This is a genomic window from Hafnia paralvei, assembly GCF_020150375.1.
In the GTDB taxonomy this organism is placed as follows: Bacteria; Pseudomonadota; Gammaproteobacteria; order Enterobacterales; family Enterobacteriaceae; genus Hafnia; species Hafnia paralvei.
Genome location: NZ_CP083737.1, coordinates 3,160,605 through 3,218,275 on the forward strand (window position 1 = coordinate 3,160,605; position 57,671 = coordinate 3,218,275).

Sequence of the window (57,671 nt, forward strand, 5' to 3'; positions counted from 1 at the left end):
GCACATAAAGAGTGGGCTGAAGCTTATCAAATGCTGTCGATTCAGATGAACAGCTCAGACGATAACCCTGCGGTGATCGTCAACGCCGATAAATCGTTAATAGAGAATAGCCAGGTTGCGCAGTACTACGTCCACGATGGCAAAGTAAATGGTGCGATCTTCCCAACGTCGAATTTCGAACCACTCCCGCTGACGCTGGCCATTCAAAACCTATCCGTCGCCATGGGTCACTTGGCACATAACAGCGTACAAAGAACCCTACATCTTTCCGACGATCACTTCACCGGTCTAAGCCGATTCCTCGCGGGTGAGGAAAATAATGGACACGCTTTCGGTGCAATTCAAAAGCCGCAGGTTGCTATGCTCGCGGATATCCGTTCGCTGGTGAATCCAGTATCGCTCGATGGCCAACCTATGGCTGGCAGTATTGAAGATACCTACACCAATAATTTACAGGCCTCCACTCGACTGACCAAAATTGCCGATGACATGCGCTACATCTATGGCCTTGAGCTGTTACATGCGAGTCAAGCAATCGACCTGCGTAAACATAAAAATCCTGACATCACGCTGGGCGAGCAGACAGGTAAGCTCTACAGCAGCTATCGTGAAAAAGTGAAATTCGTCGATAAAGATCGCATCTTCAGCGATGACATCGAGAATTCAGCCAAACTCCTGCAACAGTACCCTGCACTACCGTTGATTCGTGAGGGGCACAATGAATAACAAAATCAATAACTCTCGTCGTAATTTTATTACCAAAGGGACGTTGTTGACGACTGGGGCCGCGTTTGCGGCCTTTTCCGGTTCGGTCAGCGCCGCATCATGTAGCAACGACAACGCTATTCGCTATCACCGTGTTTATGACGTCATTGTAGTCGGAAGCGGTTTTGCCGGATTAGCCGCCGCGCTTGAGGCTGTCAATCTCGGCCGCAGCGTATTAGTCATCGATAAAATGCCCGTTTGTGGTGGAAACTCAACGATTAACGGTGGAGCTGTCGCGGTAGCAAACTCGCCTCTGCAGCAAAAAGAGGGCATCGTTGACTCGCCTGAACTCATGTACAAAGACATGTTAAAAGCAGGTCGAGGTCTCAACGACAAAGAGCAGTTAACTATTCTGGTCAATAACACAACTGCCGCCTATGAATTTACATTGAAACATGGGGTGGTCTATAAACCGTTTGTGCAACATTTTGGCGGGCACTCCGTACCCCGCACACTACAAACGGTCGAAAGTTCTGGCGCCGGAATTGTCATGCCATTGAAAAATTCAGCGATGAGACTGGGAGTCATGTTCCGTACTCGCTGCAAACTGCTAGGTTTTGACCAAAATGCACAAGGCCGCGTGATCGGTATTTCGGTTCGTGATGGCTACCGCTTTCCTGACGAAACCAGCGGTGAAATTCGCCATTACGGCGCTCGCTACGGCGTCGTAATGTGTTCTGGGGGATTCTCCAACGATCTCCGCTTCAGAAAAATGCAAAACCCTCGGCTAGATGAAAAAGTTGACTCAACCAATCATCCAGGAGCCACCTCAGAGTGCCTAGTACAAATGTTACGTATCGGCGCTATTCCCGTGCAACTTGATCTGATCCAGCTTGGCCCTTGGTCATCTCCCGATGAAAAAGGCTTCGGCTATGTTTCTCAGTTCAACACCATCTCCGGCTTTCCTAACGGCATTATGGTCAACCCACGTACAGCAAAGCGCTTTACCAATGAATTGGCCGACCGTAAAGAGCGCGAAGACGGCATTCTGGCACAGGTTGATCAGGACGGTAATCCTCTTTACCCCATCTGCTTTACCACGCTCGATGGCGCGAAACAGGCTCAAAGTTTAACCCATGCACTGCATTATAAGGTGGCTTGGCAATTCGATACCCTACAGCAATTAGCCGATCACTTTGGCATGCCCTACGCCACGTTAAAGTCAGAAGTGGATGAATACAACGCGGCTGTTGCCCGTAAAGGAGGTGACCGCATGCATAAAGATGTCAGCCGTGCCGTTCCGCTAGATAAGGGCCCATTTGTTGCTGTTCGAGTTTGGCCGAAAGTCCATTATGTGATGGGAGGCGTAAAAATTAACGTCAAAGCAGAGGTTTTAAACGCTGCTGATAGTACCCCGATTCCTGGGCTGTATGCAGCAGGCGAAGCGACTGCTGGCTCCCACGGAGGAAGTCGATTAGGAAGTTGTGCCGTCGCCGACTGTTTGGTTTATGGCCGCATTGCCGGCGCCAGCGTAGGTGCCGCAGAACCCTGCGATGATTTCCCCGCCACAGACAAGGATGCCTGAGATGACAAAACAACTTTTATTTTTTTTAGTGATGGTTATCAGTTGCTTGAGTCTGAACTGTGCCGCTGCCGACAACACTGCCAACAATGAAGCCCTATACCATGACAAGCTAAATAGCATGCACGCCAAGCCCTATCACCAAACGCTAGAGGCCATGGGAAAAGATAATTCATGTCAGCTATGTCACGGCACTAAAACGCCGGTATCTTCGCCGAATGACAGCAATTGTCTGAATTGTCATGGTTCACGCGATCAGGTGGCGGCACTAACGCTACCGGATCCAAAAGACAAAAATGCGGAGCCCAATCCGCACAACTCAATTCACTATGGCAAAGATGCTTCTTGCACCATGTGCCATAACGAGCACAAACCTTCAGAGATCTATTGTAATAACTGCCATCTCTTTAAATATCCCAACATGAAACCTTAAGGGATCGCTATGACTAATTTATCTATGAAACACCAGATAAAGCGCGGTCTGCTTTTTGCGATACTCTTACTTTCACAAGTATATGCTTGGGCCGCCCCACCCGCGCTTTCCGTCACCGCCAGCCAGCAGAATCAGTCATGCTTAAGCTGCCATTCCGATACTGATATTCACAGCATCGTGACATCTAAAGCACACGATAAGTTACAGCTCTCTGCCGAGGATTATCAAGAAAGTGTTCATGGTGGATTACCCTGTATTGCCTGCCATCAAAGCGCACCAAACAGCCAAGGTTTTGATGCTACGCCACACCAATTGGCGCCGCAGCAAAATACACGCTGTGAGGGCTGCCATGCGGTAATGCTGCACAACACCATCACCGCCGAAAATGCGAGCGTGCATCAACAGAAAATAGAGCAAGGACAATTCACCTGCACGGCATGCCATGATGCACATACCATGAGCAGCGGAGTTATCTCTCATCCGAGTAAAACGCAAATAGCCAAAAGCAATCAGACGTGCATAAACTGTCACTCAAGAGCCGGCGTTTATTCACAGCTCGCCAAAGGCAAATCTGCAACAAAACAGGATTTGGCGCATAAAATGCTGCCCTACTCAGAACAGCATTTGGCTAGCTTACGCTGCATCGATTGCCACGTTGCGGCGAATGATGAAACCTTGCACAAAATCTTACCGGCCTCTCAAGCCGTCACCTGCGAACAATGTCACAGCAATTCTGCCCTACTCATCCAAAGGCAAAAAACAGATATCGCGCTGTTTCCCTCAACGCCTGGGAGCTTATTAGGGAAAGGATTATTTGATGACAGCCAATTACAGAAGAAACTGGCAAACCTACCTGTAACGGGTGAAAAAACGGAACAGGTACAAACGGTTAAAGGTACACTCTTTAGTAATACTTATATGATCGGCAGTAATGGCAGCAATCATTGGGATAAACTTTACCTTTATGCACTGGTGACATTCATTGGTTTATTGATCTGCCATGGCCTTGGTCGAGTTATCGGCAGGAAACTGTTGAAGCGCTCACATGAAAATGCCAGTGAAGATAAAATATATCTTTATACTTTATTAGTCAGATGTTGGCATTGGCTTAATGCACTGTGCTGTATCACGCTGCTCGTCAGCGGTATCGCCTTGCATTTTGTGACTCAACGATTCGCCACATGGGTAAATATTCACAATATTGCAGGGCTCACACTCTGTGCTATTTGGGTCTTATTCATCATTGCGGCTCTTTCAGGTAACGGTCACCATTATCTCGTTCGTTGGCGGGGAATTTCAGCTAGGCTTTACCGACAAACTCGCTATTACCTCATCGGTATTTTCCGAGGAGAACCACATCCTGAGCATCCAAGTCAGCAGAGCAAATTTAATATCCTGCAGCAGCTTGGCTACATAGGCATTATGTTTGCGCTGGTACCGTTGCTCATTGTCAGCGGCCTGTTGATGCTTTTCCCTGAGTACTCACCGACTAAGATATTCGGTTGGCCAGGAAAACAGATTATTGCCTACCTGCATTATGCACTTGCATTAATCATGCTGATGTTTGTGATAGTTCACCTTTACCTTTGTACCACTGGCGATTCATTAGGTGCATTGATTAAAGGAATGATTGATGGTTTTCATCGTAGTAAAAAGATGAAATAACCCAAACAGCAGTGCTGATTTTAAGCATTAAAAAAGTCAAAGAGTTCGCTCTTTGACTTTTTATTTCCCTCAAATTAGTTTTATCGAGCTGAGATCCTTAGCTTTTTTATCTTGCTATACAGCGTATTACTATTAATCCCTAGGATCTGCGCCGCGCCATTTTTACCTGATATTTTCCCATTGGCTTGGCGTAGCGCCTTTATAATATGCTCACGCATCGCATCCTCTAGAGGTAAAAGCCCCCCCTGCGCTTTTATTTTAGGTAAATCGCATATCAACTCCCCACCGGGAAATGAGATGCTTGAATTCTCAATCACATGAATTAGCTCGCTAATATTTCCAGGCCATTGATAGTCCCATAGCATTTTTTTCGTTTCTGGACTAAATATCGGAATTTTATTTGCACCGTGGTGAGTTAGCTTCAATGACAGATAGTGCGTTAGCAATAACGGGATGTCTTGATGTCGATATCGTAAAGGAGGAAGCGTGATTTCTAAGCAGAGAATATGGTGATGATACTGGCTGGACAAATAATTATGATGTAATGCTTCGCTGTATCGCTCAGTTTGAATAGAGATGGTCTTAACATGACAAACCCCGGGATAACGACTCATCAACTCCAACACCATCATTTGCCAACGCTTCGGCAGAGAAAATAATTCATAGACCAGTAGGGTTCCACCATGCAATGGCAAAAAATACTTAATATCTGGCATATCTTCCCAATCAATATCGATGCATTCTTTTGTCTTATCGGTTGATGATATATAGATTAACTGATGATTTCTCACATCTAGAATACCATAGCCCCCTTTTTCATCGGCGACTTCACGTATGTATGAAGCAATACTTTTTTTCCCTACGCCATGTTCTCCAAAAATCAAAATGGGTGATTGACTACATGCCAGTATTTTCAATGATGAATAAAACTTCGATAATTCGACATTATTTGGACTAACAATGAACCGCTCATCGCTATGTGAAAACGTTGAAGGCATGCAAGTGGGAACAACTGAATATTTAGCTCGTGGCTCTAAAAGGTTATGCTGCAAAAGAGTAATAAATGAAAGTAGCGAAAACTCACCACGAACAGCCTCAATCAAGGCCACATGCTCAGTAGCATAAGCTTGAGGCTGATAACTAAAAAAACCAACGGCCCCTAAACGAATACCATCTAACGACATCCTCATAAGAATGATTGACTTAATATTTCTAAATCCCCTTCCTACGACATATTCAGTTAATAAATCCTGTTTTAGATCATTAATGAGTTGGATTTCAATATTCTGATTTTTCTCAAACTGCTCGGCAATATACTCGGGTATTGGAATCAAATCACGCTTAAGCCGCGCCGCTTTATGAGAAGACAATGCAATAAACTGTATACTACGAATATCGTGTCGGTAATAATTCAGAAAAATACCATCACAGCTAAAATCCTCCGGAATGGCATGAATACACGCCTGCATTGACTTCTCAATTTGGGCACTGCTACACAAAGCGGTATGTAAGAATGATATAGCGCTATCCATAGGCCACCTAACTCACGTCAACGTTCTATAAATTAATCTAATGATTTTTTTGTTATTTAACAGGGCATTATGAATAATAATGGCTCACTTTTCTTTACCCTAGGTCAAAAGTTACGCACATCTTCTTAAGACGACGTAATCACGACAGACACGACGTGTCGGTAGATACTCTGGTCTGCCCCCCGCAAAATCGGTATGTTTTCCCAGCAAATAAACGTTAACGCCGATAAAACGAGCAATCAGCAAGATTAGTTCTTATCCTATTGATAAAAATGCGTATAATAGCCGCCGTTGTCCTCTTAGTTAAATGGATATAACGAGCCCCTCCTAAGGGCTAGTTGCAGGTTCGATTCCTGCAGGGGACACCATTCTGAGTTTTATCCCCCTTTGAATCACCCATCATCTCGTCAGCGCCAAACCCCCACCGCGTAACCTACGTTGATTCATGACAAATGCGTGTACTTTCGTTAGAAAGTCCTCAAAGAATCACGCGCAAATAAAGATATAAAGCTAGGTATTCATCTTTAGCCCCGCCCTCACGTTTAGACCGTAACTCCCTCCCTCATGTACAATCATTCTTCCAACAGCAACACTTTATTAACAACGACCCATTGCATTGTTCTTATCAACTTCGCCCAATCTCTCCCCTATCCCCAAAGCAATGCAGGTAACACATCCACCGTCTCCATGTTTGAACACCAATCAGCGCTATTTTTATCACCATTCCCTCCTTTATAACGGTCTCCATGACTGACAAAACATGACTTCCACAAATAGAAATCACCAATCCCCCACTTATAATAATGAAATATAACGCCAAAAAATAAAATATTGTCAGTTCATTAAACTATAAATTTAAAGTTTACAGTTATAAATATCAATCATATCTATGTCGCCAGTATACTTTATTCAAGAAAATCGCCGCCCATGACAGACAACAGTAACGGTGTCGTTTCTGACTTCCTAATAAAAAAGCAGTACAGGCGAACACGGAAATGAGAAGGCATGGCAACGTTGATTATTTATTCCGAGAACTAAAAAAAGCAGTCAAGCAACGGCAAGTTAATGCTGTCTTTCAGTATTAAGGCATCAGGCTAAGCCATATTTACAGCGCCGAGAAAGATAGCAAGCTAATAATGATTTTGATGTCTAGTGCGTTAAAGAGAAATGTCAGCATGACTCTATTTGGGTTGAAATTTCATCTATAGCGGATGCAGCCATGAGTAAAAATCAGATTCAGGCCCGTAGATATAGAGCTGATACAAGGTTATTTCTATCGCCAACCTATATAGGTTCAACGTTTGATTTTGGATAAGAATATAAAATGCTCATCAATAATGAAAAACGAAACAGAAAAGTTTCAATCATCACAGATAATGAATACCTGAAATTAGGCTTGCTTTCTATACTTAGTGAGCTAGATCCCAAAAGCTTTGTAGGAAATGCTATTTTTATTGACGTTGATAGTTTGAAGCTGATGTCAGACTTTGGCACTTTGTTAAAAAATGCCTATGCCAATCGCGCTTCCGTGATTCTTATCTGTGCAGGGGGAGATATGTCTATGGTATTGGAACGACTTCCTCACATCGATATTAACGAAAAACTCTCTCTATGGCCTCGAGATATCACGACGTTGCTTAGATCAAACCTGACCTATTATTTCATTAAGGAATTTAATGATCTGATTTGTGTCAAAAAACTCGGGGCAATGAAAATGGCCATCATTCTTATGGTCAATAAAGGGTGGACATTTAGCCTTATCGCCAGAACATTGAAGATCTCACATAAAACGCTTTATCGCTACACCGGGGGATTGGTTTCTTATTTTAATGTTAAAAATATTAATTTTTTATTTTATTTTCTTAGGTCACGTTTTCCACCGTCCTATTTTGACTCCCGTTTAACTGACTATTCGCCAAGAGCACCGCTACTGTCTTTTGTAGCCGGAAAGGTTTTGGCTAAAGGTCAAACAAGAATAACAACGCAGTTAACTCAGCCGTAGCCCATACAGGCACATTTAATAATGATTTTTTCATGATGTAATTAAGGAGCTAGTTTATATGAACATGGGTTCATCAAAGTTTTTGATCTTGGGATCAATCTGTCTGCTGGCGGCATGCTCATCCCAGCCAGCAAAGAAGCCTCAGGGCAACAACCATACAACGGCTGCAGCAACTACTGGATATAAAAATACTAGTACCCCTGCAGATAACTATATTGCAAAACGAACTGCAACACTGACAGGTATAACGCTGGCTTCAACAAACAACATCTGTGTTGACCACTTTAATTTCTTAAGAGAAGTACAGTCTAATCAATATCAGAAATACACTAAAGATTATGGCGATATTGGCAAGGGATACCGTTTTTTGAATGTAAACAAAAACATTATGGATAACGATGCAAAACAAGTTTACACCATGATGCTTGAAATGAAATTAGACACATTGTGTTCAAAAGTCCAATACACCGGATATTCAGTAGTTAAAGATAAAATAAAAGAGCTCTCTAGCATTTAATTACACATTTAAGCTATTTCAAGCCAGAGCCCCTTCTTTTATGAAGATGGGCTCTTTGTGTGCTTCATAATATTTTACATTGGTATTCGTTATGAGAAAAATAATTTCACCAAGAGGTATGAAAATTACCTCGTGGGGGATAATCATTATTCAAGCTCTTACACCATTGTTAATTTCAGCCAGTTCTGTCGCCAGAGCTAATGAATATCGCAATATGGAAGAGACTATTTTGGGGATGCAATCGGTAGTGGACGGGAGTGCTCCTACAGCGAGCCAGCCATCTTCACCTTTATTGCCCCCAAAAAAGCAGCAGGCCCCCACATTAATCTCAACGCCTGAGTTCCAATCTTATCTTAACCCAGAGATGGCTCTCCCTACGCCATCTCCCGAGACTTCAACGCCTAATTTGCCTTCCCTTGGTAGCGAGTCTATTTCATCTTCGTCAGCAAACGAACCAGCGCCAGATCTCACTGGTAACGCGATGCAGGCAGGACAAATTTTATCGAGTGATAATGTCACCAATGCATCTATTAATTATGCAAAAAGCATTGGCGAAGGATTAATTAACCAACAGATTAATGACTGGTTGAATCAGAAAGGTACTGCACGTTTCAGCGCGGGCTCTGATCAAAAAATTTCAGGGGACTTGTTACTCCCCATTATTGGGAACACAGATAGTTTACTCTTCACGCAGCTCGGCTTGCATAGTAATGAAGATAGAAATACGGCCAACGTTGGTATGGGCTATCGCCAATATATTGGCGACTGGATGTATGGAATCAACACCTTTTACGATTATGACTATACGGGCAAAAATGCGCGTTTAGGCGTCGGAGGTGAAGCTTGGACGGATTATCTAAAACTGGCGGTGAATGGCTACTACGGCCTAACCGACTGGCATCAGTCCCGCCTGTCTGCAATGAAAGACTATGATGAACGCCCTGCCAATGGGTTTGACCTGCGTGCTGAGGCTTATTTACCGTCATATCCTCAATTAGGCGCCAACCTTAAATATGAACAGTATTTTGGTAAAGGTATCGATCTGGGCACCGGCACACATCCTGACGACTTAAAGGATAATCCAAAAGCACTGACCTTCGGCTTAAACTATACGCCAATCCCACTGGTTACCCTGAAAGGTGAGCACTCCGTGGGTGATAAAGATGACAGTCGCATTGGGATCGACGTTAATTATCGGTTTGGTGTGCCATGGGCTCGACAGATCAGCGCCGACTCGGTTGATGCATTGCGTAGCCTAATGGGCAGCATGTACGAATTTGTCGATCGTAACTATGAAATCGTGATGCAATACCGTAAGCAGGATCTGCTGCGAATCTCATTGCCAAATACGGTCACTGCCAAAGCCGCAGAAACCATAACGCTACCGCTCACCGTATCTAAAGCCAAGTATGGTCTGAAGGACGTCGAGTGGACGGCTTCTGCGGAATTTCTCGCTAACGGTGGTACATTCCGCGAGCTGTCGCTCACCCAGTTAGAGGTCACTTTGCCGCCATACGTGTACACCAAACGCGCTAACGCCGCGCAGGAATACGTCATTAAAGCGGTTGGCGTCGACAACAACGGTAATAACTCCAATACCGCAGCGACGACAATTAAAGTTGAACCTTCTAAAAATATCATCAGCGATTTAACGATCACGCCATCAGGCTCAGTACCGGCTAACGACGCTGACTATTTCACCGTGACAGCCTCGGTGCTTGATGAACATAGCCAGCCGATGACGGCACAGCCTATCAAGTTTGATATTGATAACATGAAAGGCGCAGATGGTCGTTCAGCAGCAACGTTATTTAAAGATGGCGACACCAACAGCCAGACGCTGACGGTTAACACCGATAGCCGGGGTAAAGCCACGGTTTACGTTCGTAGTAAACTGGCTAAGCAAGGTGTGGTTACTGCCACAATGAACAACGGTAACTATAAATCAGGTCAGGTTGACTTTATTGCTGATGCCGCTACAGCACAAATCAGCGCGCTGGATATCATCAAAAACAAGGCACTCGCCGATGGGCAAAGCTCAAACAAACTGCAAGTGACCGTAAAAGATATCAATGGCAACCCACTCGCCAATTCACAGGTTGATTTAAGCGCCACAAACGGTGCAACTATCGTCAATGGTTCAACGGTGATGACTGATGCCGAAGGTCAGGCCATTCTGTTAGTGACCAATACAACGATTGGTGATAGCACAATCACGGCACGCATCAACGGGAGTTCTAAAACTCAGGTTGTTACCTTCGTTGCAGATAAATCGACATCTACCATTACCCAGAGCGATCTCACCGCAACGCAGGATGCCGTCGCAAACGGAACGGATACTAACCTAGTCACAGCAAAAGTTACCGACGCCAACGCGAACACGGTCTCCGATGTCACGGTTCATTTTACCGTCAGCAACGGTGCCAAAATTATCACCGTCAAAGGTGTGACCGGCGATGACGGCCTTGCAACCGCCAAAGTGACAAGCCTCAAGGCGGATACCTACACCGTTACCGCTCGAATTCAGGAATCAGGAAACAGCGCTCAGACCAACACGCGCTTCATTCCCGATAGTTCAACAGCCACCATCATTGATAGCAATCTGAATATCAACCCCAATGGCGCTCTAGCTGACGGTGTTGATACCGATGCAGTTGAAGCTATTGTAACCGATGCCAACGGCAACCTCGTCCCCAACGCCAGCGTTAACTTTGTTGTTGCAACAGGTGCCACAATTACCACCGTTATCGGCACCACGGGTACAGATGGCAAAGCAACAGCAACGGTGACGAGTACCACTGCAGGCAAATATAAGGTCACCGCCACCGTCAGCGGCCGTTCAGCCAGCAAAGACGCAATATTTGTTGCTGATAATGGAACCGCGGCCATCGTTGCAGGAAATCTGAAGGTTACTGCTGATAACGCATTAGCCAACGGCACTGCAACCAATGCTGTCCAAGCTAAAGTCACGGATGCGAACGGTAACGTAGTGCCGAATGTGGCTGTAAGCTTTAGCGCCAATAATGGTGCAACCGTCACTACAGCGTCAGCGATCACTAACGAAAGTGGCCTTGCTACGACAACGCTGAGTAATACCACATCAGGGGTCACCAACGTCGTTGCGGCTATTAACGGCACGAGCCAGAATGTGAATACTAACTTCACACCTGATGGCTCAACGGCAACGATCGTCAAAGGTGATTTACAGGTCACACAAAACGATGCCACAGCCAATGGGAGCGATACTAACGCAGTTCAAGCCAAGGTTACCGATGCCAATGGCAACGTAGTACCGAATGCTACCGTCACCTTCAGCGCTAACCACGGCGCGACAGTGACCACTGAGTCTGTCACAACCAACCCACAAGGACTTGCCAGCACCACATTAACCAACACGCAATCCGGTACGACTCAGGTTACGGCAACCGTTAACAGTCATAGTCAGCAAGTAGACACTAACTTTGTAGCAGATGGCTCAACGGCAACCATCACCAAAGCTAACCTCGTTGTGACTTCTGATAACGCTAAGGCAGATGGCCATGCAACCAACGCGGTTCAAGCTAAAGTCACCGATGCCAACGGCAACTTAGTCCCTAATGCAGTCGTCAGTTTCACCGCAGATAATGGTGCAACGATCGTCAACGCGTCAGTGACAACGGGTTCTGATGGCTTAGCGAGCACCACGTTGACCAATATCCAAACAGGGATAGCCAAGGTCACCGCCACCATTAATAGCCATAGCCAAACCGTCGACACCACCTTTAAGGCTGATGACGGGACAGCAACCATTATCAGTGGCAATTTGACGGTCACGACTGACAACGCCAAAGCCAACGGCACCGCAACCAACGCCGTTCAGGCCAGGGTGACCGATGCTAACGGCAACGTGGTGCCTAATGTGACAATCGCCTTCGCCGCCAATAACGGCGCGACGATCACCACCGCGTCAGCCAACACCGATGAAAATGGCTTAGCCGCGACAACGCTGACCAACATCACCGCCGGTATCAGTAAGGTCACCGCCACCATTAACGGTAATAGCCAAACCGTCGACACCACCTTTGTGGCCGACGACGGCACGGCGACCATTATCGCTGGCGCCCTGACGGTCACGGCTGACAACGCCAAAGCTAACGGTACCGCAACCAACGCCGTTCAGGCCAAGGTGACCGATGCTAACGGCAACGTGGTGCCTAATGTGGCTGTCACCTTCGCCGCCAATAACGGCGCGACGATCACCACCGCGTCGGCTAACACCGATGAAAATGGCGTAGCCACTACCACGCTGACCAACATCACCGCGGGTATCAGTAAGGTCACCGCCACCATTAACGGTAATAGCCAAACCGTCGACACCACCTTTGTGGCAGATGACGGGACAGCAACCATTATCAGTGGCAATTTGACGGTCACGGCTGACAACGCCAAAGCTAACGGTACCGCAACCAACGCCGTTCAGGCCAAGGTGACCGATGCTAACGGCAACGTGGTGCCTAATGTGGCAGTCACCTTCTCCGCCAATAACGGTGCGACGATCACCACCGCGTCGGCCAACACCGATGAAAATGGTTTAGCGGCAACAACGCTGACCAACATCACCGCCGGTATCAGTAAGGTCACTGCCACCGTTAATGGTAACAGCCAAACCGTCGACACCACCTTTGTGGCTGACGGCGGCACGGCAACGATTGTTAATGGTGATTTGACGATCACCACTGATAACGCGGTTGCTGACGGTACGGACACCAACGCCGTTCAAGCCAAGGTGACCGACGCTAACGGCAACGTAGTGCCTAACGTGGCGGTTACCTTCACCGCGAATAACGGTGCCACAGTCACAACGGCATCAGCGATGACCGGTTCGAATGGTTTAGCCAGCACAACGTTAACCAATACTAAAACGGGGATTAGTCGAGTCAGCGCGGCTATTAACAGCACTAGCCAATCCGTGGACACCACCTTTATCGCCGACGGCGGGACGTCCACCATTATTGATGGCAATTTAACCGTCACCACTAATAACGCCAAAGCCGACGGCGCGGATACCAATGCCGTTCAGGCCAAGGTGACCGATGCCAATGGCAACGTGGTACCCAATGTCGCAGTAAGCTTTATCGCGGATAACGGCGCAACGGTAACCTCAACATCTGCCACCACCAATCAGCAAGGGTTGGCAACCACTACGTTAACCAATACCACGTCAGGAGTGTCGAAGGTCACAGCCAAAATTAATGGCCATAGCCAAACCGTCGACACCACCTTTGTGGCTGACGGCGGCACGGCAACCATTGTTAATGGCGATTTGACGATCACCATTGATAACGCGGTTGCTAACGGCACGGACACCAACGCCGTTCAAGCCAAGGTGACCGATGCTAATGGCAACGTGGTGCCTAATGTGGCAGTCACCTTCGCCGCCAATAACGGCGCGACAGTCACCACCGCGTCGGCTAACACCGATGAAAATGGTTTAGCGGCGACAACGCTGACCAACATCACGGCCGGTATCAGTAAAGTCACCGCCACCGTTAACGGTAATAGCCAAACCGTCGACACTACCTTTGTGGCAGACGACGGCACCGCGACCATTATCGCTGGCGCTCTGACGATCACCATCGATGGTGCCAAAGCCAACGGTGCGGACACCAACGCCGTACAGGCCAAGGTGACCGATGCTAACGGCAACGTGGTGCCTAATGTGGCAGTCACCTTCGCCGCCAGTAACGGTGCGACGATCACCACCGCGTCGGCCAACACCGATGAAAATGGCTTAGCGGCGACAACGCTGACCAACATCACCGCCGGTATCAGCAAGGTCACCGCCACGATTAACGGTAGCAGCCAAACCGTCGACACCACCTTTGTGCCTGATGACGGCACGGCGACCATTATCGCTGGCGCCCTGACGGTCACGGCTGACAACGCCAAAGCCAACGGCACCGCAACCAACGCCGTACAGGCTAAGGTGACCGATGCTAACGGCAACGTGGTGCCTAATGTGGCTGTCACCTTCGCCGCAAACAACGGCGCGACGATCACCACCGCGTCGGCCAACACCGATGAAAATGGCGTAGCCACCACCACGCTAACCAACATCACCGCCGGTATCAGTAAGGTCACCGCCACCATTAACGGTAACAGCCAAACCGTCGACACCACCTTTGTGGCAGACGACGGCACCGCGACCATTATCGCTGGCGCCCTGACGGTCACGGCTGACAACGCCAAAGCCAATGGCACCGCAACCAACGCCGTTCAGGCCAAGGTGACCGATGCTAACGGCAACGTGGTGCCTAATGTGACAGTCGCCTTCGCCGCCAATAACGGCGCGACGATCACCACCGCGTCGGCCAACACCGATGAAAATGGTTTAGCGGCGACCACGCTAACCAACATCACCGCCGGTATCAGTAAGGTCACCGCCACCATTAACGGTAACAGCCAAACCGTCGACACCACCTTTGTGGCCGATGACGGCACGGCGACCATTATCGCTGGCGCCCTGACGGTCACGACTGACAACGCCAAAGCCAACGGTGCGGACACCAACGCCGTTCAGGCCAAGGTGACCGATGCTAACGGCAACGTGGTGCCTAATGTGACAGTCGCCTTCGCCGCCAATAACGGCGCGACGATCACCACCGCGTCGGCCAACACCGATGAAAATGGTTTAGCGGCGACAACGCTGACCAACATCACCGCAGGTATCAGTAAGGTCACCGCCACCATTAACGGTAACAGCCAAACCGTCGACACTACCTTTGTGGCTGACGGCGGCACGGCAACCATTGTTAATGGCGATTTGACGATCACCATTGATAACGCGGTTGCTAACGGCACGGACACCAACGCCGTTCAAGCCAAGGTGACCGATGCTAATGGCAACGTGGTGCCTAATATGGCAGTCACCTTCGCCGCCAATAACGGCGCGACGATCACCACCGCGTCGGCCAACACCAATGAAAATGGCGTAGCCACTACCACGCTGACCAACATCACCGCGGGTATCAGTAAGGTCACCGCCACCATTAACGGTAATAGCCAAACCGTCGACACCACCTTTGTGGCTGATGGCGGCACGGCGACCATTATTGATGGCAATTTGACGGTCACGACTGACAACGCTAAAGCCAACGGCACCGCAACCAACGCCGTTCAGGCCAAGGTGACCGATGCTAACGGCAACGTGGTGCCTAATGTGGCAGTCACCTTCGCCGCAAACAACGGCGCGACAGTCACCACCGCGTCAGCCAACACCGATGAAAATGGCTTAGCCACCACCACGCTAACCAACATCACTGCCGGTATCAGTAAGGTCACCGCCACCATTAACGGTAATAGCCAAACCGTCGACACCACCTTTGTGGCTGATGACGGCACGGCGACCATTATCGCTGGCGCCCTGACGGTCACGGCTGACAACGCCAAAGCCAACGGCACCGCAACCAACGCCGTTCAGGCTAAGGTGACCGATGCTAACGGCAACGTGGTGCCTAATGTGGCAGTCACCTTCGCCGCCAATAACGGCGCGACAGTCACCACCGCGTCGGCCAACACCGATGAAAATGGCTTAGCCGCGACAACGCTGACCAACATCACCGCCGGTATCAGTAAGGTCACCGCCACCATTAATGGTAACAGCCAAACCGTCGACACCACCTTTGTGGCTGATGACGGCACGGCGACCATTATCGCTGGCGCCCTGACGGTCACGGCTGACAACGCCAAAGCCAACGGCACCGCAACCAACGCCGTTCAGGCTAAGGTGACCGATGCTAACGGCAACGTGGTGCCTAATGTGGCAGTGACCTTCACTGCGGATAACGGTGCGACGGTCACCACCACGTCGGCTAACACCGATGAAAATGGTTTAGCGGCGACAACGCTGACTAACGTCACTGCAGGAGTATCGAAGGTTACTGCGGCGATCAACGGCCATAGTCAAACGGTAAACACAACCTTCGTGGCTGATATCACGACGGCTATCGTGACAGAAGTGACACTGGTTGATACGGTAACTGACAAAATTGCCAATGGAACCGACTTCTTTACCTTTGATGCACTGGTAAAAGATGCGCATGGAAATCTGGTTCCTAATGCCACAGTCACTTGGTCCCAAGACAAAGGTAACTCGGTCGTACTGCCTTCAAGCAGTGAGACTGACGTCAACGGTAAAGCGACTATCGCCCTGAAAAGTACCAAAACCGAGGCGCTGCTGATTCAGGTATCTGCCGCCATTGGTAGCGGTGCGGCAGTTAATGCAGATAAGAAAGTCAACTTTAAGGCTCAGCTCGTCACGCTGCATGGTGCGACAACCAACGCAGTCAACAATGCTGTAGTGCCTAATACCAAAATTGAACTCTTCTTGTCTCAGAGCGATACCACTCCAGCCTATTCGGCCACCAGCGGATCCGATGGTAAATACGCCATTAGCAATATTCCACAGGGCGTCTATTATGCGAAAGCGAGCGCGACTGGGTTTATTACGCAGGATGCAACGGTAGATATACAGGACGTTACCGATCTTGAGCAGAACTTCGTTCTGTCGCCAAATCTCGATGGCAAAGCTGCGCGTATCGTCCTAACTTGGGGAAGTACACCAGCCGATTTAGACTCCTATCTGTGGGTGCCAACGGTAGGAGCGCCAAACACGATGATCAAGGTGAATTACGGTTCTAAAGCACCCGCGGGGGCCGATGCAGTTCTTGATGTTGACGCAAGAAATGGCTACGGACCAGAGACAATCACCGTGAACAGCCTACATCCTGGTGTCTATTGTTACGTGGTCAATAGATTTTCGGCAACCCCTCAAGCCTATGGCGATGCCAAGGTGAAGCTCTATTTATCTGACGGTACCACTCAGGACTTTAAGATTGAGGATGCAGGAAGTACAGGTGACATGGCTAACTGGACGGTATTCAAGATTGATACCACCTCAGGCCAGACCGATGTTAGCGTTATCAATTCAATCAATAGTTCTAGCAACAGGGGTGAATGTAGTTAACGTCTATCATTAACCGATTCATCTAACGACGAATGGCGCTAAGAATATTTAGCGCCATTTTTTATGGTAGTAAAAAATAATGTTAATAAAACAAGCACTCATCATTCAGAAAAGTGCTTGGCATTACATTAAATATCAGAGAGGTTGTGGCGCTTTTCATTCACCAGAATGAAACTAGAATACTGAATTTTCGAGCACAAAGTTTCCAATTTCATCTTGAGTTGCATGGTATAAATTTTCTTGGCATCTTTATCCATAATATTTTTGTTGGAGTTTAAAAACTTAAACCCTTCGGTAATCTTATTGTAGTCCTCAGCATATCTTGGATACTGAGGCGCATTTTCTTCGCGAAGAAAATTATAGTTATCCATGCATTTATTGTTCGTTGACGAATATGAATTCCCTCCGACTACGCCCCCCTTCGGGGGCGTATTCTCCTCCGTAGGGCTTAGCTGACTGTTAGCATAAAAATAGTCATATTCAAGATCGTTCCCTTGGTAGTTTTGGTTTGTTTTATTTGATGACGAGCAACCCGCTAACAAAAAAGCGGCTCCGGTTATCAATATACTGACCTGCCTTTTATTCATATAGCATCCTTTTATAAAAATGTAGGTATGTTGACTTAAACCATAAAGAAAGAATCAAGAAACCTGCAAAACCTATGATGTGCAGGCAAACACAAAGTTATTTGCATGACCAAATAAATAGGTGTTTTTAACTTCGTTAACATTGATATTAATTTCTTTTAGATCTTTATATCTAAAAAAAAGAAAATCGAGTATAGGCTCTGGCGCAAAAGACTCGTCAACAGAATCATGCGAATAGGTCACCAGTCTTGCATCATAAATAACGAGTTTTTTGGGCGATATGACACGATACTTGAAATCAACACTTCTAATGATATCTTGCGAAGTTCCATTCCTAGCCAGATACCCAATGATCTCAGCATGCCCCTGCATTTTATTGTTTAAGCTCAGAAAAATATTTCCGTCAAGTATATCGTGACTCTCATCATCTCTATAAGAGAACTCGTTATTACATGAAAAATTGTATGATGGCTCGTAGATGACAGAAACATAAACAATTTCAAAAATAAGCGTAAAAGACAAAATAGCTAACACAATAATTTTATTATTCATTTTGTATAGTATCCTTTACAAAAAAAGTATTCATTTCCCTTTTTATCAACAACACACTCGGCGAGAAATGCCCTACCACTGCCGCGACTTTCTGGCTTAGAAATAAATTCCTTTCCCGGTAAGCATTTTATATTGTTCCGTTTTATCAGGTCGGTAGAAGCCTCGAGGAGATAGCGGGATTGGCCGCGCGTATACTGAGGTAACACTTTGATCTCGCAAGCATCATACTGTCCAACTCCCGTGGTTGATGTCTCTAAGCTAAACTTTTTGTTTTGAGATAAAACATAGGCGACAAGCGCCAGAATGCATAAAGTTAAAATAGACATCATTACCCCATAAAAATAATATTGTGTTCTCTCTTTAGGTGCACTCTCCCTAGTGGCAATCTCTGAAGATACAGGGCTATACTCTTTCTCTACGCTTATCGCTTCATTAAAACAAAAACCGACCTTAGGAATGGTTTTAATGACTTCCTCATCTATGCCTAAAAGAGAAAACGTTCTTCTGAGAATAGAAATGTATTGATTTAGTGTGTTATTTGACGATCGTAATCCTTGCTTATCCCATATATCTTCTAAAATGTTCTCTCTAGAAAGAATTGCACCTTTATTGTTGAGCAGCATGCATAACAGGTTGCAGTTGGTAATCGTAAGATTTATCACCTGCTCAGGACTATCAATACTCCAGATAGCTCCGTCAGCGGGTTTAAATCTCACCGTATCACTAATCTTATAAATCATAATTTTCACACTATAATGATTCAATTTACGACTCTCGTATCAGAGAAAATTAGCTATAACAACAGATCGTTTTTCTGCTTTATAGTGATGAGAAATAGTTTCGTTATAATCTTATAGATGAGAATCTTTCACATATTCATCCCCACAGATTTATCCATATATTGCTCTAGTTTTACCTGAACAACGCGACATCATAAGAATCATCTCAAATTAAAACGAAGGGGTAAAACATGTGATGTGTGTGATTTATACTTTTTATAAAAATTTTATTTAAGAATCTCAGGGCGCGAGATAGATAAAAAATCCAATTATAAATAAATTATAATAGAGATGCGGATAAATAGTCTACAGTATGCGTTTCAAACAGAATATTAGCCACAATTTGATAGAGGCGTAACTTTGAGAAAAAGTGATGGTTTTTAGGAAAATTACCGCATTAATTGCCAGTAAAAATCAACTTTCATCCCTTTTTTTTCACAAGATTATTATTATTTCAGCGGGGGTCATTAAAATATAAACCTGTATCATCCGTAGTCTCACGACCTTTTTCTTCCGTTTCAGTCTTCTACATAGATTTAAATCTTGGTTAACAGGATTGCGATGGCACAATTATTCTTAATCGATCAAGATAAAGGTGAAAAAATATCAACCTATAGTCATATTAACGTTGTCAACGTCCTTCAATTCGTTTCAGTTATCATTTAACTTAAAATATTCATAACATAAAAGCAACGTGGGATGTTGTTGCCCTATCTCAACCGTTCTACGCTATCCTTGGAGACAGCAGATAAAGCCACGATGCTTATCGCGCTGGCGCATAAAAAGTAAATCCGTGATCGTATTTTATGCCGTATTCGCGGGTAGTGAAGTTACTGCGATGATTTTTCCGCCACTACGTTATGCCACCGATGCCGCAAAAATGATCGTTTTAAACGGACCAAAATGAACCGCTCGAGATGATTAATTCTTTATATCTTTCAATTATAGGAATAATTTATTCCTTAACGTCGCACCACAGAGAATACAGACATGAACATTGATTTATCTCGCCTTCAAACCGAAGGCCGTAATACCGCCAGTGAAAACATTGATACCCTATCAACGCTAGACTTGCTGACCATCATCAATCAGGAAGATCAGAAGGTCGCGTTAGCCGTAGAGCGCATCCTGCCGCAAATTGCCCAAGCCGTAGACGCCATCACTCACGCGTTCGCTCAAGGTGGGCGCCTGATTTATTGTGGCGCAGGAACTTCGGGTCGCCTCGGTATTCTGGATGCCAGTGAATGCCCCCCTACCTACGGAACTCCGCGAGAACAAGTGATAGGTCTTATTGCCGGTGGACAAACCGCGATTCTACGCGCCGTTGAAAATGCCGAGGATAACGTCGCTCTCGGCGAACAGGACATGATAGAGAATCAGGTCGGTGAACGTGATGTTGTCGTGGGGATTGCCGCCAGTGGACGCACTCCGTACGTCATTGGTGCAATGAAATATGCGCGAACTCAAGGAGCAACCGTCGTTTCACTGACATGCAATGCAAATAGCGCCATGAGTCAATTAGCCGATATTGCTCTAGAAGCCGTAGTGGGTCCGGAAGTCGTTACCGGTTCCTCAAGAATGAAAGCCGGTACTGCACAAAAAATGGTTCTCAACATGCTCACTACAGGATCCATGATCCGTAGCGGAAAAGTCTATGGCAATTTGATGGTGGATGTTGAAGCGACCAACGCCAAGCTGGTGCAGCGTCAGGTTGATATCGTGATGCAGGCCACGGATTGCGATCGCAGCACAGCCATCAAAGCGCTTAGCGAATGTGAAAGACACTGCAAAACAGCCATTCTCATGATCCTCGGTCAACTATCAGCCGCTGAGGCCAGCGCGGTTTTGACACAAAATAACGGATTTATTCGCCAGGCATTAGGCGCTAAAGGAGTTTAGCTATGGCAAAAATAACGGATGCCACGATCGCGCAAATTCTGGCATGTATCGGTGGCAGCCAAAATATTGCCCTGTGTGGAAACTGCATGACACGACTGCGTCTCACCCTGCGTGAGCGCAGCCTTGTCGATCACGCTAAATTAAAAAAAATCCCTAGCGTGATGGGCGTTATCGAAGGTAATGATCAACTGCAAATTGTTCTTGGCCCAGGAAAAGCGCAAACGGCCAGTGAAATGATGAACATATTGCTTGCTCAAAATCACGCCAGCCAAGAGATAGAGGCCAAGCCAGCTGATTTGCATACACTCGCCGCCGCAAATAAACAGCAACTCAAAAGTAAACAAAGGAGCGGGTTCCACAGTTTCTTAACCCAATTTGCCACCATCTTTACTCCGTTGATCCCCGGTTTTATCGCGGCAGGCTTGCTACTCGGAATTGCCACTCTATTACAGCAGACACTCGTACTTGAGGGGAGCACCGCACCTCTGTGGCTGACGAGCCTGATTGGCTATATGAAAATATTCAGCGTCGGTTTATTTACTTTCCTGAGTATTCTAATCGGCTTTAATACCCAAAAAGCCTTTGGCGGCACTGGCGTTAACGGCGCTATTATTGCCTCTCTATTTATCTTGCGCTACAGCACAGAAGGCACCGTCGGCTATTACGCGGGTATCGATAATTTCTTTGGGCTGGTCATTGACCCAAGGGGGAATATTATTGGCGTACTTCTCGCTTGTATGTTCGGTGCGTGGATTGAACGCAAAGTGCGTAAAATCATTCCCGATAATCTCGATATGATCCTCACTTCGTCCATCACTTTGCTTATTACTGGCGCGGTAACCTATGTCGTGATCATGCCGATTGGTGTTGAACTATTTAAAGGCATGTCATGGCTATTCCTGCATTTAAATGGCAATCCTTTCGGCACGGCGCTATTGGCAGGACTCTTTTTAATCGCGGTAGTCTTCGGCATTCATCAAGGGTTTGTACCGGTGTATTTTGCACTGATGGATGCGCAGGGTTTTAACTCCCTGTTCCCTATTCTTGCCATGGCCGGTGCGGGACAAGTTGGCGCTGCATTGGCGCTTTATCTCAAAGCCAAACCAGCTTCTACATTACGCCTGCAAATTAAAGGCGCGATATTCCCCGGCCTGCTCGGTATTGGCGAACCGTTAATTTATGGCGTAACGCTACCACGCTTGAAGCCTTTTATTACCGCCTGCTTCGGCGGTGCCGTAGGGGGATTCTTTATCGGTCTAGTGGCTTATATGGGATTACCCATCGGCTTAAATACCGTATTTGGGCCATCGGGGTTGGTTTCAATACCGTTGATGACGTCCTCACAGGGGATCTACGCGGGCATCATGGTTTATATTGCCGGAGTATTTATCTCGTATGCCGCTGGATTTATTTTCACCCTACTTTTCGGCTGCAAAAATGTCGATTTGACTTAAACAAGAATACGTTTAACAGATGACTTGGTTTTTAAACCTGCGCGCCTTGCTCAAAGGAGCGCAGGTTTAACATGAGTTACAACATCCACTCTATCGGCAAATAATAGGCAATACGCGCCAAAATACGTTTGTATAACGGACTATCTGGTTCTTTACGGTGAATGTATTCCTTGCCGTTTTCATATTCTATCCAGTGAATCTTCCTTCGCCGAGTGAGAATTAGCTGAAAGGCTTTGTCGTGCAAACTGGCAATAAAGCGTTGATGGGTTAACGTCGTTAACGATTCGCTCTGAATCACAAATCCCATCTCGGTATTTAACCGTGCAGAACGCGGGTCAAAATTAAAAGATCCAACAAATACGAGCTTGCCATCAACGGCAAAAGTTTTCGCATGCAAACTCGAACCAGAATGCCCCGTTAAACCGCGGTCACGTAGGCGGTCATTACGCGTAACATCTTCGGTTTCGTTCGCTTTCATTTCGAAGAGTTCGATTCCACAGCGCAGCAGCATTTTCCGCCATTTGGCATATCCTGCATGGACGATAGCCACATCATTTGCCGCCAGTGAATTAGTCAGAACGGTGATCTTCACACCTTGCTTCGACAAATGAACCAACTGTGAAACACCGGTTCGCGTGGGAACAAAATAGGCAGAGATAATATCCATGCTCATTTTTGGCACGCCAATCATCTCGAACAGGCGTGAAGCCATTAGCGCCTTGGTAGCAAGTTCCCCTAACCCTTTTCGCGGGTCGTCACTAAATAACTGTACTTTTGCCCAGGTTAACGAAAGCTGATTATTTTCCATTTGGCGCGCTAACAATTTGTCGCGTAGACGCTTTAAATACTCTTTAGCTCTCGCCCGCCCCCCGACTTCAGCAATCGTTAACCCGTGTAAATAGCGATAATCCGAAGCCTTACCCAGCACATCTTCGGCGGGAGATACACAGGCTGAGTGCCAATATCGCTCGAAATCTTGGCATACGTCCTCAACCACCTTCCCCACGGCCAGCACATCTAAGTCTGAAAATAGCGCCTGATCGCCAATACCAAAATATTCGTCACCCACGTTGCGCCCGCCAACGATGGTTGCCTGACCATCAAACGTCATGCTTTTGTTGTGCATGCGACGGTTGAGCCGTTTAAAGTCAGTCAAATAACATAAGCAGCGCATCCTTCTCAGCTTGAAAGGATTGAATAATTTAACGCTAATGTTGGGATGGGCATTCAGGCGACGCAAAGACTCATCAAGCCCGCCAGTGTTATTGTCATCCAGCAGCAACCGTACTTTTACGCCACGCTCAGCGGCACGAAATAAGGCGTTAAACAGCAAGCGTCCGGAAATATCATTGTGCCAAATGTAATACTGAACATCCAGCGTTTTTTCAGCCATGTTGGCCAGTAAATAGCGAGCAGCAAAAGCGTCATTGCCTTTTTCTAGCGGGTATACGCCGCTGAGTTCAGGATGAAGCTGACATAAAGGCTGAATCAATCGGGCTAGGCGAGTCTCGATAGCAGGTTTATTGCTCATAGCAAAAATAACTCACAGAATCACCCTTATAAAAGAGGCTATCGAATAAAAACGAAGCCAAACCGTGTGCATACATCATAGGCTAAAAATATAGCATGGCAGGAAAACCGCATGCAGAGGGTTTTTCTCAAAAGAGTGCTCGCCGATAAATTGCCACCAATAACGCATTTATTGCTTAAAAAGAGGAGCGTAAACACCGCGCGTAAGCTGCACATTAAATGTTCCAGTGTCTAAATGTTATACAGATCACACTCTGCTGCCAAAACCCTTTTAAAAGAGTACAATACGCCTTCGATTTTAAGGGCGATTTGTCCCTGCATGTACAACGTATTAATCGCGTGAACAAAGGGTGAGGTTGTTGTGTTTGAGAGCTATGGTGTACTCAATATCTGGACATATGTACTAGGTGCGATTTTCATCATTATGGTACCGGGGCCGAATACGCTGTTTGTCCTCAAGACCGGTATTACACGGGGAGTCAGAGAGGGTTATAAGGCCGCTCTCGCCGTTTTTATCGGTGACGCCGTGCTCATCTTTTGCGCCTACATCGGCATTGCATCGCTCATCCGCTCTTCGCCGTTTTTATTTTCTCTGGTAAAAATGTTAGGCGCGCTTTATCTGCTCTATCTTGGGCTGAAAATCCTTTACAGCACGTTGGCGAAAAAAGGCCAAGAGCAAAGTGCCGCTAAAGAAGAGCCTGAGCACACATTCCGTAAAGCTCTCACCCTAAGTTTAACGAATCCCAAAGCGATTCTGTTTTACGTTTCCTTCTTTGTGCAATTTATTGATATGGATTATGCGCATACCGGCGTCTCTTTTGCGATTCTGGCGGTTATCTTAGAAATGATTAGCTTCTGCTATATGACGCTGCTGATCTTCTCTGGTGCCGCGCTGGCGCATTTCCTCAGCGAAAAGAAACGCCTAGCAAAACTGGGAAACTCAATGGTTGGTCTGCTGTTCTTAGGATTCGCGACTAAGCTCGCCACATCCGCCTAGCAAGCTGAAAATGAGGAAAAGCGCCTGAAAATGGTAACATCGTTCACTTAAGCTTGATTTTAGGGGAGCACACTACGGTGGGGTAAACCCACTCTCCTAAACGAATGTCGTTACCTGTGATGGCGCTTTTTATGCACAACGCTCAGTCTATTACGTCACTCAACAGCGCCAACAGATTCGTCGCCTTTTTACGATATCCGTAGCTGAACACGCATTATTGAATAATACCCACGGCAGGCTGCGGCTGTAAGAAAAGAAGTGAGGTGGTTAGGCGAGTTACCAGAAATAATCAATCCTTCTCATAAAAATCAAGCATTCTGTTTCCTAATAAGACGGAATTCATATTTCGTCCTTATTTGTTTATTATCCAAACACTCTTTTACTCAGAATTTATTCTGGAATTTTTATTGAGATAACTTTACAAAAATATATTTATCCTTATTGAATTGTTGTTCATTTTATTTTCATGTCCAGTAGTATCTCTGGTCAGGAATTTATCTTTTTGTTTGTGCAAGACCACAGACTAAGGTGATTAAATTGAGCACTAAAGGACAACATCAGCTGCTGGTAGAGTCACTGTCTGAATGGATAGAACAAAATCTAGATAAGCGAATCGTGATTGATGATATCGCCGAGCGAGCAGGATATTCTAAATGGTATCTGCAAAGATTATTTAAAGAGGTCACTGGGGATAATCTGGCATCCTATGTGCGTCACCGTCGTTTAATGCGAGCGGCAGCGGAACTAAAACGCACAGACAAAAAAATTATGGATATCACGCTACAGTATGGTTTTGACAGTCAGCAAACTTTCACCCGCGCATTCAAAAGGCGCTTCGGTACTTCTCCAGGCATATTCAGACAAACCCCATCGCCATCGACCGACAGCTAGACCGTTCTATCCCCTCCCAACCGTCCTTACTAAGGATGGTCAGGAGGGGAATGACATTATTTTTTCACTGAATCCTGCAGTTTCGCATCAGCCTGCCATACACGATATTTAACATCGACACCCTGCGGCACGTAAACCACAATAGGCAGTCGGCTGTTATAACGCTGCATTGCGGCATCGCCCAAATTAGCGATAACAAATTCGCTGCGTTTGGTGTTGTCTGGGCAAGCCATCATGGTTGATGCTGGTTCGGAAATTTTATCCATTACCAGATAATCATAGCCCCAGCCGGATAACGTTTTACTTTCCAGTTTTCCGCCCATCATATGGTGGTTGCAGTCAACTTCCATCGTTTTACCAATCATCAGTTCAACTTTAAAGTTGTTTTCATTTTCCTGCTTTGGTAAGTAAATAACCTGACGGCTCATGCCTTTCTCCGCCTGCGGATATGGCGCAACCTTTTCCAAAGGTTGTTTGCTGATATCTTCATGAGACTCTGCGGTGGCTGCAATTGCACCGGCAGAAGATGCCAACAACAGGCTGGCTAATACGGCTGAAATCTTGTTCATTATATATCCCTACTATTCTGATAATGATATTAACCAAACTAAATTATCATAGTCCGGACAAATATATCATAGGTTAATTCCTATTAATCCCAACTAAAGATATACAATAAAGAGGGTGAGGAAAACACGGAGTCATAAATAACAACAGTCGCACTACAAAATGTTAGAAAAAAAGCCATACCGTAAAACGGTACAGCTTTATTTAGCCGATATTTATCTATTTATACTGAATTATTCTGCGCCTTGGCTGCGCAAATAATCCTCATAGTTACCGGAGAAATCAATGGTCTTGGTTGGCGTAATTTCAAGAATACGCGTTGCCAAAGAGCTGACAAATTCACGGTCGTGTGAAACGAAGATCAGGGTACCTTCGTACATCTCCAGCGCCATGTTCAGCGCTTCGATGGATTCCATATCCATGTGGTTAGTAGGTTCGTCCATCACCAGAATATTGGGACGCTGCATCATCAACTTGCCAAACAGCATACGGCCCTTTTCACCACCGGACAGCACTTTCACTGATTTCTTGATGTCGTCTTGGCTAAACAGCAGACGCCCTAAGTAGCCGCGCACCACCTGCTCGTCATCATTCGGCTGTTTCCACTGGCTCATCCAATCAAACAGCGTCAGATCTTCAGCAAATTCACTTTCATGATCCTGTGCGTAGTAACCGATATTGGCGTTTTCAGACCACTTAGCAAAACCCGTGTCTGGCTGCAGTTCGCCCACCAGCGTTTTCAGCAAGGTTGATTTACCCACGCCGTTAGTACCTAAAACGGCCAGCTTGTCACCCACTTCCAGCAGCATTCTTAGGTTTTTAAACAGCGGACCATTGTCAAAACCTTTGCTCAAGCCATCAATTTCCAACGCATTACGGAACAGCTTTTTGTCTTGCTCGAAGCGAATGAAAGGGTTCTGACGGCTAGACGCTTTAATTTCATCCAGCTTAATCTTATCAATTTGGCGCGCACGAGAAGTTGCCTGCTTAGACTTAGATGCGTTGGCGCTAAAGCGACTAACAAATGATTGCAGCTCGGAAATTTGTGCTTTTTTCTTGGCGTTATCAGACATCAAACGCTCACGCGCCTGTGTTGCCGCCGTCATATATTCATCGTAGTTACCTGGATATACGCGCAGTTCGCCGTAATCCAAGTCGGCCATGTGCGTACACACCATATTCAGGAAGTGACGGTCATGGGAAATGATAATCATGGTGCTGTTACGTTCGTTCAGCACGGTTTCCAGCCAACGGATGGTATCGATATCCAAGTTGTTGGTCGGTTCGTCGAGCAACAGAATATCTGGGTTAGAAAACAGCGCCTGAGCCAATAGCACACGGAGTTTCCAACCCGGAGCGATTTCGCTCATCAAACCATAATGCTGTTCAACAGGAATACCCACGCCCAGCAGAAGTTCACCGGCGCGAGACTCTGCGCTATACCCATCCATTTCACCATAAACAACTTCTAGATCGGCGACTTTATAGCCTTCTTCTTCAGTCATTTCTGGCAGTGCATAGATGCGATCGCGCTCTGATTTCACGTCCCACAATTCAGTGTGGCCCATGATAACGGTATCAATAACGGTATAATTTTCGAATGCGAACTGGTCCTGACGCAGTTTACCCAGACGCTCGTTCGGATCTAGGAAGACATTACCGCCGCTTGGTACCAGATCACCGCCGAGAATTTTCATCAGCGTGGATTTACCGCAGCCGTTTGCTCCGATAAGACCATAGCGATTACCTCCGCCAAATTTGACGGAAATGTTTTCAAACAACGGCTTACTGCCGAACTGCATCGTGATGTTATTGCTGATTAACAAGACTAGTACTCTTAACAAATGTGATTTTGGGCACATTATGCCATAAGTTGGCGCTTTTATCGCCCTTGAGAGCAAGATGGAAAAGGAGATAATGAAAATAGGGGTATGTCGTGTAGGAAGGCAAGGTAGCGGCATCTAGCAATGAATACCGCCACCTTCAGCAACATCTTGAGTTACAAGCACTTCAAGTCAGAATGAGAAGCAGGAGCAGCCTAAAGCGCCCCAGAATGCCTGCTCGTCTGACACTGGGATCGCTGATTTACGCGCTTTATCATGTGAGTGACCGTGTACACCACATGAACCGCAACATTGATGGGTTTGCGCCATCACGCCCGTTTTATTAGCAACCGGAGGAGCCGAGCGGTAATGTCCAGGCACGCTCACAACCGGCGACCATTCTGGCACAACCGGAATCGGCGGCGGGGCTAGCGGAGTAAAGGCGCCTGCGGCGTATACCACTTTACCATCCACGATGGTCATCACGGATTCAATGCCCTTAATGGCTTCTTCTGGAACACTAAAGAAATCCTGAGATAGCACGACCATATCCGCTAACTGCCCAGCCTGAATCCGACCTTTTTTGCCTTGTTCATTGGAAAACCAAGCGCTACCGGCAGTCCATAGCTCTAACGCAACGTCACGCGATAAGCGATTGTTATCATCGTACATCGCCATCCCCCCCACGGTGCGACCAGAGACCAACCAGTACAACGCAGTCCATGGATTATAACTGGCTACTCGCGTTGCGTCGGTTCCCATCCCCACAGGAACCCCCATCTCCAACATTTTGCTAATTGGCGGAGTTTGTTTCACTGCATCCATGCCATAGCGCTCAGCAAAGTACTCGCCCTGAAACGCCATACGATGCTGTACTGCAATGCCGCCCCCCAATGCTTTGACACGTTCAATATTTTGTTCTGTGATGGTCTCTGCGTGATCAAAAATCCAGTGCAGATCGCTGAACGGGATTTCACGATTCACTTTCTCAAACACATTCAGCATACGCGAGATAGATTCGTTGTAAGTCGCGTGTATCCGGAACGGCCAGCGATTCTCAACCAAATGGCGAACTACACGCTCCAATTCATCTTCCATGTCTTCCGGTAAATCAGGGCGCGGCTGTAGGAAATCTTCGAAATCTGCCGCTGAGAATACCAACATTTCACCTGCGCCATTAGCACGATAAAAATCACTACCTTGCCCCGGCGTCAGCATATCCGTCCATTTCTGGAAATCATCCAATTCTTGCTTAGGACGCTGCGTGAACAGGTTATAAGCAATGCGTACGGTCATCTGTTTTTCGTCATGTAACTGCTGAATGATTTCGTAATCTTCTGGGTAGTTTTGAAATCCTCCCCCAGCGTCAATCGCACTCGTCACCCCCAAACGGTTTAACTCACGCATAAACTGACGAGTGGAGTTGACCTGCATCTCCAACGGGAGTTTCGGGCCTTTCGCTAAAGTGGCATACAGGATCATCGCATTGGGCTTTGCAATTAACATCCCAGTTGGGTTGCCTTTTGCATCACGTACGATTTCCCCTCCCGCTGGATTCGGCGTGTCCTTAGTGTATCCCACGGCTTTTAACGCAGCGCGATTTAGCAATGCGCGATCGTAAAGATGTAACACAAAGACGGGAGTATCTGGCGCGGCTTCATTGAGTTCTTCGATCGTTGGCATGCGGCATTCAGCAAACTGAAACTCTGTCCATCCTCCCACAACCCGCACCCACTGTGGTGACGGCGTGCGATCGGCCTGCTCTTTCAGCATACGTAGCGCATCAGCAAGGGAAGGCACCCCTTCCCAACGCAGTTCGAGGTTATAGTTTAAACCACCACGAATCAGATGTAAGTGGGAGTCATTTAAACCAGGGATAACGGTATGACCTTTTAAATCAACAATCTGAGTGTCATCACCAGCAAAGCTCATCACTTTGGCTGTGCTGCTGGCGGCCAGAATTTTTCCGTCCTTAATGGCTACGGCATCCACCAGCGGATTTTCACGGTCAAGCGTATGAAACTGACCATTAGTGAGTATCAGTGAAGCGTTTTGAGACATAAGTCCTACTCCTATCGCGAAGATCGGCTATTTCTTCAGCCAACCAGCAAATATTCGGGTAACCAGCGGCATCCACATAAACACCACCAGTCCTACGACGCAGGCATCATTGATCAGGTGCAATGCTAAGGAGCCTTTCAACGTGGGAAATAGAGTTCCTGTCACCCTCGGCACCAGATTTGTGCTGGGAAAAATGACAAGCAGCGTTATTAGGAACTGCTTCCACTTCTTCGGTTTCTTTACCGTTGGACTGCTTGGCGTAAACCAAAATTCAGGCTCAGTGCGCACCTCATAATGCTCAGCCTGTGCCAAAATCGGGGCGATTTCGGCCACCAGCGTTTTACGCTGCTCCGAGTTTATCCATGCATAAAGGTTATCCAAGGTGTCAAAACGAATCACAATGTTATAAGCATCGCTGCCCGCAGAGGGCCTAATAACATGCACTCCCAAATGCCCCTGAAACTGCTGAGCGGCAGGCATAATGCGTGCGAGCCACTCCTCGTAGCTTTTTGCTTGATTAGGTTGCAGGTTATGCGTAATAGCCAAGGTAACGGTATTGGTTGCTGACATTTCGGGGCATCCTGAGGGAAAAAGTGGGATCTCGGCGGGAACATCGCCCGCCGCAGGTTGCAGTGAGTTTACGCTTTACGTTCTGGAGCCCCATGCACCAAAGTGTAAGCATAATCCACGCCCATGCCATAGGCACCGCTGTGCTCACGCACTAAGTCCATTACGGCATCGTAGGTTTCTTTGCGCGACCAATCACGTTGGTATTCCAGCATAACCTGTTGCCAAGTTACGGGGACTGCACCTGCTTGTACCATACGTTCAACGGCACGCTCATGGGCATCAACAGATGTTCCCCCTGAAGTATCTGTTACAACATAAACTTCAAAACCTTCCTCTAAAGCCATCAGTGCTGGAAACGTTAGGCATACCTCAGTCCACAACGCTGAAATAATTAATTTTTTGCGCCCCGTAGCTTTCACAGCTTCAACAAAAGCCTTATCTTCCCATGAATTCATGGAGGTACGTTCAATAGGCTTAATGTCAGGGTGAACAGCTAGCAATTCTGGCCAAATATAGCCACTGAAGCTTTTGGTTTCGACCGAGGTATAAATCGTTGGAACATTGAAGATCTTACCCGCTTTAGCCAATGCAACTGTATTATTTTTCAAGGTTTGACGGTCAATATTAGCCACACCAAATGCCATTTGCGGCTGGTGGTCTATAAATATCAAAGTGGAGTTTTGAGGATCGATTAATTCACGAATTGACATAAGGCATCCTTAATTATCATTAGGTTAGAGTGTACACGCGTACTCTCTGTGAACAGGGTTCATCCTAAACGTTTCATAAGAATGGTTGATAGCTAGAATTTTCTAACAACTCATTAAGTTATTTTATGTTGAGTAAAATCTTATTTATCATTATCGAACTAATAGTATTGTTGATATTTTTCACTTTACCTATTTTAATTTCCCTAAAATCTCTTTATAAAGAGAACATAGCGCTATACATGGCAGTAACCCATTGGTAGAGTTAACGTTAATTAAGCATTCCACCCCAAAAAGAAATTTCCTAGATTTACTCCCAGTAATGCAAAACTTAATATTTACGTATGCTAGGATTATTTTTAGTAATAGTAGAAGGTCACGATGCGAGTAAATTTAGATGTTCTGCTGATTCTGGATGCGCTGGAAAAGCACGGCAGTTTTGCAGCAGCTGCAGAATCCCTCTTCAAAACCCCCGCAGCACTCAGCTATATGGTGCAAAAGCTAGAAAGTGATCTCAGCATCAAACTACTGGATCGTTCTGGGCATAGAGCCAAATTTACCGATACAGGTAAAGTCGTTCTAGAGAAAGGTAGGGTACTTCTTAGTGCCGCACGCGATCTAGAAAAACAAGCAATCCAAATTGAATCCGGATGGGAAAAAGAGCTCACTATCGCTATCGATGGGTCTTTCCCATTTCATTTGCTGCTGCCAATGATTGAAGAGTTTTATCAGCTTGGGTGTCTAACCCAGCTCAGATTCACTCATCATACTCTTTCAGGCTCATGGGAACAGTTAACGCAAAACGACGCAGATATTATTCTCGGCGCCATCAATGAACCTCCCACATCGACAGAGTTCTCTTATCGTATGCTAGGCATGCTTGAAAATGTGTTTGTCGTATCCCCCGCACATCCGCTAGCTAAAATTGATGAATCACTTGATCCGACGATGATTGGCACACATCGCGCTATTGTTATCGGCGACACAGCAAAATTCAGTACCGGTCAAACGACAAATTATTTGCAAGAGCAAGAACGAATGGTGGTTTATGATTTCAATCATAAATTGCTGGCGCTGATTTCAGGTTTAGGCTGCGGTTTTATGCCACGCCATATCGTTGAACCTTATTTAAAAAGCGGAGTGCTAATAGCCAAGCAAACGACATCTAGTCGCCAAAAAGATCTCGCGTATTTAGGATGGTGTAATACCTCAGAAGGGATCGCCTCTCGCTGGTGGCGTGAAAAAATTCTAAACAGCGAACTCATCCAGCATATGTACAGCTACGACTAAATCTCAAGTCACAGCACCTTTATTGCACATATTGCTGGCGAATAATGTCTGACATCCAGTCCATAAAAACTTGTACCCGCCTAGCCAAATTTCTGCGATGCGGATACAACAGCGATACGGGCATCGCCGGCGGTGATAACTGAGGAAGAATCGCCACTAATGTACCGGTATCCAACGCATGCCGCACACCAATAATGGGTACCTGAATGATACCCAGCCCCGCGATGCAGGCTGCAGAATAGGATTCAGTGCTGTTAACCGTTAACGCCCCTTGCATCTCCACTTGCTGCACATCCCCCTGCGCAGTAACGTACTCAAACCTATCGCTGTGCCCAACTTGAGCGTTTTGGTAGTGAACCATCTGATGAGACTGGAGATCGGTGGCGTTTTGCGGGCAGCCATACTTTTGCAAATAAGCGGGGCTCGCGCAGTTCACCATTTGCAATTGACCCAATGGACGAGCGATCAACGCGGAATCCTGCAGCGCCCCCACTCTAACCACACAGTCAAAACCTTCTTGTATGAGATCCACTCGCCGATCGCTGCTGCTGAGCTCTAATTCCAGCTCGGGGTGGGCCATCAAGAACTCAGCCAAAGACTGCTGGATGACAATTTTGGCTAACCCACTTGGCATATCAACGCGTAGGCGGCCAGAGAGAGGCGCGCTAGATGTTCGGAACAGGCTCTCCAGTTCATCAATATCGGCTAACAAACCTTTACAGCGCTCATAACAACGATGTCCATCTTGCGTAAGCGTGACTTTGCGCGTCGTGCGGTGCAGAAGCTGGGTACCAAACTGGTTTTCCAATTGCTGAATAGCCCCCGACACCGAGCCCTTAGGCAGTCCTAATCGCTCAGCCGTACGGCTAAAGCTGGACAACTCAGCTACGCTAACAAATACCTGCATGGCGCTGATTTTATCCATCATCAATTATTCTATTTAAATGAACAGTGTGGTCATTTTTAGCATGTTTATCTCGCTTAAAACAAACAATATGCTTATCGACATCGCTAACTCAGGCGACGCCTAACACGAGGGTTTTAGATATGAGCAATAAAATTGCATTGATCACCGGCGCGAGCCGTGGCTTAGGTAAAAGCATGGCGTTGCATCTAGCAGCTCAGGGAATTGATGTCATTTTCACCTACCGTACTCAGCAACAGGAAGCTGAAAATGTGGCACAGCAAATCCAGCAAGCCGGAGCTAAAAGCGCGGCTTTACCGTTAGACGTCAGCCAAATATCCACATTTGCCGATTTTCGTCAGCGTTTAGAGCAAACGCTCAAGCAACAGTGGGGACGTCATACTATCGATTTTTTGGTTAACAATGCCGGTATTGGCATCAATGCTCCTTTTGCTGAAACCAGTGAACAGCAATTCGATCAGTTGATGAACATCCAGCTTAAAGGGCCGTTCTTTCTCACCCAAACTCTGCTGCCAGTCATGATCGACGGTGGGCGTATTCTGAACATTTCTACCGGTCTCAGCCGTTTTGTTCTGCCTGGTTTTGCCGCCTATGCTGCTATGAAAGGCGCAATGGAGGTGCTTACCCGCTATCAGGCTAAAGAGCTTGGCGCTCGCGGGATTAGCGTGAATATCTTGGCACCAGGCGCGATTGAAACCGATTTTGGCGGCGGAGTGGTACGCGATAATAAAGATGTTAACGCCTTCATTGCATCACAAACGGCGCTGGGGCGTGTAGGGCTACCTGAAGATATTGGTAAAGCCGTTAGCATGCTGCTTTCTGATAATGCTCACTGGGTGAATGGACAACGTATTGAGGCATCAGGCGGTATGTTCCTATAATTTCAACGGCGTTGTGCTTTTCACCTTACTCCCCTTCCCACTCGTAGTGGGAAGGTTCTTCATATAAATACATGCTTATTGAGTTTAAATGAAAAGATAAGCCTGCTTTTAGTTCAATCCAAATAAATATCCCTGAGTTTTTCACTGAATAAAAAACGACTCAATGTTATATTTATGTTTCAAATAAAAATATGGAAGTTAAAATCTATAGATAAATACCAACGTTATAATCAGATTTTCTTTAATCACTAAAGTTTTACCTCAACCTGCCGAAAACAAAGAGCACTTCCCGCGGCAAAGCGAGTGCTATTTGCCGTATTGGCATCTCATTAAAATTTCAGGTTGTGCTATGTTCGAACGATTAAAAATATCCCAAGGCTTAATGGGGGTTTTAGCCCTATTCTGCATTATTCAGATATTCTCCGGTGTATGGAGCATTCTAGACGCCTCCGGAACCAATAATCGCCTCACACAAATCTCTTCCGGCTTTAATCAAATCATGGCGATGGATAATGCTTACGCTTCGGTGACCGAGATTCGTGAAGAAGTTCTTAAAGATGCGCTAATACTAGCCACCCAGCCACAAAGCAATGACGCCAAAAAGTCCCTTGGTGAATTACGCCAGCGCCTCACCGAAGTCGATCAAATGATGGAGAAATTCTATCAACTATCACACTCAAACCAGAGCGAAAACGAGCGTACCAAGAATGTCAAAAATTTGTATGAAAAAGCACGTGGCGATCTGTTGCAATTAATTATTAGCTTAGAAAATAGCGATATCGCACGTTTCCAATCAATTATGCATAATAGTTCTGCCATGCATTTTATGTCTGCACTTGATGATACTTCCGCCTACGTTGCTAACGATATTATTACACCTGCCGCGGACGCGGCACAGGCCAGTTATCGCCAGATGGTGCCGTTATCTCTGACATTTATTTTCGTCTTTGTTCTACTAACCGGCGCGGTTCTGGTTTGGATCAGAAAATATGTACTCAACAAAATTAATCAGGTCATTGACTATCAGGCTGAGATTGCACACGGAAATTTAGCCATTGAAATTAACGCCAGCGGAAATAACGAAATTGGGAAACTGATGCAGGGGCTCAGCCATATGCGCAATGAGCTGGCAAATACCGTTAGCGCTGTTCGTGCCGGTACTCAGAATATTTATACCGGCGTACAAGAAATTGCCGCAGGTAATAGCGATCTGTCAAGCCGCACTGAAGAACAAGCCAGTTCGCTGGAAGAGACGGCCGCTAGCATGGAGCAACTCTCTGCAACGGTGAAAAACAATGCTGAAAGCGCAAGTGCAGCGACTTCACTGGTGAAGCGAGCGTCACAAAGCGCGGTCAACGGCGGTGAAATTACCCGCAAAATGGTCGTCACCATGAGCGATATTGCTGATAGCTCACGCAAAATCGGTGATATCACCAGCGTCATCGACGGCATCGCCTTCCAAACCAATATATTGGCACTGAATGCGGCAGTTGAAGCGGCTCGCGCCGGTGAGCAAGGCCGTGGCTTCGCCGTTGTGGCAGGTGAAGTTCGTAGCTTGGCACAGCGCAGCGCCCAAGCGGCTAAAGAGATCAAAACGCTGATTGATGCATCTGTGTTGCGCGTCGGTCAGGGCAACGATCTAGTGGAAAATGTCAGCGTAGCCATGACAGAAATTGTGACCTCCATTGGCCAAGTCACCGAAACTATGCAGGAAATCTCAAGCGCTTCCGAAGAGCAGAGTCGTGGAATTGCGCAAATTGCGCAGGCGGTTAACGAAATGGATAAAGTGACCCAGCAAAACGCCGCTCTCGTTGAACAATCAGCCTCCGCAGCAAGCGCATTGGAAGATCAGGCCGATCGCCTGAATCAAACCGTTTCCCTTTTTAAACTCTCCTCGTCAGCGCCTGCGGTCGTGCGCGTTCAGCCACAGGCTACGCCTGCGCCGAAACTGAAAGCGGTCGTTGAAGATAACGGAGAGAATTGGGATAGCTTTTGAGGTGATCGCTTTTGAGGTAGTGGAATACATTGAATCTAAGGCTAAATGACGTTCAGTGTCATATTCCATACGCCTACCATGGTGCAGACGCTCGTGTTAGGTAAAAAGGCCACAGGGATGTGGCCTGCCGCGACGCTTAGCTACCGTTTCGGATAAAAGCGTGGAGGATGAAATATCACGCTAATACACCACAACGCTGCATCGTTATATCTATTTAAGGCTTAGCTTTCCTTGTGTACCACACAAAATCCGCGTTACTTTTATCAACCTTTACGCCCTCCTCCGCTAGCATCACCACCGTGAGTTCAGTCATAGGCGCAATATCTTCGACATGAAGCGGTACGCCTAACGCTCGGTTAGCATGATATCCGCCAACGATAAGCAACGCGGGCGTCGGTGCAGCAAGCAAGCTTTCAGCCATGCGGCGATCGCGCTGTTGTTGAATAGCGAGCATAGCCTTCGCCTGTTTAGGTTCTAACTTACCGCCATGGGATTCTTCAATCGTTTTAGCTATCGCTTCACGTACCGAAGGCTGGGTACTCAGCGCACCGGTCACCGCAAGTGGGTGCTCATAGAATTTTTTAATTTCGCTGCGATCGAGATTCGCTGACAGCAGTGGATATGACCCCGCTAACGCCGCGGTTGTTACGCCGGAATACAGCTCCCACGTCCAACCTTTCTGCCATGCTGTTTGTTCTGTAATCTGCTGACCGGTCAACGTTTTCCCCTGCTTTAACTGGTCTTTTACCGCATTGACCTTGTCTTGCTGGCTCGGCGTAATCATCTCCATCAAAACACTGCCCTGCGTTCGCTGGCGTGGTAAAGACTCAACCAGCCATTGTTCGATTTGATGATGTTGGAGATTGTCGTGTTTTTCCCCCACAATAACGCGCGGGCGATCGCCGAGTTTGGCTAGCAGCTGCTGCGGCGTGAGTTTCTGTCCGCTATGGAGATCAACAATATTATCCTGCGGCACTGCATGGATAGTCTGGGTGTGCTGGCCAATGCCACAGGCGCTTAATAAAAAAGCCGCCGCCAGTAGTCCAATCTTTTTCATGCCATAACCTTTGAGTCATTAAGTTTCCTGTAGTTTAAACTTAATGATAATCATTGTCATATGGCATTTACCGGCAGCGGATCAGGCTCGCTAACCGAGATCTAAACTCATCACTGAAACCCATTCACCAGAAACTTCGCGTTTTTCGATTTCCTTCCAGCCTAATCGTTGATAGAGCTTCTGCTGATCGGGCGTATAAAGGTAAAGCTGTTTAATACCTTTCTGCTGCGCCTGTGCCACACAGGCTTTGGTGAGCGCCGAACCAACGCCTTTACCGCGATGTTCTGGGGGCGTAAAAACTTCACCAAGCCAAAATCGGCGTTCGGGACGGTCATCCAATTCATGCACAATAACGCTGGCAGTGCCTAGCAATTGCCCATCTTCAACGTAGGCAACCAACGTGAACTCCTCGCTATCGACATGATTACGTTTGATAAAGCGCTGCTGAATTCCCTCCTGCGTGCTCCAGCGTGGCAAGCTTGACCATTCCCAATGCAGCAATGCGGCTATTTGTGGGATATAGGGTGAGTTATCGTCAATTTTTTCAATCAACATAGCAATTCCCTCAGCAATTGAAATGCCGTCAACTGACCGTTGGCGGCATTAGAAAACCCAACAATAACAGCTTTATAGCGGCTTCGTCTGTGCCTCAACCACGGACAGCGCTACCATATTGACGATACGGCGAACCGAAGCAATAGACGTCAGAATATGCACCGGCTTACTGACCCCCATTAACACTGGCCCGACGGTCACACCTTCCGAAGAGGAGACGCGCAACAAGTTATAGCTAATACGTGCAGCCTCCATATTTGGCATGATCAAAATGTTAGCGGCGCCTTTCAAAGGACTGTCTGGCATCACATCATTGCGGATGCTTTCCACCAATGCGGCATCACCATGCATTTCACCGTCAATCTCAAGCTCTGGCGCAGCCTCGTTGACCAATTCCAATGTACGACGCATTTTGCGCGCGGCGGGACAATCTGAAGCCCCAAAGCTGGAATGAGACAGCAGAGCCACTTTAGGCTCAATCCCGAATCGGCGTACGGTTTCAGCCGCCATCAAGGTGATCTCAGCCAACTGCTCGGCGGTTGGGTCGTCGTTCACATAGGTATCGGCGATAAAGGTGTTGCCACTTGGCAGCAGTAGCGCATTCATCGCCCCCGCAACATGTGCCCCTTCACGGAAACCGAACACGTTGTGTACCACTTCGTAATGTTCGTGGTAATTACCAATCGTACCGCAAATCATGGCATCAGCTTCACCCCGTTGCAGCATAATGGCGGCGATCAAGGTTGGATTGCCAATGACCGCACGGCGTGCCTGCTCCTGCGATACGCCACGACGTTTCATGATGTCGTAGTATTCACGCCAGTATTCGTTGAAGCGCGGATCGGATTCATTGTTCACGATCTCAAAATCTTTTCCGGCTTCAATTTGCAGCCCCAGTTTTTTCAGGCGCATTTCAATAACATCAGGCCGTCCAACCAGAATCGGCGATGCGATACCTAACGTAACCAACTCTTGCGTCGCATGCAGTACTCGCTCCTCTTCCCCCTCCGCCAGCACGACACGTTTTTTCTCTTTTTTCGCCTGTGAGAAAATCGGTTTCATGAACAGATTGGTTTTGTAAACAAACTCGGTCAGATGCTCAATGTAAGCATCAAAATCCTCGATGGGTCGCGTTGCTACGCCAGAATCCATTGCGGCTTTTGCCACCGCAGGCGCGATTTTTACAATGAGGCGAGGGTCGAACGGTTTTGGAATGATGTATTCAGGGCCAAACGAGAGATCCTGATCGCCATAAGCAGAAGCCACAACATCACTTTGCTCAGCCAGCGCCAAATCGGCGATAGCATGTACACAGGCTAATTTCATCTCTTCGTTAATGGTGGTTGCTCCCACATCAAGCGCACCACGGAAGATGAATGGGAAACACAGTACGTTATTCACCTGATTTGGGAAATCTGAGCGCCCCGTACAGATAATTGCGTCTGGGCGTACCGCTTTGGCCAACGGTGGCAGAATTTCAGGTTCAGGGTTTGCCAGCGCAAGGATCAGCGGATCGCGCGCCATGGTTTTCACCATATCTTGTGTCATTACGCCTGGACCAGAACAGCCAAGGAAAATATCCGCATTCGGGATCGCGTCCGACAGCGTACGCCAGCCATTATCTTTAATGGCGTAGGCTCGCTTGCTTTCAGCCATGTTCTCTTCACGCCCCTGATAGATAACCCCTTTGGAATCACAGGCGGTAATATTTTCACGCTTCAACCCCAGCGCCACCAGCAGGTTTAAGCAGGCAATCGCTGAAGCGCCTGCGCCTGAAACCACAAGACGCACATCGCTAATCTGTTTTTTCACTACGCGCAAACCGTTGAGTACGGCGGCGGTACAGATGATGGCTGTGCCGTGCTGATCGTCATGGAAAACGGGGATCTTCATCCGCTCGCGCAGTTTTTTCTCGATATAGAAACACTCAGGTGCTTTGATATCCTCGAGGTTAATGCCGCCAAACGTTGGTTCTAATGCCGCCACGACGTCGATCAGTTTATCTGGGTCAAGCTCATCAACCTCGATATCGAACACATCGATTCCGGCGAATTTCTTAAACAGGACGCCCTTGCCCTCCATGACAGGCTTACCCGCGAGTGCACCAATATTCCCCAAGCCAAGCACCGCGGTACCGTTAGAGATAACGGCCACTAGATTTCCACGTGCGGTGTATTTATAAGCGGCAAGCGGATCGGCGGCGATCTCCAAACAGGGAGCCGCCACGCCCGGTGAATACGCGAGCGCTAGATCACGCTGAGTAGCGAGGGGCTTGGTCGGCACAACTTGGATTTTGCCTGGAATTGGAAACTCATGAAAATCAAGCGCACTTTGTTTTAATTGTTCGTCCATCGTAGGGTCCTTTTTGCTTTATAAGAGCTAGGTTTCGCTAGACCAGTATAGTGGGCAAAACAACTTAATCTATGAAGCGTGCCATAAAGCAGAAAACAAAAAGTTTTATTTATTGCAACAATTTACTCATGGATAGGAAACGAACAGGACATATTGTGGAGGGCATTAGAAGAGTGGCTCAGCGCGTTTACGCCGAGCCAAAAGCAGGTTAACTCATCCAGCCCTGAATTTGGGCGTACTGCAATAGCATAATGGTTTTCCCATCCTTGATTTGACCATCCCTAATCATGTCAAGCGCCTGCTGGAAAGGCAGTTCTAGCACTTCGATATCTTCATCCTCAATACCGCCGCCATCTGATTTTTTCTGGCTATTGGTATAGGGAGCCACAAAGAAGTGAATAATTTCGGTCACACCGCCGGGAGACATGTAGGCTTCAAATACCTTAGTTACTTCGCCGACTTCAAAGCCGGTTTCTTCCATCGCCTCACGACGCACACAATCCTCTGGTGCATCGTTATCCAATAGACCGGCAATGGTTTCGATCAACAGGCCATCGCTGTTGCCATTGAGATAGGTCGGAATACGAAACTGACGAATAAGCACTACGCTCTTTTGTTCCATGTTGTATAACAACAGCGTAGCACCATTTCCACGGTCATAAACCTCGCGCATCTGGCGGATAGTACCGCCATTATGTCGAGTTAAATCATAGGTGTATTGACGCAGAACTGCCCAATGATCGGATAAAACTCGATTGCTGATCATTTCAATTTTCACGCAGTACAACTCCCTTACAAATGCGGGGCCCAATAGATTCGAGCGGAAGAAGCAATATAAGACGAGAACAGATAATTGGGAATGATTGCGCGTGCTAAATGAGATTTAAGTTGGGGGGGCTATGTGGGATGGATTTCCGCTACGGTTTGGAGGGCTAATCCTCTATGGGATTGCAGTGAAAGGTTTCGTTCGCCGGTCAGCACATGTGTTTCCATGACACCGCTGCCGAAGGCGACCGATGAGAGCCCCGTTGCGCGGGGGCTCTCAACTCGCGCGCTTTTGTCCGAGACGCCATTTCCGCTCCGGTTTGGTATCGTCCATCCAGGGCGCCCCAAACTCCGCCGGTACATCCCTGTACCGGCGGCTCTATCTACCAAGACTTAAACTAAAAACCTGCAAGCTTTGGGTTTATCTTTTGATTTTGACCTTTTCCGGCACGTTGTTCTTCAGCCGAATAGAGGAATATAGGCTAGGATTCGCCGACAGGACGTCGGCGAAAGAACGAAGGAGGCATGGACAAATTTGCCTGGAGCAAATTTGAACAACGCTTGCGTTGGCCCCGAAGGGGTGAGGCGCAGGGATGCGCCGAATACTCGCGATTGCCGTTCGTTCCGTTAAAGCCGGAATGACGACATTCGGGTACCTGCGAAGCAGGCTGAAGGACGGTGCCAAGCTGGGGTGTCGGGAGGCAGCGATTAGCCCCCCGACTCGGACGCCTGCACGGAGTGCATGTCGATTTCGGAATACTAGGCGTACGAAACTTTAACTGTAACTGTTCTCATGTAGATTTCTGAGCTTAAGACGTACGAAACCTTACACAGCAACAACATCAGCCCTAAGCCCCCTAAAACCCATTCTTAATCCCTTTCATATCAGGCAGCTTATGCGCTATCCCTTTATGACAGTCGATACAGGTTTTACCGTCCTGAATGGCTTGATCGTGCATTTTCCCTGCGACGGTTTTCTGTGCAGTAAAGTCCATGTATTCGAAGTTATGACAGTTACGACACTCCTGCGAGTCATTGGCTTTCATACGCGCCCATTCGTTTTCAGCCATCACCAGACGGTGTGCTTCAAATTTCTGTGGCGTATCAATCAGGCCAAAAGCCTTAGCATACAGCTCTTTACTCGCCTTGATTTTACGCACTATCTTCGGCACCCACTCATGGGGAACATGGCAATCCGGACAAGTTGCACGCACACCACTGCGGTTAGTGTAGTGAACGGTATCCATATACTCCTGATACACGTTGTCGCGCATTTCATGGCAGCTAATACAGAATTTCTCTGTGTTGGCCATTTCCATCCCAGTATTGAAGCCACCCCAGAAAATAATCCCCGCCACAAATCCCAACAACAGTAGCGTTCCCAGAGCCAAACGGCTTGGACGACGCCACCACTGCCATACTCGGCGAATAATGCCTGGTTTTTTCTGTTCGGTTGGCTTGTTGTCTACTTCTTTATTATCCAGCATAGCGGCTCCTGTTACTGCCCAAAGCCCGGTGCGGCCTGGAAGCTATTCCCCACGATAGGTGGTGCATCACTTTGTGGTACGTGGCATTGCAGGCAGAAATAGCGACGTGGGGCCACCTCACCCAACACTTTTCCATTAGCATCCATAAAGTGAGTTGGGCTAATTCTCGGTGCCCCCGTAGTTCGGTAATGCTCAACGCCGTGACATTGCAGGCAGCGATTGGTGTTTTTACTGATCTGATAGCCATCAACGCTGTGCGGGATCATGGGTGGCTGATTAACATAGTTCAGCGCCATACGCTCTTGCTGCTTAGGCATTTTAATCTGCCCTTCTGCAGTGCCAGAGACTTCCGGTGACTGGCTCAAATCGACGTCGCTAGCCGCGTATACTGCGCCCGCTACAGACAGTGACAGCACTACTGCCTGTAACATTGCCCAAAGCGAAGCGTGCTTTTTCAGGACATTGCTTTTCATTCTTTAGCTCCCGAACGATGAAATCGGTTCTTAAATTCGAATACGTGCTCTGCACACACATCCATGCAACGCCCGCAGCTGATGCAATCTTTGCTCAGTACCAGCGGGCTATGATCGTTATTTAATACAGGTTCTCGCAGAACCTGAGACTCCGGACAAACGTGAAAACAGTCCATGCAGCGGGTGCATTTTTCTCGATGTTCTGCGCTCACGCGCACCATCGCTTTCGCGCCGATAACGCCATACAGAGCGCCCATCGGGCAAATATGCCCACACCATCCATGCTCTGTCACCAGCAGGTCAAACAGGAAAACAGCCAAGATTAGCCATAGACCACCCACGGCACCAAAAATCAGGCTGCGCCCCAGCAATGCCACAGGATTCAACCATTCCCACAGCAAAGTTCCGCTTACGGCGCTACCCGCCAATACCGCCAGCAAAATGCCATAACGCAGACCGCGCGGCAGCGATGCCGATTGGCGGATGTTTAGCTTGCGCCGCATCCACGCGGCTAAATCGGTCACCGGATTCAGCGGACAAACCCATGCGCAGAACGCCCGGCTGGCAATCAAAGCATAAATAGCCACGATAACCAGTGCTCCCGCTAAAGCAGTGAGTGCAGGCCAATGACCAGCAAACAAGCTTTCCAGCATCATCAATGGATCCGTTAAAGGAACGGTATCCAGCAGCAAACTGCCGCTGTAGTTTCCTTTTAAAATCCAGACACCAAACCACGGCCCTGATAAAAACATCATCAGAATCGCCAATTGGCTTAAACGACGCAGAAGCAACCAACGGTGACTTCGGATGAATCCGTGACGCTGACGAGCGTCACGTCCAGCCTGACTGGCGCTGTTAGCCATTATTCACCTCCCTGCGGCATACGCGAAGGTAGCTGAGTGCCGGACGGAACTAATGAGTGTCCGGCCTTCTCCTTCTCTTCCCATCCCAAGCGGTAATGACGTCCTAGCTCTCCGCGTGCGATAGAGAGCGGCAGCACTTTAATTGCCGCTTCGTCTAACACGCAGGCCTGTTCGCATTTCCCACAGCCGGTGCAGGCATCGCTGTGAACCGTCGGCAAGAACTTCGCATGCACGCCGGTTCTTTCGTTTCGATGCAGTTCTAGCGTGATAGCCTTATCAATGGAGGGACAAACGCGGTAACACACATCACAGCGTAATCCCTGCCAATTTAGGCAATTCTCATGATCCAGTAGTACCGCAAGCCCCATCCGCGCATCATCGATATCGGTCAGATGAGGGTCAAGAGCACCACTCGGACAGGCCACCACACAAGGGATGTCTTCGCACATCTCACAGGGGGTTTGTCTGGCAACGAAATAAGGCGTTCCCGCTGAAGAGGGCGACAGCAGCGTCGCCAGCTTCAACGTGTCGTAAGGACAAGCCTGAACGCACTGCCCGCAGCGAATGCAGGCGCGCTCAAACTCACCGTCCGGCAAAGCGCCCGGCGGGCGTAAAGCCAAACCATCGCGAGCCTGTGATTGCTTTTGTTGCAATCCCAATACCAGCGCTAGTCCAGCCAGCCCTCCGGCACTGCGCACCGCGTCGCGTAAGAAACGACGGCGTGCAGGCCTTTTATCTCGTTGTTGAGTCATCAGGTAACGCTCCTTGCCTATTTAGGCAGTCACCTTTTCAACTTTTACCGCACATTTTTTGAAGTCGGTTTCCTTCGACAGCGGATCGGTCGCATCCAGCGTCAGGTTATTCACCAACTGCGCGGCGTCAAAGAACGGCATGTAAACCAATCCTTGCGGCACGCGGTTACGCCCACGGGTTTCAACGATAGAAACCAGCTCACCACGGCGTGAACTGACTTTCACTTTATCGCCACGGCGTAAACCACGCTGCTTGGCATCCAGCGGATGGATAAACAACACGGCCTCAGGGAATGCGCGGTGCAGTTCGGGAACTCGACGCGTCATAGAACCCGTGTGCCAGTGTTCCAACACACGACCGGTCGACAGCCATAGGTCAAATTCTTTATCCGGTACTTCCGCCGCAGGCTCAAATGGCAAAGCAAAAATCACCGCTTTACCGTCTGGCTTACCGTAGAAACGCACGCTTTCACCCACTTTTACGAACGGGTCAAAGCCTTCACGGTAGCGCCACAGCGTTTCTTTGCCATTAACCACCGGCCAGCGGATACCTCGCGCCTTATGATATTCATCGAACGGAGCCAGATCGTGACCGTGACCACGACCAAACGAGGCGTATTCTTCAAACAGACCTTTCTGCACATAGAAACCAAAATCGCGGGATTCATCGTTCAGTTGATCGGCAGGGATCTCTTCAAGCTTGAATTTATTCACGTTGCCGTTGGCATACAGCACGTCGAATAGCGTTTTACCTTTTAATTCAGGTTTGCTATTGATCAGCTCAGCAGGCCACACGTCTTCTACGGTGAAGCGCTTGGAGAATTCCATCAGCTGCCACAGATCGGATTTCGCCTCGCCCGGCGCTTTTACCTGCTGATGCCAGAACTGGGTACGACGCTCAGCATTGCCGTAGGCTCCCTCTTTTTCCACCCACATCGCGGTTGGCAAAATCAGGTCAGCGGCCAAGGCGCTCACGGTTGGATAAGGGTCGGAGACCACGATGAAGTTACGTGGATCGCGCCAGCCTGGCATACGGTCAGCGTTGATATTCGGCCCAGCCTGCATGTTGTTGTTACACATCACCCAGTAGGCATTCAACGTGCCATCTTTTAGCGCGCGATCCTGTGCGACGGCATGCAGCCCCACTTTCTCAGGGATGGTACCCGCAGGCAGTTTCCATGTGTTTTCAGCGATCTGGCGGTGTTTTTCGTTGGTAACCACCATGTCGGCAGGTAAACGATGAGAGAACGTCCCCACTTCGCGTGCTGTACCACAGGCTGAAGGTTGGCCGGTCAATGAGAACGGACCACACCCCGGCTTAGAAATTTTGCCCGTCAGCAGGTGAATGTTGTAGCAAAGGTTGTTCGCCCATACGCCACGCGTATGTTGGTTGAATCCCATCGTCCAGTAAGAAACCACTTTGATATTTGGATCGGCATACAGCTTCGCCAGTGATTCCAACGAATCTTTTGGCACGCCGGTCATTTCTGCGGTTTTTTCCAGCGTGTATTCGGATACAAACGCTTTGTAATCTTCAAAGCTCATTGGCTCTGATGCATCGCTGCCAGGGTTCTTAGCGGCTTTTTCCAATGGATCGGTTGGACGTAAACCGTAACCGATATCCGTTGCCCCTTTGCGAATATTAACGTGCTGCTTCATGAACTCCTGATCGACAGCATTATTTTGAATAATGTAGTTCGCAATGTAGTTCAGGATCACGAGATCGGATTGAGGCGTGAAAATTATCGGGTTGTCGGCCAGCTCAAAGCTACGGTGCTCAAAGGTGGATAGCACGGCCACTTTCACGTTCTGATCAGTCAAACGGCGGTTAGTAATACGCGACCATAGGATGGGATGCATTTCCGCCATGTTGGAGCCCCACAACACGAAAGCATCAGCCTGTTCGATGTCGTCATAGCAACCCATTGGCTCATCCATGCCAAAAGTACGCATGAAGCCCACCACCGCGGACGCCATACAATGGCGCGCGTTAGGATCGATATTGTTAGAGCGGAAACCAGCCTTGAACAATTTAGACGCCGCGTAGCCTTCCCAAACCGTCCACTGGCCTGAGCCAAACATCCCCACTGACGTTGGGCCTTTTTCTTTCAGAGAGGTTTTGAATTTCTCTTCCATCACATCGAATGCCTGATCCCAGGTCACCGGCGTGAATTCGCCTTCTTTATTGTACTGACCATTCTTCATACGCAGCAGCGGCTGAGTCAGACGGTCTTTTCCGTACATGATTTTTGGCAGGAAATAACCTTTAATACAGTTTAGGCCACGGTTAACTGGCGCATCAGGATCGCCCTGAGAAGCCACGATACGACCATTCTGCGTACCTACCAACACCCCACAACCGGTACCGCAAAAGCGGCACGGTGCTTTATCCCACTTAATTTCATCAGCCCCACCGACGACCGCTTTCGCGACGGTCGGAATGGTCAGCCCCGCAGCCGCTGCTGCAGCGGCGACGGCGTTGGCTTTCATGAAGTCTCGACGACTGAGTTTCATGGCGTATCCTCACCTTGCTCATCCTGCTGGTGATAAACCAGCGACACCGCCAGCACACCTGCCACATTGCGCGCTGACTCAATTCTGTCTAGCAATGCGTTTGAATCTTCGCTTTGCATGACAACCACTAACTTGCCTTTTTCTTGTTCTATCGCTGCCACTTCAGTTTCCGGCATGGCGGCCAGAGCGTCTGCGACGGCGGGTACGGCTTCCGGCTTAGCCTGAACGACTAATCCACATACGTGCCACATCTCATTGCTCATACTTCATTCCTTTCAGCAGTATCATCTTGCACAGAAGACGCCGCTGGCATAACTCGAATGGCATCCACCGGACAGCCACGAACACATTCGCCACAGCCGGTACATGTATCTAAATCAATAATCGGTTTCGCAATTCCACTTAAATGTGGAGCAAATCGGATGGCATAAGGCTCACAGGCATCCTGACAACTGCGGCATTCAATCCCTTTTTGCGTGAGACAGTTCCCCTGAATTTCGGCTCGGATCGTCCAAGGCTGTTCACGATGTAATTCAAACAGCGGCAGCTCGCAGGCCTCGGCGCAGCGACGGCAGAAGGTACACTCTGCGCGATGGAAATCGATGGCGGGAAAACCACCGTCACCGGCGATTAATACGCCAGTTTCACACTGTTCAATACAGGAGTGGCAACGAGTGCAGCCCGCAATAAAAGCAGGCTCAGCAATCGTCCAAGGTGGACGCTGTGCGCTAGCGGGTTTACGCCAACGAGCACTGAGTAGATTGCGCCGAGAAAGCGTAGTCATTTAATACTCCAGTGACATTGCTCATCTGTCCTGATGAAAAGCACAGTGGCTAATAAAAATGAAAAATACGTCCAGTCAATTTATTTTGGTTTTAACTTGTTGTTAGTAATAGTTCTTATTTACTTAATAACCAGAAGTATAGGTTTTTTCTAAGCATAAAGTATGCGGATTAGAGGATGAGTTATAATCCCCCTTTATAGGTAATTGTGGGTAGGGATTGCGCGAGATCAAACCTTTTGTTGGGTTTTCACGCACTGTATAGAGGTTATTCGTTCATTTCGTTATTAATTGTTTTATATAACGATTATTTGAATTCATTTTTATGCCTGAGTATCGCGGTACAAATAGCGACATTATGAAGCCCCTTTGCCGCCCAATATGCTCAGCTCATCCTCTTGTCTCGTGGTCATACAAAATAGGTAAATTGACTTGCTCGTAAAACGTTCAGTGACTAGCACAATAGCGAAAACATTAGCGGCTATTGTTATTCTTTCGGTGCTGTCGACGGGCATTGCTCTCGTCACTGTAGCCAGCAGCCTGAGCGACGCTGAAGCCGTGAATATTGCGGGTTCGCTGCGTATGCAAAGTTATCGGCTTGCCTATGATTTGACAAATCAACCGCAGGATGTTGATTTGCATCTCAAAGAATATGAGCAATCAATGCAGGCACCGGCGCTCAAAAAGCTTGATCGATTTTATGTTCCCGCTTCTGTGCGCAGTGAATACCACCATTTGCTCTCCACCTGGCATGTGTTAGATCAGCAACTTAAAGCCGGAGATACCACCAAATATCTTTCCGATGTCGCGCGTTACGTTAGCCAAATCGATCACTTCGTATTGGTGCTACAGCACTATTCTGAGCAGAAAATGCAGCAGGTTGTCGCTATCAGTCTGTTAGGTGTTTTCGCCATCATTGGGCTGGTTTGGTTTGCAATCCATACCACCCGCCGCGAAGTTGTCGCCCCGCTCAATAAATTGGTGAATGCCAGTCAACGGATGCAAAGCGGGTATTTTTCACCGATGCAGTTAGATGTCAATCTCCCGAATGAAATCGGTGTGTTATCAAAAACGTTCATTCGGATGTCGAGCGAGCTCGAAAAGCTGTATCGCTCGCTAGAAGATAAGGTGCAAGAGAAGACCGAAAGTCTTATGCAAGCCAATAAGTCTCTCGGCGTCCTGTTTGATTGCTCTCAGGCGCTAACCGTCAGTGAAATTACCCAGCCAAGTTTTGAAAAGGTGCTAAACATTGTTCGCACCAGCGAAGCACTAAGTTATCTAGAGCTAGAAGTTCACGACAGCGGCAACGGGCGTTGGTTGCTACACAGCGGCCAGTTGGAGGATTCTAAGCCAACCTCGTCCATAGCATTGATGTTAGACGGACATAGACTCGGTGAACTGCGGTGGCCAAAAGGGCAGCATGCACAACAGCAGCTAATGCAAAACGTTGCTAACATGCTGAGCCGCGGGATCTATTTTAATCGCGCTCAAAAGCAGCAGGTGCAGCTGTTATTGATGGAAGAGCGCGCGACTATTGCCCGCGAACTGCACGACTCTCTGGCACAGGCGCTTTCTTTCCTACGCATACAGATAACCCTACTTAAACGCTCCATTCCTACTGAAAATACGCAGGCTCAGGGAATTATTCGAGATTTCGATCAGGCGCTATCTGACGCATACCGCCAACTGCGTGAATTGCTGGCCACTTTTCGCTTAACTATCCAAGAAGCTGATTTACGAGAAGCCTTACATCAGCTACTGGCACCATTAAAATTGCAAACTGAGTCCATTATTACGTTAAACTGTGCCCTTTCCTCGCAGTCGCTCAACGCACAGCAGCAGGTTCACGTCTTGCAAATTGTACGTGAGGCCGTGCTTAACGCTATCAAACACGCTCAGGCAAAGCATATCGAAATACGCTGCCATTACGGCCCTAAGGGCGAAAGTGTGATTAGCATTCAAGATGATGGAGTTGGCATCGCAAGCCTCGAAGAACCTGATGGACATTATGGTCTGACGATTATGGCAGAGCGAGCGACACGACTGGGCGGCGAATTGATGATTCGCGCTCGGGAACCTGCAGGAACTGAAGTCTCATTAGTTTTTCAGCATTGATTACCTGCATTAACTATTGTTCAATTAAAATACAACGATAATAGGCTACGAAGAGATCGTCCCCTATTGTTTTGGAGCCTTCTATGGAAACAGAAAATTACGCAGTGATGATCGTGGACGATCACCCTTTGATGCGCCGCGGCATTCGTCAATTGCTCGAACTAGATCCTACTTTTGACGTCGTCGCAGAAGCTAGCAGCGGAAGTGAAGCCATCGCACTTGCTAGCCGCGCGCAACCCGATTTGATCCTATTAGATTTAAACATGAAGGGACTCTCTGGTCTGGACACGCTGAAAGCACTGCGTAATGAAGGTGTGGATGCCCGCATCATTATTCTGACTGTTTCGGACTCACGCAGCGATGTCTATGCTTTGGTTGATGCAGGTGCCGACGGCTATTTATTAAAAGATAGTGAACCAGAAATTCTGCTTTCTCAGATCCATCAAGCGGCAAGCGGCAAAAATGTCTTTAGTGATACCATCAGCGAATACCTGTCTTCACGCACTGAACTCACCGATCCTTTTGCCGATCTGACGGAACGTGAATTAGACGTATTGCAGGAAGTCGCCCGCGGGCTTTCGAATAAACAGATCGCTTCACAGCTCCACATCTCCGAAGAAACCGTGAAAGTTCATATCCGTAATCTACTGCGTAAATTGGACGTCCGATCACGCGTTGCCGCAACGGTGCTCTATCTGGAGAATAAAAACCAGTAACACACTCGATAAGCGATGGCGATAGGCCGTCGCTCTCCCATCGTCCATCGATGGATTAACGGTCTAGATTGCCGCTAACAATTGCTGAGCATGATCGGAAATCCATTTGTCATTGAGCGGCCCCCAACTTTTCAAACGGTAGTAACCATCGTTGTTACGCACACCTTCTTGAACAAAGTCCAATTCTATCCCCATCCCAGGTAATGCTTTAAGCACATCCTGTAAGGTTCTGCGTGGCCAACCGGTGACCTGCATTAGATGAGGTACATTAGGCTTTTCTATGTGGCTCAATAGCCAGCACAGATACAGTCGTCGTGCAAATACGGGGTTGAAATCCATTTATTCTCCTACTCATCACGTAGCAATCGCGCTGTGACTCAAAAATAACTTATGACTCTCGTATTGTAGATAGTTTAGTCAGAAAGGGAAGGCGTAGAGGGCATGAACAGAAAGCTTGGAGAACGCATTATGAATGAGGGCATAACGCTGAATTCAATCTTGACTAAGACTAACACTTCTATTTTATTTACATTTTTATTTATTAAAACTTAAAATTAAAAATAAGAAAAACAAAAAAGATCCATTGAATTAATGTATACCGTAAATGCATTATTTAATTTGATCGTTAAACAGCGTAACTCCCCTCCTGATTGGAAAATAAATCAACTCAATATATTCACACTACAACAAACACTAACAGTAATGGAATGAAAGTCATTTAAACATATTAATTTGCAATAAGTTTCACCATGAAAACATCAAAATACACTTCAGAGTAAAGAAATAAATGTATATACTCTGCGAAATATATGAAAGAATGAGTTTTCAAGAAACATAAGTCATACTTATTAATTTCGCCAAATAAAATTATTACGGAGAATAATATAGTGAAAAGGAACGTGTTTATTGCCATGACCATACTCTCTTCTGCAACGGTATTTGCTGCAGAAGACAATGCAGGTAAGATTCATTTCACAGGAGAAATTATTGAACCTAGCTGTGTCATTATTGGTGACGGCGGAACAAACGAATATAAAATTCCTCTAGGTACTTATCCCACATCATTTTTTAGTTCAATCGGGACAGAGTCAGATCTCGTCCCTGTAGGCATTATCCTAGAAGATTGCCCATTAAGAAGCGATGGGCTACCTAACATTCAATTAACCTTCACAGGCCCCTTTGCACTCACCAACTCGAATACCTTACTCGACGTCAGCAAGATCACAACCAGTGGTGCAACAGCAGCGACGGGAGTGGGTATTGCCCTAAGTCCAAGTAGCTTAGATACAACGTTTATCAAAGTCGATGGGTCAGAAGGACAGCTTGTTCTTGGTCTACCAGCAATGCCTACAGATAGAGTTAATGCAACCTTTAACGCTCGTTATAAATCATTTGCATCAACCGTAACCGCAGGCCCCGCTGATGCAGATTTAACCATTAACATTGTTTATCATTAAATTCTTAGCTATTCGCTGAACGTGTTATTAGTGATTCATCTAATAACACGTTCAGCATGATTTCGCCCTACAGCTTAGATATAACACTAGGCTTGCTGTGATATAAAAAATTGATATGTATTTATTAAAGATCACTAATATGCGAATTCTTATACCGACCGTTTTTTCTATATTATGCATTCTATCTGGTTTCAGTCATGCGGCTGGTGTTCAGATAGGGCGAACACGTATTATTTATGACGCCAGTAAGAAGGAGGTAGCGCTACCACTGATAAATAAAGAAAAGGATCTTCCTTGGCTCATTCAATCTTGGATTGATACTGGCGACGGAAAAACTCGCGGGCCATTCATCATTACCCCGCCACTTTTCCGGCTTGATCCACAAAAAGAACAAAATCTGCGTATTACATGGTCAGGCAAGACGCTACCTACCGATCGTGAGTCTTTATTTTATATGAATATACGTACGATCCCTGCAATGGCAAAAGATGATGATAAAAACGTTTTACGCCTCATCTATAAAACTCGATTGAAATTATTTTGGCGCCCAAAAGGATTGCATGATACGCCCATTGACACCTGCAAAAACCTGCGGTTTATCCGACGCGATAATCAGTTGCTGATTACGAATGATGGCGACTATTACAGCGTTTTTGATAGCTTAAAAGTAGGCGGGAAATTGATGGAAAATATTGAAATGGTTGCCCCAAAATCAACCACACAATCTCAACTATCCGATACAGCCAAAGGTTCAAACGTGATCTGGCGTTGCATTAGTGATTATGGCAACGCAACCAATGAATTTACAACGAATTTAACCCAGGGATAATGAGTCTCATGGCAGCTAAAGGATTGCGCCAACGCTTCTCTCGTCCCAACTTGCAATCCCATCGATTATTGAGAGGCTTGAGTGGTTTGCTGCTCGTTGCTATCAGCAACGTAAGCGCCAGAGAATTTTATTTTTCCCCTTCCTCTCTTGAGGGGGATGAATTGTCACAGCAGGATATTGACCTGTCTTTGTTTTCGAAAGAAAACGGTCAACTACCCGGTGCCTATCAAACCAAAATAATGATTAATAAGAAGTTGATAGACGACAAAACGATTAATTATATCAACAATAAGAACGGTGCTCTGCTACCACAACTGAGCCCCCAACAATTGCGCCAGTGGGGAGTTCGTGTCGATGCTTATCCCAGCTTAGCAAAGCTGCCTAGCAGTGAGCCATTGATCGACACCATTGATAAATATATTCCTTTTGCATCAGCAACATTCGATTTTAATGCCATGACGTTGCGTATTAGCATGCCACAGGCAGCAATCGATACGCACCATTCCACCGACGTTGATCCTTCGCGCTGGAATGACGGAGCTCCTGTGCTTTTTGCTGATTATGCATTCTCTGGTTCACGACGTGAGAATAGCGACCATACGAGTAACGACACGCAGTATCTCAATCTGCGCAGCGGTGCTAATTTTGGCGGATGGCGACTTCGTAACTATTCAACCTGGAGCCAATCAGATAATACGCAGTCTTGGCAAGCTATTAATACGTGGATCCAACATGATATTCACCTATTGAAAGCCCAGTTTATTGCAGGCGAAAACAGCACTCGTGGCGAGGTTTTTGATAGCCTGCAATATCGCGGTATTAATATCGCATCTGACGATGAAATGCTGCCCTACAATCAGCGTGGTTTTGCACCAATAATCCGAGGTATCGCCAGCTCTAACGCGGAAATCTCCGTGCGTCAAAATGGTTATGTCATTTATCAAGCTAACGTGGCTCCGGGTGCGTTTGAAATTACCGATCTGTATTCTACGACCAACAGTGCAGACCTTGAGGTAACGGTTAAGGAAGCTGACGGCACCGAACATCGTTTCATCCAACCTTATTCAAGTGTTGCGGTAATGCAACGGCCGGGCAATATCCGCTATGAAGTCACTCTTGCACGCTATCAAGCTGACGATAATCTCACAGCAAATGAGCCGCTTTTCGCACAAGGCAGCGCCATTTACGGGCTTAACAACTATCTGACTTTTTTTGGCGGTGTAACATTTTCACCTGACTATCAAGCATTCAACGGTGGCACCGGCGTTTTGCTGGGTGATTTAGGTGCGATATCGACAGATGTCACTTGGGCGCAAGCGCGTCTAGATAATGATGAGCAGCAAAACGGTCAGTCTTGGCGCCTCATGTATACCAAGAAGATAGAAACCACAGATACTAACCTCACACTCGCAAGCTATCGATATTCAACGAGTGGCTACTACAGTTTTGCCGATGCGAATGAAAAATATGATGATAGCGATACAGACTGGTCGTTTCGCTATAATAAGCGCAGCAGACTTCAGTTAAACCTCAATCAGACCATTCTGAATAGCAGTTTATACGTCTCTGGCTATCAGCAGGACTACTGGCAGACCAGCCGCAAAGAAAGAAGTGTGACATCAGGACTCAGCCGAGTTATTGGGGATATTAGCGTCAATATTGCCTATACCTATAGCAAAACCAGTGATGAGAAGAGCGATCAAATGATGTCGCTAGGTTTTAGTGTGCCGCTCGCTAAGTGGCTACCAAAAAGCTGGGTCAGCTACAATATCAACGCCAGTAAACGGGGCGACACTAGCCATAACGTTGGGCTGAATGGCACGGTGTTGGATGACGATAGGCTGAGTTATTCACTTCAGCAAAGCCATACCAATCATGGCGGTGGGGATAACAGTAGCGTTTATGGCGGCTATCGTTCGCAATACGCCAACGTTAATGCAGGCTATTACTACGCCTCTGATAATTCTCGGCAATTGACCTATGGTGTAAGCGGAGCGGTTGTTGCTCATCCGTTAGGTGTAACCCTGTCACAGCCTCTGGGTGAACAATTTGCTATTGTCAGCGCAAAAGGCGCATCCGGTGTGCGCTTTACGAATCAGCGTGGCGTTCGGACAGATTTCTTTGGCAACGCCATTATTCCTTCCCTTACGCCCTATCAGGAAAACGTTATTCGCATCGATACCACCAGTTTGCCCGATGATATAGACACCGATGCAACGACGATGACCGTGGTTCCAAGTAGGAACGCCGCTGTCAGCACACAATTTACGGCGCATATTGGCTATCGAGCGCTAATCACTCTCACCCGCCCGGACGGCCGCATCATCCCATTTGGGGCTGTAGCCAGCGTGGATGGACTATCCCTAAGCGGAATCGTGGATGACCATGGTGAACTTTATCTCTCGGGCGTGGGTGAAAACATTGCATTGACGGTGCAATGGGGCTCCTCACCTGAACAACGTTGCCACGCTTATGTCGTGTTCCCCTCTTCTTCTGAAGCAACTGTGGGTGGCATTCACCAAGCCAGCGTACTCTGCAAGCCGGATGTAAATCATGCAAAATAAAAAAACCACCGCACATGCTGCATTCTTTCAGCGATGCAAACTTTGCCTAGTGTTGATATTTTCTATCTTCCCTCTTTTCTCTCAAGCGGCAACGACGGTATTGCAGAACTGTTTTCCAGCGCCAGTAACCTACACGATTCATACTGACACAGAACTCCCTTCCGAAGAAAATCACGATGGGTATTCTGCCAATGTGAATGATCACATTGCAGGCAATGGTCCAGCCATCGTTGCGAACTGTACCTGCCCGTACAATCTTTATGCATCCACAGCCATCTATGAAACTACCGCGGGAGGCAGCCCGCTACCTCCAGGAACCAACGGATATGGTTATTTGACTGAACATCTGGATATCGACGTCACAGCCTATGGCGATGCGATAGATTCACCCGATGGCCATGGTCTGCCCCCTATTAATGTTGATACCTATCCAACACCTATTGCAGGCATGTATAGCACTAATGAAGTACAGCTAAGACACACTGAAGGAACAAGTGATGTGTGCAGTGATGCTACAAGACCTGCCGACGCAAGCACTACGAAACGTAGCTTCAAATGGAATATTTTGGCTTTCAAATTTTATATTAAAAAAGCGATTCTTGGCGAAGAGATCATTCCATCAACGGTTATCGTACAAAATTATGCCTGTCTCTCTTTCGGTAACTATTGCAGCGTCACTGACACACAATGGGTCTCCAGTATTCAAGTAACCGGAAAACTCACCGCGCCGTTGAGTTGCACGATTAATGCAGGCAGCACCATAGAGGTCGAATTAGGTAATATCGTTACATCGCAGTTTGTCTCCCAAGGCGAGCCTCCAACCAACTACACCTTAAAAGACGTTGATATCACGTATCACTGCGACGATCCCGCCGCCGCCAACGCAGGGAAAATCAAATTTAGCCTTACGGCAGACCAAGGGGTTGCCGCAGGCAGCAACAATCTCATTGCAAAAATGCTCGACCGTGATGACATCGGCGTACGTATGTTTGATCAAAATAATAATGATATTGTGCTAGACGGTTCGCTCGATTTACCCATCACTCTGGATTCGCAGGGAAATGGTAAGATAAGCATGACAGCGGCGCCGGTGAGCACGACATCAAGTAGGCCCCAACCGGGTAAATTTGAAGGTAATGTCACGGTAAAAATGGAACTTCGCTAAAGTAACCCCATATTCATAGAGCTGTATTATGATGAATATCAAAATACAGCTTTACTGCCCTCTTAGACTGAATAATCCTAGCAAATACATACCGTCTGAAAGAATATTTACTCTTTCTCCTTTTTTTCTCCACGTTTTGAACTCACTGACAGGATAAAGTGCGTTAGCATGGATCGATTTACGTCTAGAACTCCACTTTCAAGCATAAGAGTAAGCGTTATGAGGGTATTTACCCGTGGCTAATTTTTTTATTGATCGCCCCATTTTTGCTTGGGTT

The 57,671-nt window shown here is 47.2% G+C and carries 44 protein-coding genes and 1 tRNA gene (2 of these 45 cut by a window edge); 22 read left to right on the forward strand and 23 right to left on the reverse strand.

Annotated elements, in window-relative coordinates:
- The 4 genes in view from K9N75_RS14870 to phsC are tightly spaced (at most 9 nt apart) and all read left to right on the forward strand, a layout consistent with a single transcriptional unit that may run on beyond the window.
- On the forward strand, window positions 1-726 hold the final stretch of the coding sequence (locus K9N75_RS14870) for an HAL/PAL/TAL family ammonia-lyase (RefSeq protein ID WP_224451783.1). The gene continues 966 nt to the left of window position 1, outside the view; the window shows 726 of its 1,692 coding nt (coding positions 967-1,692); the start codon falls outside the window, past its left edge; its stop codon occupies window positions 724-726.
- Entirely contained in the window at window positions 719-2,290 is a 1,572-nt protein-coding gene (locus K9N75_RS14875) for a flavocytochrome c (RefSeq protein WP_039185387.1), read from the forward strand. Before K9N75_RS14870 ends, K9N75_RS14875 begins: the two co-directional genes overlap by 8 nt.
- A gap of 1 nt (window position 2,291) precedes the next feature.
- Window positions 2,292-2,720 (forward strand): cytochrome c3 family protein, encoded by a 429-nt coding sequence (locus K9N75_RS14880; RefSeq protein ID WP_008814092.1) that lies wholly within the window; start codon window positions 2,292-2,294, stop codon window positions 2,718-2,720.
- Between the two features lie 9 nt (window positions 2,721-2,729).
- A complete protein-coding gene (gene phsC, locus K9N75_RS14885) occupies window positions 2,730-4,385 on the forward strand; it encodes a thiosulfate reductase cytochrome B subunit (RefSeq protein ID WP_094189168.1) in 1,656 nt (551 codons plus the stop codon).
- A gap of 80 nt (window positions 4,386-4,465) precedes the next feature.
- Here the strand turns inward: phsC and K9N75_RS14890 are convergent, their stop codons facing one another.
- The gene (locus K9N75_RS14890) at window positions 4,466-5,917 is read right to left on the reverse strand and encodes an AAA-type ATPase lid domain-containing protein (RefSeq protein WP_224451784.1); all 1,452 of its coding nucleotides are present in this window, start codon (window positions 5,915-5,917) and stop codon (window positions 4,466-4,468) included.
- A gap of 293 nt (window positions 5,918-6,210) precedes the next feature.
- Between K9N75_RS14890 and K9N75_RS14895 the strand changes: the two genes are divergently transcribed.
- From K9N75_RS14895 to K9N75_RS14910, 4 genes are all read left to right on the forward strand, one after another.
- Window positions 6,211-6,285, forward strand: a tRNA-Arg gene (locus tag K9N75_RS14895).
- Between the two features lie 956 nt (window positions 6,286-7,241).
- Window positions 7,242-7,919, forward strand: coding sequence for a hypothetical protein (locus K9N75_RS14900; RefSeq protein WP_039185284.1), 678 nt, complete (start codon window positions 7,242-7,244; stop codon window positions 7,917-7,919).
- Between the two features lie 58 nt (window positions 7,920-7,977).
- A complete protein-coding gene (locus K9N75_RS14905; protein ID WP_008814097.1) occupies window positions 7,978-8,436 on the forward strand; it encodes a YuaE family lipoprotein in 459 nt (152 codons plus the stop codon).
- 118 nt (window positions 8,437-8,554) lie between these two features.
- Window positions 8,555-17,440, forward strand: a complete 8,886-nt coding sequence (locus K9N75_RS14910) for an Ig-like domain-containing protein (protein WP_224451785.1) — start codon at window positions 8,555-8,557, stop codon at window positions 17,438-17,440.
- Window positions 17,441-17,568: 128 nt separating this feature from the next.
- On the opposite strand, the gene K9N75_RS14915 is transcribed toward K9N75_RS14910, so the two are convergent.
- The 3 genes from K9N75_RS14915 to K9N75_RS14925 all read right to left on the reverse strand — a co-directional run bounded on the left by K9N75_RS14915 (window position 17,569) and on the right by K9N75_RS14925 (window position 19,319).
- The gene (locus tag K9N75_RS14915; protein ID WP_224451786.1) at window positions 17,569-18,027 is read right to left on the reverse strand and encodes a YuaE family lipoprotein; all 459 of its coding nucleotides are present in this window, start codon (window positions 18,025-18,027) and stop codon (window positions 17,569-17,571) included.
- 72 nt (window positions 18,028-18,099) lie between these two features.
- Window positions 18,100-18,579 (reverse strand): hypothetical protein, encoded by a 480-nt coding sequence (locus tag K9N75_RS14920; RefSeq protein WP_224451787.1) that lies wholly within the window; start codon window positions 18,577-18,579, stop codon window positions 18,100-18,102.
- On the reverse strand, window positions 18,576-19,319 hold the full coding sequence (locus K9N75_RS14925; RefSeq protein ID WP_061059781.1) for a winged helix-turn-helix domain-containing protein: 744 nt from the start codon (window positions 19,317-19,319) through the stop codon (window positions 18,576-18,578). Before K9N75_RS14925 ends, K9N75_RS14920 begins: the two co-directional genes overlap by 4 nt.
- A 1,029-nt stretch (window positions 19,320-20,348) precedes the next feature.
- Between K9N75_RS14925 and murQ the strand changes: the two genes are divergently transcribed.
- Both murQ and murP read left to right on the forward strand, forming a co-directional pair.
- On the forward strand, window positions 20,349-21,257 hold the full coding sequence (gene murQ / locus K9N75_RS14930; protein ID WP_224451788.1) for an N-acetylmuramic acid 6-phosphate etherase: 909 nt from the start codon (window positions 20,349-20,351) through the stop codon (window positions 21,255-21,257).
- Between the two features lie 2 nt (window positions 21,258-21,259).
- Window positions 21,260-22,711: a PTS N-acetylmuramic acid transporter subunit IIBC gene (gene murP / locus K9N75_RS14935; protein WP_008814105.1), complete on the forward strand. Its 1,452-nt coding sequence runs from the start codon at window positions 21,260-21,262 to the stop codon at window positions 22,709-22,711.
- A gap of 76 nt (window positions 22,712-22,787) precedes the next feature.
- Here the strand turns inward: murP and K9N75_RS14940 are convergent, their stop codons facing one another.
- A complete protein-coding gene (locus tag K9N75_RS14940) occupies window positions 22,788-24,242 on the reverse strand; it encodes a phospholipase D family protein (protein ID WP_039188227.1) in 1,455 nt (484 codons plus the stop codon).
- A gap of 360 nt (window positions 24,243-24,602) precedes the next feature.
- On the opposite strand from K9N75_RS14940, the gene leuE reads away from it, so the two are divergent.
- Both leuE and K9N75_RS14950 read left to right on the forward strand, forming a co-directional pair.
- Window positions 24,603-25,238 (forward strand): leucine efflux protein LeuE, encoded by a 636-nt coding sequence (gene leuE / locus K9N75_RS14945; RefSeq protein ID WP_004088748.1) that lies wholly within the window; start codon window positions 24,603-24,605, stop codon window positions 25,236-25,238.
- Window positions 25,239-25,775: 537 nt separating this feature from the next.
- Entirely contained in the window at window positions 25,776-26,129 is a 354-nt protein-coding gene (locus K9N75_RS14950; RefSeq protein WP_008814108.1) for a helix-turn-helix domain-containing protein, read from the forward strand.
- 56 nt (window positions 26,130-26,185) lie between these two features.
- On the opposite strand, the gene eco is transcribed toward K9N75_RS14950, so the two are convergent.
- The 5 genes from eco to K9N75_RS14975 all read right to left on the reverse strand — a co-directional run bounded on the left by eco (window position 26,186) and on the right by K9N75_RS14975 (window position 31,860).
- A complete protein-coding gene (gene eco / locus K9N75_RS14955) occupies window positions 26,186-26,698 on the reverse strand; it encodes a serine protease inhibitor ecotin (protein WP_008814109.1) in 513 nt (170 codons plus the stop codon).
- 231 nt (window positions 26,699-26,929) lie between these two features.
- Window positions 26,930-28,522 (reverse strand): ABC-F family ATPase, encoded by a 1,593-nt coding sequence (locus tag K9N75_RS14960; protein WP_040012360.1) that lies wholly within the window; start codon window positions 28,520-28,522, stop codon window positions 26,930-26,932.
- 189 nt (window positions 28,523-28,711) lie between these two features.
- Complete coding sequence (locus K9N75_RS14965) at window positions 28,712-30,580, reverse strand: amidohydrolase (protein ID WP_130995906.1); 1,869 nt, start codon at window positions 30,578-30,580, stop codon at window positions 28,712-28,714.
- Window positions 30,581-30,607: 27 nt separating this feature from the next.
- Window positions 30,608-31,150, reverse strand: coding sequence for an antibiotic biosynthesis monooxygenase (locus K9N75_RS14970; protein WP_008814111.1), 543 nt, complete (start codon window positions 31,148-31,150; stop codon window positions 30,608-30,610).
- Window positions 31,151-31,218: 68 nt separating this feature from the next.
- Window positions 31,219-31,860, reverse strand: coding sequence for a hydrolase (locus K9N75_RS14975; protein ID WP_008814112.1), 642 nt, complete (start codon window positions 31,858-31,860; stop codon window positions 31,219-31,221).
- 378 nt (window positions 31,861-32,238) lie between these two features.
- Between K9N75_RS14975 and K9N75_RS14980 the strand changes: the two genes are divergently transcribed.
- Window positions 32,239-33,147 carry a LysR family transcriptional regulator gene (locus K9N75_RS14980; protein ID WP_061059775.1) on the forward strand — a complete coding sequence of 303 codons (909 nt, stop codon included), beginning with the start codon at window positions 32,239-32,241 and terminating at the stop codon, window positions 33,145-33,147.
- Between the two features lie 19 nt (window positions 33,148-33,166).
- Here K9N75_RS14980 and K9N75_RS14985 read toward each other — a convergent pair whose 3' ends face one another.
- Window positions 33,167-34,072, reverse strand: a complete 906-nt coding sequence (locus tag K9N75_RS14985) for a LysR family transcriptional regulator (RefSeq protein WP_224452619.1) — start codon at window positions 34,070-34,072, stop codon at window positions 33,167-33,169.
- A 122-nt stretch (window positions 34,073-34,194) separates the two neighbouring features.
- On the opposite strand from K9N75_RS14985, the gene K9N75_RS14990 reads away from it, so the two are divergent.
- Both K9N75_RS14990 and K9N75_RS14995 read left to right on the forward strand, forming a co-directional pair.
- Window positions 34,195-34,953 (forward strand): SDR family NAD(P)-dependent oxidoreductase, encoded by a 759-nt coding sequence (locus tag K9N75_RS14990; protein ID WP_008814115.1) that lies wholly within the window; start codon window positions 34,195-34,197, stop codon window positions 34,951-34,953.
- 349 nt (window positions 34,954-35,302) lie between these two features.
- Window positions 35,303-36,949 carry a methyl-accepting chemotaxis protein gene (locus K9N75_RS14995; protein WP_130995907.1) on the forward strand — a complete coding sequence of 549 codons (1,647 nt, stop codon included), beginning with the start codon at window positions 35,303-35,305 and terminating at the stop codon, window positions 36,947-36,949.
- Between the two features lie 214 nt (window positions 36,950-37,163).
- Here K9N75_RS14995 and K9N75_RS15000 read toward each other — a convergent pair whose 3' ends face one another.
- The 11 genes from K9N75_RS15000 to napF all read right to left on the reverse strand — a co-directional run bounded on the left by K9N75_RS15000 (window position 37,164) and on the right by napF (window position 48,551).
- Window positions 37,164-38,006 carry a ChaN family lipoprotein gene (locus K9N75_RS15000; protein ID WP_008814117.1) on the reverse strand — a complete coding sequence of 281 codons (843 nt, stop codon included), beginning with the start codon at window positions 38,004-38,006 and terminating at the stop codon, window positions 37,164-37,166.
- A gap of 90 nt (window positions 38,007-38,096) precedes the next feature.
- Complete coding sequence (locus K9N75_RS15005; protein ID WP_008814118.1) at window positions 38,097-38,561, reverse strand: GNAT family N-acetyltransferase; 465 nt, start codon at window positions 38,559-38,561, stop codon at window positions 38,097-38,099.
- Window positions 38,562-38,633: 72 nt separating this feature from the next.
- Window positions 38,634-40,913: an NADP-dependent oxaloacetate-decarboxylating malate dehydrogenase gene (gene maeB, locus K9N75_RS15010; RefSeq protein ID WP_008814119.1), complete on the reverse strand. Its 2,280-nt coding sequence runs from the start codon at window positions 40,911-40,913 to the stop codon at window positions 38,634-38,636.
- A 208-nt stretch (window positions 40,914-41,121) separates the two neighbouring features.
- Window positions 41,122-41,679, reverse strand: a complete 558-nt coding sequence (gene nudK, locus K9N75_RS15015) for a GDP-mannose pyrophosphatase NudK (RefSeq protein ID WP_224452620.1) — start codon at window positions 41,677-41,679, stop codon at window positions 41,122-41,124.
- A gap of 856 nt (window positions 41,680-42,535) precedes the next feature.
- The gene (gene napC / locus K9N75_RS15020) at window positions 42,536-43,165 is read right to left on the reverse strand and encodes a cytochrome c-type protein NapC (protein ID WP_004092041.1); all 630 of its coding nucleotides are present in this window, start codon (window positions 43,163-43,165) and stop codon (window positions 42,536-42,538) included.
- 11 nt (window positions 43,166-43,176) lie between these two features.
- Entirely contained in the window at window positions 43,177-43,596 is a 420-nt protein-coding gene (gene napB / locus K9N75_RS15025) for a nitrate reductase cytochrome c-type subunit (RefSeq protein WP_230599750.1), read from the reverse strand.
- A gap of 38 nt (window positions 43,597-43,634) precedes the next feature.
- Window positions 43,635-44,501 carry a quinol dehydrogenase ferredoxin subunit NapH gene (napH, locus tag K9N75_RS15030; protein ID WP_039188212.1) on the reverse strand — a complete coding sequence of 289 codons (867 nt, stop codon included), beginning with the start codon at window positions 44,499-44,501 and terminating at the stop codon, window positions 43,635-43,637.
- Complete coding sequence (gene napG, locus K9N75_RS15035) at window positions 44,501-45,253, reverse strand: ferredoxin-type protein NapG (RefSeq protein WP_008814123.1); 753 nt, start codon at window positions 45,251-45,253, stop codon at window positions 44,501-44,503. Before napG ends, napH begins: the two co-directional genes overlap by 1 nt.
- Window positions 45,254-45,274: 21 nt before the next feature.
- A complete protein-coding gene (gene napA, locus K9N75_RS15040; protein ID WP_008814124.1) occupies window positions 45,275-47,767 on the reverse strand; it encodes a nitrate reductase catalytic subunit NapA in 2,493 nt (830 codons plus the stop codon).
- A complete protein-coding gene (gene napD / locus K9N75_RS15045) occupies window positions 47,764-48,030 on the reverse strand; it encodes a chaperone NapD (protein ID WP_004092032.1) in 267 nt (88 codons plus the stop codon). Before napD ends, napA begins: the two co-directional genes overlap by 4 nt.
- Window positions 48,027-48,551, reverse strand: coding sequence for a ferredoxin-type protein NapF (napF, locus tag K9N75_RS15050; RefSeq protein ID WP_008814125.1), 525 nt, complete (start codon window positions 48,549-48,551; stop codon window positions 48,027-48,029). The genes napD and napF overlap by 4 nt, the downstream gene beginning before the upstream one ends.
- A gap of 429 nt (window positions 48,552-48,980) precedes the next feature.
- Here napF and narQ point away from each other — a divergent pair, with 429 nt between their 5' ends.
- Both narQ and narP read left to right on the forward strand, forming a co-directional pair.
- The gene (gene narQ, locus K9N75_RS15055; protein WP_008814126.1) at window positions 48,981-50,663 is read left to right on the forward strand and encodes a nitrate/nitrite two-component system sensor histidine kinase NarQ; all 1,683 of its coding nucleotides are present in this window, start codon (window positions 48,981-48,983) and stop codon (window positions 50,661-50,663) included.
- 83 nt (window positions 50,664-50,746) lie between these two features.
- Complete coding sequence (gene narP, locus K9N75_RS15060) at window positions 50,747-51,379, forward strand: nitrate/nitrite response regulator protein NarP (RefSeq protein WP_008814127.1); 633 nt, start codon at window positions 50,747-50,749, stop codon at window positions 51,377-51,379.
- 63 nt (window positions 51,380-51,442) lie between these two features.
- On the opposite strand, the gene K9N75_RS15065 is transcribed toward narP, so the two are convergent.
- Complete coding sequence (locus K9N75_RS15065) at window positions 51,443-51,718, reverse strand: winged helix-turn-helix domain-containing protein (protein ID WP_008814128.1); 276 nt, start codon at window positions 51,716-51,718, stop codon at window positions 51,443-51,445.
- 548 nt (window positions 51,719-52,266) lie between these two features.
- On the opposite strand from K9N75_RS15065, the gene K9N75_RS15070 reads away from it, so the two are divergent.
- The 5 genes from K9N75_RS15070 to acrD all read left to right on the forward strand — a co-directional run.
- Window positions 52,267-52,836, forward strand: coding sequence for a fimbrial protein (locus tag K9N75_RS15070; RefSeq protein ID WP_166713372.1), 570 nt, complete (start codon window positions 52,267-52,269; stop codon window positions 52,834-52,836).
- Window positions 52,837-52,975: 139 nt separating this feature from the next.
- Window positions 52,976-53,665: a fimbrial biogenesis chaperone gene (locus tag K9N75_RS15075; protein ID WP_224451789.1), complete on the forward strand. Its 690-nt coding sequence runs from the start codon at window positions 52,976-52,978 to the stop codon at window positions 53,663-53,665.
- A gap of 8 nt (window positions 53,666-53,673) precedes the next feature.
- Window positions 53,674-56,229, forward strand: a complete 2,556-nt coding sequence (locus tag K9N75_RS15080; RefSeq protein ID WP_224451790.1) for a fimbria/pilus outer membrane usher protein — start codon at window positions 53,674-53,676, stop codon at window positions 56,227-56,229.
- On the forward strand, window positions 56,219-57,394 hold the full coding sequence (locus K9N75_RS15085) for a fimbrial protein (RefSeq protein ID WP_020303647.1): 1,176 nt from the start codon (window positions 56,219-56,221) through the stop codon (window positions 57,392-57,394). Before K9N75_RS15080 ends, K9N75_RS15085 begins: the two co-directional genes overlap by 11 nt.
- A gap of 235 nt (window positions 57,395-57,629) precedes the next feature.
- A protein-coding gene (gene acrD, locus K9N75_RS15090; protein WP_064573299.1) for a multidrug efflux RND transporter permease AcrD crosses the window boundary here: on the forward strand, window positions 57,630-57,671 show its 5' end (the start). It continues 3,105 nt past the right edge of the window; only the first 42 of its 3,147 coding nucleotides appear in the window; its start codon is at window positions 57,630-57,632; its stop codon lies off the right edge, out of view.

Bases quoted from the DNA above. Each gene is read 5' to 3' on its own strand.
- K9N75_RS15075 (WP_224451789.1), top strand. From the start codon at position 52,976: ATGCGAATTCTTATACCGACCGTTTTTTCTATATTATGCATTCTATCT.
- napA (WP_008814124.1), bottom strand. From the start codon at position 47,767: ATGAAACTCAGTCGTCGAGACTTCATGAAAGCCAACGCCGTCGCCGCT.
- murQ (WP_224451788.1), top strand. From the start codon at position 20,349: ATGAACATTGATTTATCTCGCCTTCAAACCGAAGGCCGTAATACCGCC.
- K9N75_RS15085 (WP_020303647.1), top strand. From the start codon at position 56,219: ATGCAAAATAAAAAAACCACCGCACATGCTGCATTCTTTCAGCGATGC.
- napC (WP_004092041.1), bottom strand. From the start codon at position 43,165: ATGCTGGATAATAAAGAAGTAGACAACAAGCCAACCGAACAGAAAAAA.
- napF (WP_008814125.1), bottom strand. From the start codon at position 48,551: ATGACTACGCTTTCTCGGCGCAATCTACTCAGTGCTCGTTGGCGTAAA.
- K9N75_RS15065 (WP_008814128.1), bottom strand. From the start codon at position 51,718: ATGGATTTCAACCCCGTATTTGCACGACGACTGTATCTGTGCTGGCTA.
- K9N75_RS14985 (WP_224452619.1), bottom strand. From the start codon at position 34,072: ATGGATAAAATCAGCGCCATGCAGGTATTTGTTAGCGTAGCTGAGTTG.
- napD (WP_004092032.1), bottom strand. From the start codon at position 48,030: ATGAGCAATGAGATGTGGCACGTATGTGGATTAGTCGTTCAGGCTAAG.
- K9N75_RS14995 (WP_130995907.1), top strand. From the start codon at position 35,303: ATGTTCGAACGATTAAAAATATCCCAAGGCTTAATGGGGGTTTTAGCC.
- K9N75_RS14890 (WP_224451784.1), bottom strand. From the start codon at position 5,917: ATGGATAGCGCTATATCATTCTTACATACCGCTTTGTGTAGCAGTGCC.
- K9N75_RS14905 (WP_008814097.1), top strand. From the start codon at position 7,978: ATGAACATGGGTTCATCAAAGTTTTTGATCTTGGGATCAATCTGTCTG.
- K9N75_RS14965 (WP_130995906.1), bottom strand. From the start codon at position 30,580: ATGTCTCAAAACGCTTCACTGATACTCACTAATGGTCAGTTTCATACG.
- eco (WP_008814109.1), bottom strand. From the start codon at position 26,698: ATGAACAAGATTTCAGCCGTATTAGCCAGCCTGTTGTTGGCATCTTCT.
- narP (WP_008814127.1), top strand. From the start codon at position 50,747: ATGGAAACAGAAAATTACGCAGTGATGATCGTGGACGATCACCCTTTG.
- K9N75_RS14925 (WP_061059781.1), bottom strand. From the start codon at position 19,319: ATGATTTATAAGATTAGTGATACGGTGAGATTTAAACCCGCTGACGGA.
- K9N75_RS14980 (WP_061059775.1), top strand. From the start codon at position 32,239: ATGCGAGTAAATTTAGATGTTCTGCTGATTCTGGATGCGCTGGAAAAG.
- K9N75_RS14975 (WP_008814112.1), bottom strand. From the start codon at position 31,860: ATGTCAATTCGTGAATTAATCGATCCTCAAAACTCCACTTTGATATTT.
- phsC (WP_094189168.1), top strand. From the start codon at position 2,730: ATGACTAATTTATCTATGAAACACCAGATAAAGCGCGGTCTGCTTTTT.
- murP (WP_008814105.1), top strand. From the start codon at position 21,260: ATGGCAAAAATAACGGATGCCACGATCGCGCAAATTCTGGCATGTATC.
- maeB (WP_008814119.1), bottom strand. From the start codon at position 40,913: ATGGACGAACAATTAAAACAAAGTGCGCTTGATTTTCATGAGTTTCCA.
- K9N75_RS14880 (WP_008814092.1), top strand. From the start codon at position 2,292: ATGACAAAACAACTTTTATTTTTTTTAGTGATGGTTATCAGTTGCTTG.
- K9N75_RS14990 (WP_008814115.1), top strand. From the start codon at position 34,195: ATGAGCAATAAAATTGCATTGATCACCGGCGCGAGCCGTGGCTTAGGT.
- K9N75_RS15005 (WP_008814118.1), bottom strand. From the start codon at position 38,561: ATGTTGATTGAAAAAATTGACGATAACTCACCCTATATCCCACAAATA.
- nudK (WP_224452620.1), bottom strand. From the start codon at position 41,679: ATGATCAGCAATCGAGTTTTATCCGATCATTGGGCAGTTCTGCGTCAA.
- K9N75_RS14920 (WP_224451787.1), bottom strand. From the start codon at position 18,579: ATGAATAATAAAATTATTGTGTTAGCTATTTTGTCTTTTACGCTTATT.
- K9N75_RS14940 (WP_039188227.1), bottom strand. From the start codon at position 24,242: ATGAGCAATAAACCTGCTATCGAGACTCGCCTAGCCCGATTGATTCAG.
- napG (WP_008814123.1), bottom strand. From the start codon at position 45,253: ATGACTCAACAACGAGATAAAAGGCCTGCACGCCGTCGTTTCTTACGC.
- K9N75_RS14900 (WP_039185284.1), top strand. From the start codon at position 7,242: ATGCTCATCAATAATGAAAAACGAAACAGAAAAGTTTCAATCATCACA.
- napB (WP_230599750.1), bottom strand. From the start codon at position 43,596: ATGTTACAGGCAGTAGTGCTGTCACTGTCTGTAGCGGGCGCAGTATAC.
- K9N75_RS14875 (WP_039185387.1), top strand. From the start codon at position 719: ATGAATAACAAAATCAATAACTCTCGTCGTAATTTTATTACCAAAGGG.
- K9N75_RS14910 (WP_224451785.1), top strand. From the start codon at position 8,555: ATGAAAATTACCTCGTGGGGGATAATCATTATTCAAGCTCTTACACCA.
- K9N75_RS14970 (WP_008814111.1), bottom strand. From the start codon at position 31,150: ATGTCAGCAACCAATACCGTTACCTTGGCTATTACGCATAACCTGCAA.
- K9N75_RS15000 (WP_008814117.1), bottom strand. From the start codon at position 38,006: ATGAAAAAGATTGGACTACTGGCGGCGGCTTTTTTATTAAGCGCCTGT.
- K9N75_RS15080 (WP_224451790.1), top strand. From the start codon at position 53,674: ATGGCAGCTAAAGGATTGCGCCAACGCTTCTCTCGTCCCAACTTGCAA.
- napH (WP_039188212.1), bottom strand. From the start codon at position 44,501: ATGGCTAACAGCGCCAGTCAGGCTGGACGTGACGCTCGTCAGCGTCAC.
- K9N75_RS14915 (WP_224451786.1), bottom strand. From the start codon at position 18,027: ATGAATAAAAGGCAGGTCAGTATATTGATAACCGGAGCCGCTTTTTTG.